This window comes from Sphingopyxis sp. PET50 (assembly GCF_025244705.1).
Classification (GTDB): domain Bacteria; phylum Pseudomonadota; class Alphaproteobacteria; order Sphingomonadales; family Sphingomonadaceae; genus Sphingopyxis.
This window is the reverse complement of record NZ_CP104207.1, coordinates 2138304-2195473: the sequence shown is the minus strand read 5'-3', so window position 1 is coordinate 2195473 and position 57170 is coordinate 2138304. Positions and strand designations below refer to the sequence as shown.

The 57170-nt window shown below is 67.5% G+C and carries 47 protein-coding genes and 15 pseudogenes (2 of these 62 cut by a window edge); 28 read left to right on the top strand and 34 right to left on the bottom strand.

Annotated features, from left to right (window positions below; genetic code table 11):
• The 3 genes and pseudogenes from N0A20_RS11620 to fabI form a co-directional block, all read left to right on the top strand.
• Positions 1–513 carry the 3' portion of a YihY/virulence factor BrkB family protein gene (locus N0A20_RS11620; RefSeq protein WP_260580548.1) on the top strand. It extends 408 nt beyond the left edge of the window, so only the last 513 of its 921 coding nucleotides appear in the window; the start codon falls outside the window, past its left edge; its stop codon occupies positions 511–513.
• 5 nt (positions 514–518) lie between these two features.
• Positions 519–659, top strand: a complete 141-nt coding sequence (locus N0A20_RS11615) for a hypothetical protein (protein ID WP_260580547.1) — start codon at positions 519–521, stop codon at positions 657–659.
• Positions 659–1487 (top strand): annotated as a pseudogene (gene fabI, locus N0A20_RS11610) (enoyl-ACP reductase FabI). The gene N0A20_RS11615 and the pseudogene fabI overlap by 1 nt, the downstream one beginning before the upstream one ends.
• A 158-nt stretch (positions 1488–1645) precedes the next feature.
• Here the strand turns inward: fabI and N0A20_RS11605 are convergent.
• Entirely contained in the window at positions 1646–1912 is a 267-nt protein-coding gene (locus N0A20_RS11605; RefSeq protein ID WP_260580546.1) for a hypothetical protein, read from the bottom strand.
• Here N0A20_RS11605 and N0A20_RS11600 point away from each other — a divergent pair.
• The 8 genes and pseudogenes from N0A20_RS11600 (at position 1887) to N0A20_RS11565 (ending at position 10715) form a co-directional block, all read left to right on the top strand.
• Entirely contained in the window at positions 1887–2144 is a 258-nt protein-coding gene (locus N0A20_RS11600) for a GNAT family N-acetyltransferase (RefSeq protein WP_260580545.1), read from the top strand. The two genes, N0A20_RS11605 and N0A20_RS11600, sit on opposite strands and share 26 nt — an antisense overlap.
• Before the next feature lie 190 nt (positions 2145–2334).
• Positions 2335–2634, top strand: a pseudogene (locus N0A20_RS11595) (endonuclease domain-containing protein); the annotation flags it as partial.
• Positions 2631–3708 (top strand): annotated as a pseudogene (gene aroC, locus N0A20_RS11590) (chorismate synthase). The pseudogenes N0A20_RS11595 and aroC, both read left to right, overlap by 4 nt.
• 55 nt (positions 3709–3763) lie before the next feature.
• Positions 3764–5118: pseudogene (locus N0A20_RS11585) on the top strand (dicarboxylate/amino acid:cation symporter).
• A 44-nt stretch (positions 5119–5162) separates the two neighbouring features.
• Positions 5163–6473, top strand: a pseudogene (locus N0A20_RS11580) (dicarboxylate/amino acid:cation symporter); the annotation flags it as partial.
• A 1309-nt stretch (positions 6474–7782) separates the two neighbouring features.
• On the top strand, positions 7783–8382 hold the full coding sequence (locus N0A20_RS11575) for a hypothetical protein (protein ID WP_260580544.1): 600 nt from the start codon (positions 7783–7785) through the stop codon (positions 8380–8382).
• A gap of 167 nt (positions 8383–8549) precedes the next feature.
• A pseudogene (locus N0A20_RS11570) lies at positions 8550–9936 on the top strand (cation:proton antiporter).
• 62 nt (positions 9937–9998) lie between these two features.
• Positions 9999–10715, top strand: a complete 717-nt coding sequence (locus N0A20_RS11565) for an extensin family protein (RefSeq protein ID WP_260580543.1) — start codon at positions 9999–10001, stop codon at positions 10713–10715.
• Positions 10716–10799: 84 nt separating this feature from the next.
• On the opposite strand, the gene N0A20_RS11560 is transcribed toward N0A20_RS11565, so the two are convergent.
• The 13 genes from N0A20_RS11560 to N0A20_RS11500 all read right to left on the bottom strand — a co-directional run bounded on the left by N0A20_RS11560 (position 10800) and on the right by N0A20_RS11500 (position 21052).
• Positions 10800–11156 carry a HesB/IscA family protein gene (locus N0A20_RS11560; protein WP_260580542.1) on the bottom strand — a complete coding sequence of 119 codons (357 nt, stop codon included), beginning with the start codon at positions 11154–11156 and terminating at the stop codon, positions 10800–10802.
• 137 nt (positions 11157–11293) lie between these two features.
• Complete coding sequence (locus N0A20_RS11555) at positions 11294–11764, bottom strand: SUF system Fe-S cluster assembly protein (RefSeq protein WP_260580541.1); 471 nt, start codon at positions 11762–11764, stop codon at positions 11294–11296.
• A complete protein-coding gene (locus N0A20_RS11550; protein WP_260580540.1) occupies positions 11761–12957 on the bottom strand; it encodes an aminotransferase class V-fold PLP-dependent enzyme in 1197 nt (398 codons plus the stop codon). The genes N0A20_RS11555 and N0A20_RS11550 overlap by 4 nt, the downstream gene beginning before the upstream one ends.
• Positions 12958–13049: 92 nt before the next feature.
• Positions 13050–13781, bottom strand: a complete 732-nt coding sequence (locus N0A20_RS11545) for a SufD family Fe-S cluster assembly protein (RefSeq protein WP_260580539.1) — start codon at positions 13779–13781, stop codon at positions 13050–13052.
• Positions 13778–14167, bottom strand: coding sequence for a hypothetical protein (locus N0A20_RS11540; RefSeq protein ID WP_260580538.1), 390 nt, complete (start codon positions 14165–14167; stop codon positions 13778–13780). Before N0A20_RS11540 ends, N0A20_RS11545 begins: the two co-directional genes overlap by 4 nt.
• Positions 14164–14994, bottom strand: coding sequence for a Fe-S cluster assembly ATPase SufC (gene sufC, locus N0A20_RS11535; RefSeq protein ID WP_260580537.1), 831 nt, complete (start codon positions 14992–14994; stop codon positions 14164–14166). Before sufC ends, N0A20_RS11540 begins: the two co-directional genes overlap by 4 nt.
• Complete coding sequence (locus N0A20_RS11530; protein ID WP_260580536.1) at positions 14987–15181, bottom strand: hypothetical protein; 195 nt, start codon at positions 15179–15181, stop codon at positions 14987–14989. The genes sufC and N0A20_RS11530 overlap by 8 nt, the downstream gene beginning before the upstream one ends.
• Positions 15181–15516, bottom strand: coding sequence for a hypothetical protein (locus N0A20_RS11525; RefSeq protein WP_260580535.1), 336 nt, complete (start codon positions 15514–15516; stop codon positions 15181–15183). The genes N0A20_RS11530 and N0A20_RS11525 overlap by 1 nt, the downstream gene beginning before the upstream one ends.
• 98 nt (positions 15517–15614) lie before the next feature.
• Positions 15615–16133 carry an endonuclease domain-containing protein gene (locus N0A20_RS11520; RefSeq protein ID WP_260580534.1) on the bottom strand — a complete coding sequence of 173 codons (519 nt, stop codon included), beginning with the start codon at positions 16131–16133 and terminating at the stop codon, positions 15615–15617.
• Positions 16130–17617, bottom strand: coding sequence for a Fe-S cluster assembly protein SufB (gene sufB, locus N0A20_RS11515; protein ID WP_260580533.1), 1488 nt, complete (start codon positions 17615–17617; stop codon positions 16130–16132). Before sufB ends, N0A20_RS11520 begins: the two co-directional genes overlap by 4 nt.
• Complete coding sequence (locus N0A20_RS11510) at positions 17614–18123, bottom strand: SUF system Fe-S cluster assembly regulator (protein ID WP_260580532.1); 510 nt, start codon at positions 18121–18123, stop codon at positions 17614–17616. Before N0A20_RS11510 ends, sufB begins: the two co-directional genes overlap by 4 nt.
• A 336-nt stretch (positions 18124–18459) precedes the next feature.
• Entirely contained in the window at positions 18460–19347 is an 888-nt protein-coding gene (locus N0A20_RS11505) for an AraC family transcriptional regulator (protein WP_260580531.1), read from the bottom strand.
• A 100-nt stretch (positions 19348–19447) separates the two neighbouring features.
• Entirely contained in the window at positions 19448–21052 is a 1605-nt protein-coding gene (locus N0A20_RS11500; protein WP_312846533.1) for a DUF885 domain-containing protein, read from the bottom strand.
• A gap of 293 nt (positions 21053–21345) precedes the next feature.
• On the opposite strand from N0A20_RS11500, the pseudogene N0A20_RS11495 reads away from it, so the two are divergent.
• The 3 genes and pseudogenes from N0A20_RS11495 (at position 21346) to N0A20_RS11475 (ending at position 26026) form a co-directional block, all read left to right on the top strand.
• Positions 21346–22417, top strand: a pseudogene (locus N0A20_RS11495) (quinone-dependent dihydroorotate dehydrogenase).
• Positions 22418–22457: 40 nt separating this feature from the next.
• Positions 22458–24152 (top strand): annotated as a pseudogene (ggt, locus tag N0A20_RS20740) (gamma-glutamyltransferase).
• A 44-nt stretch (positions 24153–24196) separates the two neighbouring features.
• On the top strand, positions 24197–26026 hold the full coding sequence (locus tag N0A20_RS11475) for an AMP-dependent synthetase/ligase (RefSeq protein WP_260580528.1): 1830 nt from the start codon (positions 24197–24199) through the stop codon (positions 26024–26026).
• Positions 26027–26198: 172 nt separating this feature from the next.
• Here N0A20_RS11475 and N0A20_RS11470 read toward each other — a convergent pair whose 3' ends face one another.
• The 13 genes and pseudogenes from N0A20_RS11470 to N0A20_RS11410 all read right to left on the bottom strand — a co-directional run bounded on the left by N0A20_RS11470 (position 26199) and on the right by N0A20_RS11410 (position 32237).
• Positions 26199–26453: a hypothetical protein gene (locus tag N0A20_RS11470; RefSeq protein WP_260580527.1), complete on the bottom strand. Its 255-nt coding sequence runs from the start codon at positions 26451–26453 to the stop codon at positions 26199–26201.
• Positions 26450–26650, bottom strand: a complete 201-nt coding sequence (locus tag N0A20_RS11465; RefSeq protein ID WP_260580526.1) for a hypothetical protein — start codon at positions 26648–26650, stop codon at positions 26450–26452. Before N0A20_RS11465 ends, N0A20_RS11470 begins: the two co-directional genes overlap by 4 nt.
• Positions 26651–26710: 60 nt before the next feature.
• Positions 26711–27452: pseudogene (gene gloB / locus N0A20_RS11460) on the bottom strand (hydroxyacylglutathione hydrolase).
• A gap of 65 nt (positions 27453–27517) precedes the next feature.
• Positions 27518–27955 carry a VOC family protein gene (locus N0A20_RS11455; RefSeq protein WP_260580525.1) on the bottom strand — a complete coding sequence of 146 codons (438 nt, stop codon included), beginning with the start codon at positions 27953–27955 and terminating at the stop codon, positions 27518–27520.
• Positions 27956–28205: 250 nt separating this feature from the next.
• On the bottom strand, positions 28206–28643 hold the full coding sequence (locus tag N0A20_RS11450; RefSeq protein WP_260580524.1) for an acyl-CoA thioesterase: 438 nt from the start codon (positions 28641–28643) through the stop codon (positions 28206–28208).
• Positions 28644–28714: 71 nt separating this feature from the next.
• Entirely contained in the window at positions 28715–29422 is a 708-nt protein-coding gene (locus tag N0A20_RS11445) for an alpha/beta fold hydrolase (RefSeq protein ID WP_260583905.1), read from the bottom strand.
• Between the two features lie 51 nt (positions 29423–29473).
• Positions 29474–29728, bottom strand: a complete 255-nt coding sequence (locus N0A20_RS11440; RefSeq protein ID WP_260580523.1) for a DUF6356 family protein — start codon at positions 29726–29728, stop codon at positions 29474–29476.
• Between the two features lie 98 nt (positions 29729–29826).
• The gene (locus N0A20_RS11435; protein WP_260580522.1) at positions 29827–30057 is read right to left on the bottom strand and encodes an alpha/beta fold hydrolase; all 231 of its coding nucleotides are present in this window, start codon (positions 30055–30057) and stop codon (positions 29827–29829) included.
• A 4-nt stretch (positions 30058–30061) separates the two neighbouring features.
• Complete coding sequence (locus tag N0A20_RS11430; protein WP_260580521.1) at positions 30062–30757, bottom strand: alpha/beta fold hydrolase; 696 nt, start codon at positions 30755–30757, stop codon at positions 30062–30064.
• Positions 30758–30761: 4 nt separating this feature from the next.
• A complete protein-coding gene (locus N0A20_RS11425) occupies positions 30762–30953 on the bottom strand; it encodes a helix-turn-helix transcriptional regulator (RefSeq protein WP_260580520.1) in 192 nt (63 codons plus the stop codon).
• Positions 30950–31549, bottom strand: a complete 600-nt coding sequence (locus N0A20_RS11420) for a hypothetical protein (RefSeq protein WP_260580519.1) — start codon at positions 31547–31549, stop codon at positions 30950–30952. Before N0A20_RS11420 ends, N0A20_RS11425 begins: the two co-directional genes overlap by 4 nt.
• A 1-nt stretch (position 31550) precedes the next feature.
• Complete coding sequence (locus N0A20_RS11415; RefSeq protein ID WP_260580518.1) at positions 31551–31724, bottom strand: hypothetical protein; 174 nt, start codon at positions 31722–31724, stop codon at positions 31551–31553.
• Positions 31725–31835: 111 nt separating this feature from the next.
• A complete protein-coding gene (locus N0A20_RS11410) occupies positions 31836–32237 on the bottom strand; it encodes a MerC family mercury resistance protein (RefSeq protein ID WP_260580517.1) in 402 nt (133 codons plus the stop codon).
• A gap of 158 nt (positions 32238–32395) precedes the next feature.
• Here N0A20_RS11410 and thrS point away from each other — a divergent pair, with 158 nt between their 5' ends.
• The 3 genes from thrS to N0A20_RS11395 are packed head-to-tail and all read left to right on the top strand — an operon-like array spanning position 32396 to position 36008.
• The gene (gene thrS, locus N0A20_RS11405; protein ID WP_260580516.1) at positions 32396–34399 is read left to right on the top strand and encodes a threonine--tRNA ligase; all 2004 of its coding nucleotides are present in this window, start codon (positions 32396–32398) and stop codon (positions 34397–34399) included.
• A gap of 41 nt (positions 34400–34440) precedes the next feature.
• Positions 34441–35250: a metallophosphoesterase gene (locus N0A20_RS11400; protein ID WP_260580515.1), complete on the top strand. Its 810-nt coding sequence runs from the start codon at positions 34441–34443 to the stop codon at positions 35248–35250.
• Entirely contained in the window at positions 35247–36008 is a 762-nt protein-coding gene (locus N0A20_RS11395) for a sulfite exporter TauE/SafE family protein (RefSeq protein ID WP_260580514.1), read from the top strand. Before N0A20_RS11400 ends, N0A20_RS11395 begins: the two co-directional genes overlap by 4 nt.
• Positions 36009–36111: 103 nt before the next feature.
• Here the strand turns inward: N0A20_RS11395 and N0A20_RS11390 are convergent, their stop codons facing one another.
• Together N0A20_RS11390 and N0A20_RS11385 are read right to left on the bottom strand one after the other, a co-directional pair.
• On the bottom strand, positions 36112–38751 hold the full coding sequence (locus tag N0A20_RS11390) for an ABC transporter permease (protein WP_260580513.1): 2640 nt from the start codon (positions 38749–38751) through the stop codon (positions 36112–36114).
• Positions 38751–39469: pseudogene (locus tag N0A20_RS11385) on the bottom strand (ABC transporter ATP-binding protein). The gene N0A20_RS11390 and the pseudogene N0A20_RS11385 overlap by 1 nt, the downstream one beginning before the upstream one ends.
• 16 nt (positions 39470–39485) lie before the next feature.
• Between N0A20_RS11385 and N0A20_RS11380 the strand changes: the two are divergent.
• On the top strand, positions 39486–40199 hold the full coding sequence (locus N0A20_RS11380; protein WP_260580512.1) for an arylesterase: 714 nt from the start codon (positions 39486–39488) through the stop codon (positions 40197–40199).
• Positions 40200–40332: 133 nt separating this feature from the next.
• Here the strand turns inward: N0A20_RS11380 and N0A20_RS11375 are convergent, their stop codons facing one another.
• The 5 genes from N0A20_RS11375 to N0A20_RS11355 form a co-directional block, all read right to left on the bottom strand.
• Positions 40333–40980: an MOSC domain-containing protein gene (locus tag N0A20_RS11375; protein ID WP_260580511.1), complete on the bottom strand. Its 648-nt coding sequence runs from the start codon at positions 40978–40980 to the stop codon at positions 40333–40335.
• A 209-nt stretch (positions 40981–41189) separates the two neighbouring features.
• Entirely contained in the window at positions 41190–41612 is a 423-nt protein-coding gene (locus N0A20_RS20175; protein ID WP_312846532.1) for a hypothetical protein, read from the bottom strand.
• 381 nt (positions 41613–41993) lie between these two features.
• Entirely contained in the window at positions 41994–42668 is a 675-nt protein-coding gene (locus N0A20_RS11365; protein WP_260580510.1) for a hypothetical protein, read from the bottom strand.
• Between the two features lie 152 nt (positions 42669–42820).
• On the bottom strand, positions 42821–43105 hold the full coding sequence (locus N0A20_RS11360; protein ID WP_260580509.1) for an acyl carrier protein: 285 nt from the start codon (positions 43103–43105) through the stop codon (positions 42821–42823).
• A 7-nt stretch (positions 43106–43112) separates the two neighbouring features.
• Entirely contained in the window at positions 43113–44096 is a 984-nt protein-coding gene (locus tag N0A20_RS11355) for a GNAT family N-acetyltransferase (RefSeq protein WP_260580508.1), read from the bottom strand.
• A gap of 68 nt (positions 44097–44164) precedes the next feature.
• Between N0A20_RS11355 and N0A20_RS11350 the strand changes: the two are divergent.
• From N0A20_RS11350 to N0A20_RS11305, 10 genes and pseudogenes are all read left to right on the top strand, one after another.
• Positions 44165–45665: pseudogene (locus N0A20_RS11350) on the top strand (acyl-CoA ligase (AMP-forming), exosortase A system-associated); the annotation flags it as partial.
• 21 nt (positions 45666–45686) lie between these two features.
• Positions 45687–46886 (top strand): annotated as a pseudogene (locus tag N0A20_RS11345) (pyridoxal-dependent decarboxylase, exosortase A system-associated); the annotation flags it as partial.
• A 325-nt stretch (positions 46887–47211) separates the two neighbouring features.
• A complete protein-coding gene (locus tag N0A20_RS11340) occupies positions 47212–47868 on the top strand; it encodes an XrtA/PEP-CTERM system exopolysaccharide export protein (RefSeq protein ID WP_409574791.1) in 657 nt (218 codons plus the stop codon).
• 52 nt (positions 47869–47920) lie between these two features.
• Positions 47921–49471 carry an XrtA system polysaccharide chain length determinant gene (locus tag N0A20_RS11335; protein WP_260580507.1) on the top strand — a complete coding sequence of 517 codons (1551 nt, stop codon included), beginning with the start codon at positions 47921–47923 and terminating at the stop codon, positions 49469–49471.
• 12 nt (positions 49472–49483) lie between these two features.
• The gene (locus N0A20_RS11330; protein WP_260580506.1) at positions 49484–52237 is read left to right on the top strand and encodes a hypothetical protein; all 2754 of its coding nucleotides are present in this window, start codon (positions 49484–49486) and stop codon (positions 52235–52237) included.
• A gap of 13 nt (positions 52238–52250) precedes the next feature.
• Positions 52251–53016: pseudogene (locus tag N0A20_RS11325) on the top strand (XrtA/PEP-CTERM system-associated ATPase); the annotation flags it as partial.
• A gap of 436 nt (positions 53017–53452) precedes the next feature.
• On the top strand, positions 53453–53929 hold the full coding sequence (locus N0A20_RS11320) for a hypothetical protein (RefSeq protein ID WP_260580504.1): 477 nt from the start codon (positions 53453–53455) through the stop codon (positions 53927–53929).
• Positions 53930–53975: 46 nt separating this feature from the next.
• Positions 53976–54837: pseudogene (locus tag N0A20_RS11315) on the top strand (XrtA system polysaccharide deacetylase).
• Positions 54834–55880, top strand: a complete 1047-nt coding sequence (locus N0A20_RS11310; RefSeq protein WP_260580503.1) for a FemAB family XrtA/PEP-CTERM system-associated protein — start codon at positions 54834–54836, stop codon at positions 55878–55880. The pseudogene N0A20_RS11315 and the gene N0A20_RS11310 overlap by 4 nt, the downstream one beginning before the upstream one ends.
• A 107-nt stretch (positions 55881–55987) precedes the next feature.
• A pseudogene (locus N0A20_RS11305) lies at positions 55988–57170 on the top strand (TIGR03087 family PEP-CTERM/XrtA system glycosyltransferase) (it continues 24 nt past the right edge of the window).

Sequence of the window (57170 nt, the reverse complement as noted above, 5' to 3'; positions counted from 1 at the left end):
CTGTCGGGCCCGATCCGCGAGGTAATGACCGCGCGCACGGGCATTTTCCTGTGGCTCGGCGCGCTCGTCGCGCTGTGGACCGTCGGCAGCCTGATCGAGACGGTGCGCGACATCCTCCGCCGTGCTTATGGCACCCATTTCAGCAAGGGCTTTTTCCACTACCGGCTGCTGTCGATCGGCATCATCACCGGCGCGGTGGTGCTGATGCTGCTGTCGTTCAGCATGCAGGTGCTGATCGTCGGGATCGAACAATTTGTGACGCGTGTCCTGCCCGAACAATTTCAGGCCGTCGGCGTCGTGGCGATATCGCGCGGGGTGTCGGGGTTCGGCCTGTTCCTCGCCATCTACATGCTCTTTTACAGCCTCACGCCATCGAAATATCGCAGGAAGCAGTTCCCGAAATGGCCGGGCGCGCTGTTCACGACCCTGTGGTGGATCGGCGTGACGCTGGCGCTGCCGCCGCTGCTCGCCAGCCTGTTCCGCTATGACGCGACCTACGGCAGCCTGGCCTAGGCGTCATGGTCGCGCTCTTCTTTTTCTACCTCGTCGGATTGGGTATGGTGATGGGCGCCGAACTCAACGCCGCACTGGTCGAGGTTGAGGATTTGGGGCACGACGCTATTGGGCGCGTGGACGACGTGACTGCCGGAGAAAAATAATGACGGGTCTGATGCAAGGCAAACGCGGGCTGATCATGGGGCTCGCCAACGACAAGTCGCTCGCCTGGGGCATCGCCAGGGCGCTGCACGGCGCGGGCGCGGAGCTGGCGATCAGCTATCAGGGCGACGTGATGCTGAAGCGCGTCAAGCCGCTCGCCGACCAGCTCGGCTGCGATTTCCTGATCGACTGCGACGTGTCCGACATGGAGAATCTCGATGCCGCGTTCGCCACGCTGGCGGCGCGCTGGCCGACGATCGACTTCGTCGTCCATGCCATCGGCTATACGAACAAGGAGGCGCTGCGCGGCAAATATGCCGATGTCGGCCTCGACGATTTCCTGATGACGATGAACATCAGCGTCTACAGCTTCACCGCGGTCGCGCAGCGCGCGGCGCCGATGATGACCCCCTTCGACCCCGAGACGGGCAACGGCGGCGGCTCGCTGCTGACCTTGAGCTATTATGGCGCCGAAAAGGTGATCCCGCATTACAATGTCATGGGCGTCGCCAAGTCGGCGCTCGAAACCAGCGTCAAATATCTCGCCAACGACTACGGGCCGCAGGGCGTGCGCGTGAATGCGATCTCGGCTCGGCCCGATCAAGACGCTGGCGGCCAGCGGCATCGGCGATTTCCGCCTGATCCTGAAATGGAACGAATATAACGCCCCGCTGCGCCGCAACGTCACGATCGACGATGTCGGCGGCTCGGCGCTGTACCTGCTGAGCGACCTGGCGAGCGGCGTCACCGGCGAAACGCACCATGTCGACGCGGGCTACCACACCATCGGCATGAAACAGGAAGACGCGCCGGATATTGCTTTGGCGTAGCCGGTGGGCGAGCCACAAAAAAATATCTGCGTGTCCCCGCGAAGGCGGGGACCCATCTCCTGCCGGTTCGATCGTGCGCCGTCCGGTGATGGGGCCCTGCCTTCGCAGGGGCACACGGCTTGTCAGCTTCCGATGAGCGCAAGATGATCGTCCGCGCTTCAGCAATCGAAGACGCAGAGGCCATCGACGCGGCTGTCCGCGCAGCCTTTGCTGGAACCGGGTTCGGTCACCAGGGGGAGGCCGAATTGGTGCGGATGCTGGAAGCCGACGGCGATGCGCTGGTCTCGCTGGTCGCGGAGGCCGATGGCGTGATCGCCGGGCATGTGATGTTCAGCCGGATGCGGGTCGAGGCCGACGGCCTCGCACTGCCGCGCGGCGGGGTTGGCGCCTGTCGCGGTCTTGCCCGCAAAGCAGGGACAGGGCATCGGCGACGCCCTGATCCGCGCCGGGCTCGATGCGCTCCGCGAACAGGGCTGCGCGATCAGCTTCGTTCTCGGCCACGAAGCCTATTACCCGCGCTTCGGCTATTCGCCCGATCTCGCCGCACGCTTCGCTTCGCCCTTTGCCGGACCGCATTTCATGGCGATGATGCTGGACTCGGACGCGCCGTGGCCGCAAGGCGGCCGCGCCGACTATGCGCCCGCGTTTGGCCGCTGAACCCCTCTCCCCTTGGGGGAGAGGGAGGGGCCCGTCGCGAAGCGATGGGAGGGTGAGGGTGTGACGAAGAGCCGATTCACTTCGGACGACGGCACGATCGACCGGGCTCGCCGTTTACGGCGCGACTCGACGCTCGGCCGAAAAGAAACTCTGGTCCGTCCTTCGCGGTTCGGCGCTTGGCGGGCATAAATTCCGCCGACAACAACGGCTTGGCCCTTTCGTGGCCGACTTTGCCTGTCAATCGGCGCGGCTGGTGATAGAGGTCGATGGCGATAGCCATGCGGCGCAAATCGACTATGACGCGCGGCGAACGGAATTTCTGGCGCGAGAGGGGTATCGGGTGCTGCGTTTCACGAACCGCGAGGTGATGGAGAATTTGGACGGTGTTTGCCGGGTGGTTGCGGCGTCGCTTTCCGGTGATCCCTCACCCTCCCACGCGGCTGCGCCGCGCGGGCCCCTCCCTCTCCCCCAAGGGGAGAGGGGTAGATGAGTTTCAACAGCTTCGGACGCGTTCTGCGCTTCACCACCTGGGGGGAAAGCCACGGGCCCGCGCTCGGCGCGGTTGTCGACGGCTGCCCGCCGCGGCTGTCGCTCAGCGAGGACGACATCCAGCCTTTCCTCGACAAGCGCCGCCCCGGCCAGTCGCGCCACACGACGCAGCGGCAGGAACCCGACCGGGTGCGCATCCTGTCGGGCGTGTTCGAGGGCAAGACCACCGGCACACCGATCAGCCTGATGATCGACAATGTCGATCAGCGGTCGAAGGATTATGGCGACATCGCCCAGGCTTATCGCCCCGGCCACGCCGATTATGCCTATGACGCCAAATATGGCATCCGCGACTATCGCGGCGGCGGCCGGTCGAGCGCGCGCGAGACCGCGGCGCGCGTCGCGGCGGGCGGCGTCGCAAGGCTGGTGATTCCCGAGGTGCGGATCCATGCCTGGGTCGCCGAGATCGGCGGCGATGCGATCGACCCGGCGAACTTCGACCTCGAAGAGATTGATCGCAATCCTTTCTTCTGCCCCGATCCCGCTGCGGCCCAGCGCTGGGAAGCGCTGATGGACGGTGCGCGCAAGGCGGGCTCGTCGCTGGGCGCCGTCATCGAATGCGCCGCGAGCGGCGTGCCGGCTGGGCTGGGGGGCGCCCATCTATGCCAAGCTCGACAGCGACCTTGCGGCCGCGATGATGGGGATCAATGCGGTGAAGGGCGTCGAGATCGGCGCGGGCTTTCATGCGGCGCGGCTGCGCGGCGAGGAGAATGCCGACCCGATGCGCCCCGCGAGCGACGGCAGCAACCGTCCCGACTTCCTGTCGAACAATGCCGGCGGCATCGCGGGCGGCATTTCGACCGGCCAGCCGGTGGTGGTGCGCGTCGCGTTCAAGCCGACCAGTTCCATCCTGACCCCGGTGCCGACGATCAACAAGGCGGGCGAGGCCGCCGACATCGTCACCAGGGGCCGCCACGACCCCTGCGTCGGCATTCGCGGCGCGCCGGTGGTCGAGGCGATGATGGCGCTCGTCCTCGCCGACCACAAATTGCTCCACCGCGCGCAATGCGGGTGACGCGCTCCGCGCTTTGTGACAACTAGGCGGCAATAGGAACGAGGGGGACGGCCGCATGGACCGCAAATTGACCTGGTATATTCTGGCTCGGCATGCTGCTGGGCGTGGCCGTCGGCTACGCAGTCCACCAGGGGGTGCCCGAAGGCCATCCCTGGTTCGAATATCTGACCAAGACCTTCAAACTGCTGTCGGATATCTTCCTCAACCTCATCAAGCTGCTTGTCGCGCCGCTGGTGCTGTCGACGATCGTCGTCGGCATCGCGCATATGGGCGACAGCAGCGCGCTCGGCCGCATCGGCGTGCGCGCGCTCGCCTGGTTCATCACCGCCAGCTTCATGTCCATCGCGCTCGGCCTGCTGATGGTGAACCTGTTCGAGCCCGGCGTCGGGGCGCCGATTCCCGATGCCGCGGAGGCGGCGAAGCTGGTGGGCGAGGTCAAGAAGCTCGACGGTTGGGAATTCACCCTGTCGATCTTCCCGAAGAACGCGCTCGAAGCCCTGGCGACGAACAATATCCTGCAGATATTGGTTTTTTCCATTTTTGCCGGGGTCGCCTTGTCGGCGATCGGCGAAAAGGGCGCCCCGCTCGTCCGCGGCGCCGAGGCGCTCGCCGAAATGATGCTGCAGATCACCGGCTACGTCATGCGTTTCGCGCCCTTTGCGGTGTTCGGCGCGATCGCCAACGTCGTCGCGAAAAGCGGGCTGGCGATCCTTGGCACCTATGTCGAACTGCTCGTCGAATTCTATATGTCGCTGGTGCTGCTGTGGGTCATCCTGCTCGCCATGGGCTGGCTGTTCCTGCGCCACCGCATCTGGCAGCTGATCCGCTATATTCGCGAACCTTTGCTGCTCGCCTTCTCGACCGCTTCGTCGGAGGCGGCGCTGCCCAAGATGTTCGAACAGCTCGACCGCTTCGGCGTGCCGCGCCGCATTTCGGGCTTCATGCTGCCGCTCGGTTACAGCTTCAACCTAGACGGTTCGATGATGTACATGAGCTTCGCGACGATCTTCATCGCGCAGGCCTATGGCATCGACCTGTCGATCGGCACCCAGGTGCTGATCCTGCTGACGCTGATGGTGAGCTCGAAGGGAATCGCCGCGGTGCCGCGCGCCAGCCTCGTCGTCATCACCGGCACGCTCGCGCAATTCGGCCTGCCGGTCGAGGGCGTCGCGATCATTCTGGCGATCGACCAGTTCCTCGACATGGGGCGCACCGCGACCAATGTCGTCGGCAATGCGGTGGCGACCAGCGTCATCACCAAATGGGAAGGCATGCTCGAAGTGCCCGACCCCCCCGATGCGGAGCGACCGCACGCGCCTAGCCCATACGCCCCACCATGGAACCCGCGGGCTCGATCTTCGTGATGACGAGGGCGTGGGGAAGAATAAACCGGCGGCCGACAACGCGTGATCCGCGGCTCCGGCCGCTCCCATGAGGCGGGCAAGGAGCCGACTATGGCGGAAGAAGCGGCGATCGGGCCTGGGGAGCGCGACGAACGGCACGCCCGGCGGCTGCAATGGCGGATGCTGATCGGCTTCGTCGCCGGGCTGCTCGCGGGCCTCGCGGTCCATTATGGCGCCCCCGATGCGCCGTGGGTCGAAACCGTCGTCACCTATGTGACCGGGCCGCTGGGGCAGATTTTCCTGCGCCTGCTGTTCATGCTCGTCATTCCGCTGCTCGTCTCGGCGCTGATCGTCGGGGTCGCCGAAATGGGCGAGATACGCGCGCTGAAATCGGTCGGCATCAAGACGCTCGTCTATACGGTCATCGTCTCGGCGATCTCGGTCGTCATCAGCCTGCTCGTCGTCAACCTGCTCCAGCCGGGGGCGGGGGTCGACCCGGCGCTCGCGCGCAGCCTGATGGCGGAGGGCGCCGAAGGCGCGAAGGCGATCGCCGACCGCGCCGGCGACGCAAAGACCGGCATGGATGCCGTGGTCGCGATTGTGCCCGACAATCTCTTCGCCGCGATGGGCGCCAACGACGTGCTGGCGGTGATGTTCTTCGCGCTGTTCTTCGGCATCGGGCTGATCCTCGTGCGCACGCCGCGGACCGAGGCGCTCAAGACCGCGATCGAGGGGGTGTTCGAGGTCGTGATGAGGCTGATCGGCCTCGTCATCCAGCTCGCGCCGGTCGCGATCTTCTGTTTCATGTTCAACCTCGCGGCGCAGTTCGGCTGGGATCTGATGGTGCGCCTGTCGGCCTTTGTCGCCGTCGTGCTGATCGCGCTCGCGCTGCAGATGTTCGTCGTCTTCCCGATCATCCTGAAAACGCTCGCGGGCAAGTCGCCGCTCGCCTTCTTTCGCGAGACGCAGGAGGCATCGCTGATGGCCTTCGCCACCGCCTCGTCGAACGCGACGCTGCCGACCTCGCTGCGCGTCGCGTCGGAGCGGCTGCACCTGCCCGATCGCATATCGCGCTTCGTCCTGACGATCGGCGCGACCGCGAACCAGAACGGCACCGCGATGTTCGAGGGGGTGACGGTGATCTTCCTCGCGCAATTCTTCGGGATCGAGCTGACGCTGGCGCAGCAGGTCTTCGTGATGCTGATCTGCATCCTCGGCGGCATCGGCACCGCGGGGGTGCCCGCCGGGTCGTTGCCGGTGATCGCGCTGATCCTCGCCTCGGTCGGCGTGCCCGCCGAGGGGATCGGGCTGATCCTGGGCGTCGACCGCTTCCTCGACATGTGCCGCACGACGCTCAACGTCGTCGGCGACCTTGTCGCCGCGACGGTGGTGTCGAAGGGGGCGGAGGACCAGCCGGCGGCTGACGCCGCTGCGGCTAGGTATGCCGATCAATCCTCGCGAACGTTGCTCGGCGGCTCGATCCGGCTCGGCCGGACGGTCGGGGCAGGACGGCTCGGGCGCGGCGCGCTGGCCGCGGGCGGCGGCGGCGCGCTGCGCACCACCGGCGGAGCCGCACGCACGGGCGGGGCCGACTGCACCGGCGCGACGCTGACGGGCGGCGCCGACCGGACCGGGGCTGGACGCGGCGCGGCGCCGGTAGCGCCGCCACTGGCGCCGCTATTGCCGTAGCCGCCGCCGGAACGTGGGCGCGGAGCTGTGCCGAGCGGACCCGCTGCCGGGATTGCCTTGCCATTGCTCCGCGGGACGGGGACGGGGATTGGCGGCGCCGCGATCGGGACGGTCCGGGCGGACCGGCGTCATGCTTGCCGCGCGGGACGGGATTGGTGCCGCTGCCCGCGCCGGGACGCGGGCGCGGAGTGCCGCGCGGACCGTCGTTGCCGCCGCGGCCGGGGTTCCCCCAGCTTCCGCCGGGACGGCCGTCGCCGCGACCGGGATTGACCGGGATCGGGTTCGTGGTGGCCGGAGGCGTGCCGCTGCCCGTGCCGGGGCGCGGGCGCGGAGTGCCGCGCGGACCGTCATTGTCGCCGCGGCCGGGGCCGTCCCAGCTGCCGGGGCGCCCGCCTCCGGGCCGTCCATCGCCGCGCGGGCCGTCGCCGCGTCCGCCGCCGTTGCCGGGACGCCAGTCGCGGTCCCCGCCATGATGTTTCCACCAGGCGCGCCGCCCGCCCCAATAGTTGAGATACTGGCCGCGCAGCGGATAGCGGTTGTTGTAGCTGTCGAAGAGCCACAGACCGTAGCCGGGATAATAATAATTGTCGTACCAGCCGCCGCCGAAGCCGATGTTGACGAAACCCGCGCCATAGTCGCCGCTGTCGTAGCAGTCGTAGCCATAGCCGTCGTCATAGGCATAGGGGTCGTAATCATAATAGGCGTCGCCATAGCGGGACACGCAGTCGTTGTCAGGCGTAGCTCGACCCGTAACCGTTGACGTCGCCATAATAACAGCCGCCGAGGCTGGCCGTAGCCAGCGCTCCGAGCGCGATGCCGAGGGGACGGCGAAGGAAATTTGCCATGCTTCTGTCCTTGGTCGCGGTTCGCAAAGGCGAACCGTCATCTTGGATGCGAAATTGCGCGAGTCGAGTTGAATTTGCGGTGAATGGAGTCCGCGCGCCCGGGCCGGGAGCGCGGCTCCGAATTTTCTCCCCGTTTCGGAGGCTTGCAGCGGCGGTCGCGCCTCCTATCTCGGCTTGGTGAATGAGGGGGAATCGACATGCTGTTTGCGCTGTTTCTGGCTGGGCTGATCGCCGTGATGCTGGGCGCGCCGGAGACGCCCGCCGCGCGGTGGCTGCACCGCCATATGGTCGAAGAACCGCTCCGGCTCGCCGAGCGGTTCGAGCGCAAGCATGTCCTGTTCCTGGTCGTCGGCCTGGTTGCGCTTCAGGGCTTTGCGATGACCTTGCCCGCCGAAATGGCGATGATCATGGCGTGGGACCTTACCGTCTATGTCGACCTGCTGATCGCGGGCTGGACGCTGTCGGCCTTTGCGCGGCTGCGGGCATTCAAGGCGTGGATGGCGTGGCAGGTCGTGCGCATCATGCCCCGGCGCGCGCGCATCCGGGCGCGGCGTGTCCGCCGCGCCGCCACGCGCCGGCGCGCGCCCAAGGACGACGAGCCTGTATGGCTTCGAACGCGGCAACTGCATCGTCCCCGCGGGCAGGGGCGTCGAGGCGGGCCACGGCTTCGCCTGCCTGATCGCGCATCATTCGCTCGGGCGGGAGGCATTCGGCCCGCGCCCGTCCGTCGCGGGCGCAAAGGCGCGGTTCGCCCCCTTCGTTCCGACGCATCGTGTCACGCGCGCGGAGGGCTCTGACCCCGGCCGTCGCGCACGCGGGGAGACGCGGTGACTCACGGACGGCCCTTGCGCATCTGTGAACGTTAACATATCATGCATTCGAATTCCGGATTGCGCGTCCGCGGCGCGCGGCCGACAAGGAAGGATCGGCAACGGCCGGACGGGGAGGATGGGCGATGGGCGATATGTTCGGCGAACTGACGCGCACGATCGGCGACGTGATGGGCGCGCATGGGCCCGCGGTCGGCGGCGCGCAAAGCTATGCGCCCGCCGATTACAGCATCCACTTCTTTCTGCAGATCGCGGTCATCCTGTTGGTCTGCCGCGTTATCGGCTGGCTCGCGAATCGCTTTCTGGGCCAGCCTCAGGTGGTGGGCGAGATGATCGCGGGCGTGGTGCTCGGTCCTTCGCTCTTCGGCCTGTTCTTCCCCGAGTGGCAGGCCGCGCTATTTCCGAAGGAGACGCAGACCACCCTCTATGTCGGCGCGCAGTTCGGTGTCGGGCTCTACATGTTCCTTGTCGGCATGACGCTGCGGCTCGACCATTTCCAGTCGAAAGCGAAAAGCGCGGCCGGGGTTTCCGCCGTCGGCATCCTGGTCCCCTTTCTGCTCGCCGCGCTGATCACGCCCTTCCTGCTCGATATCCCCGGATTGTTCGCCGAGGGACTGGGGCAGGGCAGCGCGACGCTGTTCCTGGGGGCGTGCATCGCGCTCACGGCCTTTCCGATGCTGGCGCGGATCATCAACGAAAGGGGCCTCGCAAATAGTGCGCTCGGCACGCTGACCTTGACCGCCGGCGGGTTCGACGACGCCGTGTCGTGGTGCGTGCTGGCGATCGTCCTCGCGACCGTCGGCGCGGGCTCCGGTGTCGCCGTGCTCGCGATCGCCGGCAGGGGCCGGCTTCACGCTGTTCATGCTGTTTGCCGGCCGCCGGTTGCTGATCCCGCTTGGCCGCGCGGCCGAGGCGCGGGGCGAGGTGACGCACACTTTGCTCGCGGCCGTGCTCGTCCTTTATGCCTTGGCGGCCTTCGTCACCGACGCGATCGGCATCCACGCGGTGTTCGGCGGCTTCCTGCTCGGCGTCTGCATGCCGCGCGGCCTGCTGACCGAGGAGATCAGGCGCAAGATCGAGCCGATCACGGTCGTGCTGCTGGTGCCGATCTTCTTCACCTACTCGGGCCTCAACACCCGGCTCACCACCGTCGACAGCCTGCCATTGTTCGGAATCGCGCTCGGAATCCTGGCCGTGTCGATCGCCGCCAAATTCGGAGCCTGCTGGCTTGCGGCGCGGCTCGCGGGCGAGGACAATCGCACCGCGCTGGGCATCGGCGCGCTGATGAACGCGCGCGGGATGATGGAACTCATCATCATCAACATCGGCCTGCAAAAGGGCATCATCGGTCCGACGCTGTTCGCGATCATGGTGTCGATGGCGATCGTCACCACGGTGATGGCGGGGCCGCTGTTCGAACTGGTTTATGGTCGGCGGGCGCGCGAAAGCGGCGAACTCGGCCAACTGGGCACCGAAGGACCGGCCGGAGGAGAGCCATCGCGCGAGCGCGCGCGAGCGTGATCCGCCGCCTCGCCGCTGCGGCCATGGTTGCACCGGCGGGCCGCCCATCCCATGGTCGCGCGATGAGGAACATACGTCCCTATCTTCTGTGGTTCGCGGTCGCCGTGCTGCTGACCTTCGCCGCGATCCGCGCGATGCAATGGGTGCGCGACCATCCCGAACATGATCCCACCGCGCGTTTTGAGCTGGCCCACCCGCGGGGCTGGGCGACGCACCGCAAGCTGATGCGACTGACCGCCGACGCCGACGCCTGCTTCGCCGTTTTCGACCGGGCGGGGGCGGGCTATTCGCGGCGTCCGCCGATGGGCGAGGGCGCGTGCCGCGCCGACCAGAGGATGGTGCTGACCGGCAGCCGTTTCGTCCCCGCGATGATGCCGGCGGGCGCCGCGCCGGGCTGCGCGGTGACGGCCGCGATGGCGGTGTGGAACCGCGACATCGTGCAGCCGCTGGCGCGGCGGCATTTCGGGCAGAAGGTCGTCGAACTCGAAAATCTGGGCAGCTACAATTGTCGCCGCATCGCGGGGCGCCAGGCGCAGAGCGAGCATTCGACCGCCAATGCGATCGACATTTCGGCCTTCATCCTGGCCGACGGGACGCCGGTGACGCTCCGCGACGACTGGAAGGACGGCGGCGCGAAGGGGGCTTTCCTGCACGATGTGCGCGACGAAAGCTGCGGCCTGTTCAGCACGGTGCTGTCGCCCGATTACAACGCGGCGCATGCCGACCATTTCCACCTCGACATGGCGGTGCGGACGGCGGGATGGAGGGTGTGCCGCTAGAGCGGTTTCGAATAGAGGACGACGCGTACCTCCTCCTCGAAGCCGCAGGCGCTGTGCCATGCCTGGCTGGCGATATTGTCGAGCTCAGACGGTGAAGCTCTCGCCGCAGCCGCATGCGCCCTTGGCGTTCGGATTGTCGAACACGAAGCCGGCGGCGAAATCATCCTCGACCCAGTCCATCGTGCTGCCGATCAGGTAGAGCACCGACGCGCCGTCGATGTAGAAAGTGCCGCCGGGGGTCTCGATCTGCTCGTCGAACTTCGCTTCTTCGGTGACATAATCGACCGAATAGGCGAGGCCCGAGCAGCCGCGGCGCGGGGTCGACAGCTTGACGCCGATCGCGCCCTCGGGGGCGTCGGCCATCAGCCTGGCGATGCGCGCTTCGGCGTTCGCGGTCAGCGTGACGGCGGCGGGGCGGATGCGGGTGTTCGTTTCGGTCATTTCCTACTCTCCTAAACCCCTCCTCTTCAGAGGAGGGGCAGCGAGACTTGCGAGCTTGCTCGCTAGTCGCAGCGGGGTGGTTGCCCGAACCGGCGTCCACCACCCTAACCCCTCCCCTGAAGAGGAGGGGCCATTGTTCACAACATCCCCAACTCGAGCCGCGCTTCGTCGCTCATATTCTCGGGGCTCCACGGCGGATCCCAGACGAGGTTGACCTCGGCGTCGCCGACGCCCGGCACCGCGCCGACGCGCAGTTCGACCTCGCCCGGCATCGATTCGGCGACCGGGCAGTGCGGCGTCGTCAGCGTCATGGTGACGAGCACATGGCCTTCGTCGATCTCGACATTGTAGATCAGCCCGAGGTCGTAGATGTTCACCGGGATTTCGGGGTCGTAGATATCCTTCAGCGCGTTGATGACGGCTTCATAGAGGTCGCCGCCGACCGCGCCGGGTTCGACCGTCGCGGGCTTCGCCGCCAGAAAACCTTCCAGATAGTCGCGCTTGCGTTCCAGTTTTTCCGGCGCCGTTTCGGCATCGTCGACGCGCGCCCTGGGCGGAGCCTCGACGCTCGTCACTTCCTCGACCTTGATCATGCGCTCCTCGCTCATCCGAAAATCCTCTCGACGCGGGCGAGGCCGTCGATCAGCGCCGCCACATCATCGTCCTTGCTGTACACACCGAAACTCGCGCGCGCGGTCGCGGGCACGCCGAGGTGATCCATCAGCGGCTGTGCGCAATGGTGCCCGGCGCGGATCGCGACCCCGCTTTCGTCCAAGATAGTGCCGATGTCGTGCGGATGAACCCCCGCCATCGAAAAGCTGACGATTCCGGCGCTGTCTTCGGGACCGAAGAGCGTGATGCTGTTCCGCCGCGCGAGCTGTTCGCGCAAGCTTGCGACCAGCGCGCATTCATGGGCATGGATCGCGTCGATCCCGATCGCCGCGACATAATCGACCGCCGCCGCGAGGCCCAGCGCCTCGACGATCGCGGGGGTGCCCGCCTCGAAACGCGTCGGGGCGGGGGCGTAGGTGGTGCGCGCGAAGGTCACGCGGTCGATCATCGACCCGCCGCCCTGCCACGGCGGCAGCGCGTCGAGCTTGTCGCTCCACAGCACGCCGATGCCGGTGGGGCCGTAGAGCTTGTGGCCCGAGAATACATAATAGTCGCAGCCGAGCGCCGCGACATCGACGGGCAGGCGCGGCACCGCCTGGCAGCCGTCGATCAGCAGTTCGGCGCCGACGCGGTGCGCCAGCTCGGCCGCGCGTGCGACGTCGAGCGGGCTGCCGAGCACGTTCGAGACATGCGCGAAGGCGACCATATTATGTTCGGGGGTGAGCAGCTTTTCGGCGGCATCGAGGTCGATGCGCCCGTCGGGCGTCAGCGGACAGACGTCGATCTGCCAGCCCGCAAGCTGCCACGGCACGATATTGCTGTGATGCTCGAGCGTCGAGAGCAGCACGCGGCCTTTGCGGGGGTGCGTGTAAGCGACGAGGTTGATCGCCTCGGTCGCGCCGCGCACGAAGGCGACCTGTTCCTCGGTCGCGCCGATGAAGGCCGCGATCCGCCGCCGCGCCGCCTCATAGGCCAGCGTCATGTCGGCCGAGCGCGCATAGACGCCGCGGTGCACGGTCGCATAGTCGCGGCCCATCGCGCGCACGGTCGCGTCGATCACCGTCTGCGGCTTCTGCGCGGTCGCCGCGGTGTCGAGATAGTGCCAGCCGGGGGTGAGGCCGGGGAAGTCCTTCCGCCGGTCCTCCCCGGAACGGGGAGGGGGACCATCCGCAGGATGGTGGAGGGGCACATGAGGATCGAACGCGGCGGAGATGGCCTGTGCCCCTCCACCAGCTTCGCTGGTCCCCCTCCCCGTTCCGGGGAGGATCTTTGCGCCGCCGCTCACACCAGTTCCCCCAGTTTCGCCAACGCCAGTTCCTGCAACCGCGCCTCATCCTCGGCGCCGTCGAACACGCCCGCGACGAACGCCTGGAGCATCAGCTTCTTCGCCTCGGCGGGCGGCAGGCCGCGCGACTGGAGATAATAAAGCGCCATCGCGTCGAGTTCGCCGATCGCGCAGCCGTGCGCGCACTTCACGTCGTCGGCAAAGATCTCGAGTTCGGGCTTGGCGTTGGCGGTAGCGCTGCGATCCAGCAGCATCGCCTTCACATCCTGCTCGCTGTCGGTCTGCTGCGCGCCGCGCGCGACCGCGACCTTGCCGAGATAGGTGCCGATGGCCTGGCCGCCGAGCACCGAGCGTACCATCTGCCGCGACGTCGCGCCGGGCTCGGCGTGGGTCACGGTGGTGATGATCTCCAGATTTTGCTCGCCGCCGCCGATCTGCGCCGCGCCGAGGGTGAAGCCGGCGCCTTCGTGGAGCGTGACGTTCAGCTCGATACGGCCATAGGCGCCACCGATGTTGAGGACATGGAGCAATGCGGTCGCACCCTTGCCGAGCACCAGTTCGATCTGCCCAATGTCGCCTTCTTGCTGTACGATCGCGCGCCGGAAGTCGCCTCCGGCCGGTACGACGATGCTTTCGGGGGCGGGGAGCGGCCACGCGGCGGTTACCGCGTCGATGTCGCTGTAACGCCAGGCCTCGTCGCGCCGGCTGGGGAAGGGAAGCGCGCTCACTGGGCGGCTCGCTTGGCGGCAAGCTCCGCGACCATTGCGTCGCGTTCTTCGAAAACACAGGCCGAAAACCGGTTTCGGAGGAAGACCTTGCGCATCGCTTCGCGCTTGTTTGACGATATGTCGCGATCCTTGAAGCTGGCGAACTCTGCGGCGAAGCGGGTGTAACAGCGCAGCATCGACTGGCAGCCGATCCGGTCGATCGCGGCGTCGCCGGTCGACCGCTGGGTGTAGCAACGCATCTCGCCGCGATACTCGACCAGCGATGCGCGCCAGTCCTTGAGCTTGCTCGCGATCACGACGATTTCCTCTCCGACCATATCATCGGGTGGAGCGAGGGGGAGCGCCGCGGCGGGCGTCATGGTCATCAAGGCCAGCATCACGATCAAGCCGCAATCTCGGCATAGCCGTGTTTTTCGAGCTCGCGGGCGAGCTCGGGGCCGCCCGACTTCACGATGCGTCCACCCGCGAGGACGTGGACGAAATCGGGCTGCACATAGTCGAGCAGCCGCTGATAATGGGTGATCAGCAGCACCGCCTTGCCGGGGCGCCGCATGATCGCGTTGATCCCGTCGCCGACGGTGCGCAGTGCGTCGATGTCGAGGCCCGAGTCGGTTTCGTCGAGGATCGCGAGCTTCGGGTCGAGGATGCCCATCTGCACCATCTCGTTGCGCTTCTTCTCGCCGCCCGAAAAGCCGACGTTCACGGGGCGTTTGAGCATGTCCATGTCCAGCTTCAGCAGCCCCGCCTTCTCGCGCGCCAGCTTCAGGAACTCGCCGCCCGACAACGGCTCTTCACCGCGCGCCTTGCGCTGGGCGTTGAGGCTTTCGCGCAGGAACTGGAGGTTCGACACGCCGGGGATTTCGACCGGATACTGGAAACCGAGGAACAGCCCGGCGGCGGCGCGCTCGTGCGGTTCGAGGGCGAGGAGGTCGAGCGTTTCGGTCGTACCCGTTCCCCGGCGAAAGCCGGGGCCCATCTCCAGCGCCCCGTCTGGCCCCCCGCTTTCGCCGGGGATCACATCGGGAGTGAAGCTCACCGATCCTTCTGTCACCTCATAACCGGGCCGCCCGCCGAGGACATAGGACAGTGTCGACTTGCCCGCACCGTTCGGTCCCATGATCGCATGAATCTCGCCCGCGTTGATGGCGAGCGACAGCCCCTTCAGGATCGGCTTGTCGGCGACGGTGGCATGGAGGTTTTCGATTTTAAGCATGATTTTGGTCGATCTTATATTCACTGGATTCCAGCTGAACCGGACTGCCGTTGACGGAGAGGTCTTGGTCCTGCGGCACTTGGACAAATGCGTGCGCCGACCCGATCTGGGCGCCGTGGTTGGGCACCAGTTCGGGCTCCGGGCCTCGCGGTTTTTCAGCCCGCTTTCCGAAGAGCCAGCGCAGCATCACGGCTCCTTTTTCGCGGCGGGCGCGGCATCGGTTGCCATCGGCGCATCGGGCGCAACGGCAAAGGATTGCGGCGTCGAAAGCGTCGCCGTGAAGTTGTCGGCATCGGCCAGCGCCTGGTCGACAAAGGTTTTGCGCTTGGCCTTGTCGCTCATCCCTTGGCCGATGAGCAGCTTGTCGGCTTCGACCGCGGCATTCTCGCGAACCTTGGCGCAGTCCGTCTGGCCGGGCAGATTATAGTTCACCGGCTTGCCCTCGACGATCAGCGGCGTGCCCGACGCCATGATGCGGCAGGTGATATAGGGGCCGATCGCGGGCGCGATTTCGTCTGGCACCTCGATCGACCCGATTTTCTCGGCCGTTTCCACAGTGCGGACGGGCTGAGGATCACCCTGTCCCATGGAGAGAAGTGCGAATAATATCGGTAGGCCCATCACCCCACGCTCCCCTCAAGGCTAATTCCCAGCAATTCCTGCGCCTCGCCCTGTTCAAGCCCCTCCCCTTCAGGGGAGGGGTTGGGGTGGGGTCTCTCGGCCTGCTGCAAGGCTTCGGTTATGAACAGAAGCACCCCGTCCATATTGGCCATTACATCGTGATTGCTGACGCGGATGGTGCGGTAGCCTTCCTGTGCAAGAGCTTCGTCGCGAGCGCGATCCGTCAGTTCTTCGTGCGTGTCGCCATCGACTTCGACGACCAGCCGCGCAGCGGGGCAAACGAAATCCGCAATGAAACGATTGATCACCTGCTGGCGCCGAAACTTGTGTCCCCCAAGCTGACCATTCGACAAATGCCGCCACAACCGCTTCTCGGGCTCGGTCGGATTGTTCCGCATCTGGCGTGCGCGGCTTTGCAACTCTTCGATGGTGGAGGCCGATAGACCCCACCCCCGGCCCCTCCCCTGAAGGGGAGGGGTGTTCAGCTGTTTCGCCTGATCGTGGAGTGTCCAGTTCATCCCACCGACCCTTCCAGCGAAATCCCCAGCAATTTCTGCGCCTCGACCGCGAACTCCATCGGCAGCTGCTGCAGCACTTCCTTCGCGAACCCATTGACGATCAGTGCCACCGCCTCTTCCTGCGAAAGCCCGCGCTGCATCGCGTAGAAGAGCTGGTCGTCGCTGATCTTGCTCGTCGTCGCCTCATGCTCGACCTGCGCGGAAGGGTTGCGGACCTCGATGTAGGGCACGGTGTGCGCGCCGCACTGGTCGCCGAGCAGCAGGCTGTCGCACTGGGTGAAGTTGCGCACGCCCTCGGCATTGGGCGCGACGCGCACCAGCCCGCGATAGGTGTTGTTCGACTTGCCCGCGCTGATCCCCTTGCTGACGATGGTCGAGCGCGTGCGCTTGCCGTTGTGGATCATCTTGGTGCCGGTGTCGGCCTGCTGATGATTGTTGGTGACCGCGACCGAGTAGAATTCGCCGACGCTGTCGTCGCCGTTGAGCACGCAGCTCGGATATTTCCAGGTGATCGCAGAGCCGGTTTCGACCTGCGTCCACGACACCTTGCTGCGCTTGCCCTGACACAGCGCGCGCTTGGTCACGAAATTATAGATGCCGCCCTTGCCCTCGGCGTCGCCCGGATACCAGTTCTGGACCGTCGAATATTTGATCTCGGCATCGTCGAGCGCGACCAGTTCGACCACCGCGGCGTGGAGCTGGTTCTCGTCGCGCATCGGCGCGGTGCAGCCTTCGAGGTAGGATACATAGGCGCCCTTGTCGGCGACGATCAAAGTCCGCTCGAATTGCCCGGTATTCTCGGCATTGATGCGGAAATAGGTGGAAAGCTCCATCGGGCAGCGCACCCCTTCGGGCACGTAGACGAAGGTGCCGTCGGAGAAGACCGCGCAGTTGAGCGTGGCGAAATAATTGTCGTGCATCGGCACGACCTTGCCGAGCCACTTCTTCACCAGTTCGGGATATTCGCGGATCGCCTCGCTGATCGACAGGAAGATCACGCCCGCGCGCTTCAACTCCTCGCGGAAGGTCGTCGCGACGCTGACGCTGTCGAACACCGCGTCGACCGCGACCCGCCGCGCGCCCTCGACGCCCGCGAGCACCTTCTGCTCCTCGATCGGGATGCCGAGCTTCTTGTAGACCTCGAGAATTTCGGGATCGACCTCGTCGAGCGACGACAGCTTTGGTTTCGCCTTGGGCGCCGCGTAATAATACGCGTCTTGGTAATCGATCGGCGGGACATTGAGCTTCGCCCAGTCGGGCGTGTCCATCGTCAGCCAGTGGCGGAACGCCTTCAGCCGCCAATCGAGCATCCATTCGGGTTCGTTCTTCTTCGCCGAGATGAAGCGGACCGTGTCCTCGGTCAGCCCCTTGGGCGCGAAGTCGGTCTCGATGGCGGAGGACCAGCCATGCTCGTAATCGGCGACGCGCAGCGCGGCGTCGCGGGCGGCCTGGTCCTTGACGGGGGTGTCGATGGGGTCGGTCATGCTTCTATCCTCCCCTCCCGCTTGCGGGAGGGGCTGGGGGAGGGAATGTCGATCGAGTCCGGGGCAGCCACAGGCCCTCCCCAAACCCCTCCCGCCTGCGGGAGGGGCTTCACAAGGCTCGCCAGGCTGATTCCGGCCAGCGCGCCGCGCACCGCACCGTTCACCACGCCCCAATGCGGCTGTACCTTGCAGCTGCCTTCGAGCGAGCAGTCGTGGCGTCCTTCGGCGACGCAGGCGGTCAGCGCGATCGGTCCCTCGACCGCTTCGATGATGTCGGCGACGCTGATTGCCGCCGCGGGCCGCGCGAGCCGCACGCCGCCGCCGCTGCCGCGCGAGGCGACGAGCAGGCCGGCGCGGGCGAGGCCGCTCACCAGCTTCTGCGCGGTCGGTCCCGGAATTCCCGTCTGTTCGGCGAGCATGCCGGCACTGAGCGCGACCGACCCGCACTGGCGGGCGGCGGCGCTCATCAGCACCACGGCATAGTCGGCAAGATTGGACAGGCGCATCTCGGTTCGGGGCTCGCTATCGTTCGCATTCTGCGAACGATTCTTAACTGGAGTAAATCGCTCCACTTATATAGGCGAAGGCCCCGCGCGGCGCAACCAAGCGCATCTTTCCCGCGCGACATAAAAAAAGGCACCCATCCGGCAGGGCCGAATGAGTGCCAAGATGAAGGTCTCATCCTCTGAAAGAGGCGAGCTCTTCTGGGTCGCAGCACCCGATTATGCCGGGGCGGCGATTCGCGATTGGATGGAAACGCCAAAACGACGGATCATGAAATTTTTGTTGGTTAATCCGGGATTTGGGAAGGCCCCTCGCCCATTCCGGGGCGAGGGTGGCCGTCAGGTTTCCGACACCATCGGGCTGACCTTGCCGGCGAGCTGCTTGCGGCCTTTCGCCGTCGCCTCGGTATAGCTCGACGGGTTCGCCAGCTGTCCCGGCGTGGCGCCCGCGAATCGCTTGATCTCGCGGATCAGGTGCGACTGGTCGTAAAAGGCGTCGCCGAGTTCGGCCTCGTCGAGCTTTTCGCCGCGCGCGAGCGCCGATGCCGCGCGCACCGCGCGATATTTTCGCGCCAGCATCCGCGGCGACAGGCCATAATAATGTTTCGTCATCCGCTCGACCGAGCGGATCGACATGCCGGTCGCCTCGACCAGGTCGGGGACCTGCGGCGACGCCGATGTCGTCAGCCAGTTGTCGACGGTCCGCGTGAACCACACCGGCGCGGGCTCGTTCTTCTTCAGGATTTCGCGGACGAAATTATTGCCGATCACGAGCCGTTCCTGGGTGTCGGCGGCGTTGCCGATCGCATCGACGACATCCTCGATCCAGTCGCCGAACAGGTCGGCGGCGTTGATCGCGCGGTCGGTCAGTTTGTCGGCGTGCGACCCCATCAGCGTGGCCCAGCCCGCCGGCATCAACCCGAACCCGTACATGCGCAGCGGGCCATGGCCGATCGCGCGTACGCTGCCGCTCGTCGGGCCGATGATCGTCGCCCGCCCGGCGGGGAAGCGATAGCCGTCGGGGAAGATATATTCGCCCTCGGGCACGTCCATGATGCGGAATTGCGGACGATCGGCGCGTTCGCTTTCGTCGAACAGCGGCATGTCGACGCGGACGAAGTAGAAACTGGACACCATTTCCGCCAGATCGGGATCGGGCGGGAAATATTGCAGCTCGAACGGCGTGTCGCCGTCCGCGCCCGCTGGCGTGGATGAAACTTCCGTCATGACGAGACCCGACCCTCGGCGGCTGCATCGCCACCTGTTTAACTAGGGAAAATCTTTTTGCTTTTCGGCGGCCCGCGTCAAGCCCGCAAATGCCGGGCCGTTAACTCTTTTGGGTGGCGATCCACGCATCGACGCGCCGTTCGAGGATATCGAGCGGGACCGGACCCGATTCGAGCACGACGTCGTGGAAGGTGCGGAAATCGAACTTTTCGCCCAGCGCCGCCTGCGCCCGCCCGCGCAATTCCATGATCTTGAGCTTGCCGATCAGATAGGCGGTCGCCTGGCCCGGATAGACGATATAGCGCTCGATCGCCTTTTCGATGTCGCCCTGCGGGTTCGGCGTATTGTCCTTGAGATACTGGATCGCCTGTTCGCGGGTCCAGCGCTTGTCATGGATGCCCGTATCGACGACCAGCCGCGTCGCGCGCCATAGCTCCATACCGAGCCGCCCGAAATCGGCATAGGGATCGGTGTAGAAGCCCATGTCCTTGGCAAGCTCCTCCGAATAGAGGCCCCAGCCCTCGGTATAGGCGGTAAAGCCGCCGAAACGGCGGAAGGGCGGCAGGCCCGTGAGCTCGGTCTGCACCGCGCGCTGGAGGTGATGGCCGGGAACGCCCTCATGATAGGCCAGCGCCTCGAGTTCGGTCTTGGGCATGTCCTTGAGGTCGTAGAGGTTGACATAATAGATGCCCGGCCGCGACCCGTCGGGGGCGGGCGAGGAGTAAAACGCCTTGCCCGCCGACTTCTCGCGGAACGCCTCGACCGCCTTCACCTGCAGCGCCGATTTGGGGATGGTGTTGAAGAAGGCGGGCAGCCGCGCCTCCATCGCCTTCACATGGGCATCGACATCGGCGAGATAGGCCTCGCGCGTCGTGTGATAATATTGCGGGCTGGTGCGCAGATGGTCGAAAAACTGATTCAGCGTGCCCTTGAACCCGACCTGTTCCATGATTTTCTTCATCTCGCCATGGATGCGCGCGACTTCGGCGAGGCCGAGGTCGTGGATCTGCGCGGCGGTCATGCCGGTGGTCGTGTAATTGGCGAGCAGCGCCTCATAATAGGCCTTGCCGCCGGGCATCCGCCACACGCCGTCGTCGGCCGGCGCGATCGCCTGCTGCCGCTTCATCTCGGCCGCGAGCCGCGCATAGGCGGGACCGGCGCTTTCCGCCCAGGCCGCGTTGGCGGCCGCGATCAGCCGCGTCTTTTCGGCGTCGCCGATGTCGAGCTTGTTCACCTTGGCGGCGATATCCTCGACGACCGCATTGTCGGCCTTCGTCAGATTGGCGATGTCCGAAAGGACGAAGGGATAGACCCATTTGGGCGGGGCATAGCCTTTCGCGGCGCGCGCCGCCGACTCGGCCGACAGCGCGTCGAGGATCGGCCCCAGTTCGCGGATACGCGAGACATAGGCTTCCGCCTCGGCGGTATTGGCGATGCGGTGGATGTTGATCAGGAAGGCGGGCATCTGGCTCTGCGCGCCGTTCATCTGGTCGAAGATATAGCCAAGGTCGCGGAACGCGAACAATCGCTCGGCGCGCGCCGCCTGCGCGTTGAACAGCTCGAACGACAGGGCCTCGTCGGGTGAAAGCGTGCTGGGGTCGAAGCTGGTGCGCATCGCCTCGGCGGTCGCGGTCTGCAACTTGAAGCGCGCGACGGCGGCCTCGTCCGACACATCGTCCCATTTGCCATAATCGCCGTCGCGCACCCCGCGCCGCGCCTTGGTCTCGGGCGACAGCGAGAGTTGCGCGGCATCATATTTGTCGAAGAATTCGGCGAGGTTCGCGCCGGCCTAGCCGCAATCGCGGCGGGGGCCGCCACGGTCGCGGGCGCTTCCTCGGCTGCGGTCGGCGCGCATCCCGCGAGGGCGAGCGCGAACAGCGAGATGGACAGGCTGGCGAGAATGCAGGGGTGCGACACGATTTTCTCCGGCTTTATCGTTGGACTTTGCTGGTCTTCGAAGGGCTTGCCATAGGGTCTGGCGGCGCGCAATGGCGGGCCATGTCGCTCTTCGCCTCGCTCACCGACGCCGCCTATGCGCTCGTCCGTCCGATCGTCCATGCGAGCGACGGCGAGGCGGCGCATAATCTGACCATCGCGGCGCTCGAAACGCTGCCGCGTGCGCGCGTCGCGCTGACCAGCCCCATCCTCAGGACCGAGGTCGCCGGGCTGAGCTTCCCGAACCCGGTCGGGCTCGCCCCCGGCTTCGACAAGGATGCGCGCGCCGCCGCGGTGATGCCGCGCTTCGGATTCGGTTTCGTCGAGGTCGGCACGCTCACCCCGCTGCCGCAGGAGGGCAATCCGCGCCCGCGCCTGTTCCGGCTGGTCGAGGACGGTGCGGTGATCAACCGCATGGGCTTCAACAACGGCGGGCAGGCCGCAGCGATGGAGCGGATCGCGAAGCTGCGCGCCTGCGGCATGGCGGTGCCGCTCGGCATCAACATCGGCGCCAACAAGGACAGCGACGACCGCATTGCCGATTATGCCAGGGGCACGGCGGCGATGGCGCCGCTCGCCGATTATCTGACGGTCAATATCAGCTCGCCGAACACGCCGGGCCTGCGCGCGCTGCAGGACAAGGGGGCGCTGGAGGCGCTGCTCGACGCGGTCGATGCGGCGCAGCCGCTCGGCGCGGCCAAGCCGGTGTTCCTGAAGGTCGCGCCCGACCTCGAACCCGCCGACATCGACGATGTCGTTGCGGTCGCGCTCGACAAGGGGCTGGCGGCGCTGATCGTGTCGAACACCACGATCGGCCTGGCCGGCGCTGCGCTCGCGCCACGCGCACGAGGCGGGCGGGCTGTCGGGCGCGCCGCTTCACGACCTCGCGCTTCAGCGGCTCAAGGATTTTCGCAACGCGAGCGGCGGGCAGATTCCGCTCATTGGCGTCGGCGGCATCGCCAGCGCCGAACAGGCGTGGAGGCGCATCCGCGCGGGGGCGAGCCTCGTGCAAATCTATTCGGCAATGGTCTACGCCGGTCCCGGCCTTGCCGCGCGGATCGCGCGCGGGCTCGAGGATCTGGCGGTGCGCGACGGCTTCACGCGCGTCGCCGATGCGGTCGGGGTGGGCGATTGACGGGTTGCGCCATCCTTCCCCGCACGCCAATGTCCCGCGGATGATCCACAGACTCTTCGTTGCCTTTGCTCTGCTTCTCGCCGCCCTCCCGTCGCTGGCCGCGGCGCAGGGCGTCACCTCCTCCGCCGATCCGCGCGCGACCGAGGCGGGGCGGGAAATATTGCACCAGGGCGGCTCGGCCGCCGATGCCGCCATGGCGATGATGCTGGTGCTGACGCTGGTCGAACCGCAGTCGAGCGGCGTCGGCGGTGGCGGCTTCCTCGTCTATCATGATGCGAAGGCCGATCGGATCGGCACGATCGACGGCCGCGAGACGGCGCCCGCGGGCGCCACGCCCGAGCGTTTCCTGGGCCCCGACGGCAAACCACGCGGTTATGCCGACGTGATCCCCGGCGGCCTGTCGGTCGGCGTGCCCGGCAACATCCGCCTGATGGAGCTGACCCACAGGAAATGGGGCAAGCTCGAATGGGAGGCGCTGTTCCAGCCCGCGATCAGGCTCGCCGAGAAAGGGTTCGAGGTCACGCTGCGGCGCTTTATGGCTGGCTCGAACGTTATCAGGAAATGTGGAAGGATTTCCCCGCCGCCCGCGCGCTCTATTATGTCGACGGCAAGCCCGCGCCGGTGGGCACGGTGATCAGGAACCCCGCCTATGCCGCGCTGCTGCGCGATATCGCCGCCAGGGGACCCGACGCCTTCTATACCGGCGCCAATGCGAAGGCGATCAGCGAGGCGGTGGCGAAGTCTGCGCGCAATCCCGCGACGCTCACCGCCAGGGACCTCGCCGCCTACAAGGCGCAGGACAGGCCCGCGGTCTGCACGACCTATCGCGTCTACAGGGTCTGCGGCATGGGGCCGCCCTCGTCGGGCGCGACCACCGTCTTCGGCATCCTCGGCATCCTCGAAGGCTGGGACATGAAGGCGATGGGCAAGGACAATCCGATGAGCTGGCATCTGCTCTCGGAAGCGATGCAACTCGCCTATGCCGACCGCGACAAATATCTCGGCGACGGCGATTTCGTCGACGTTCCGGTCGCCGGCCTGCTCGACAAGACATATCTGTCCGAGCGCCGCTGCGCTGATCTCGCCCTATGGCCGCGCCGCCGCCTATCCGGCGGGCAACCCGCCGGGCGCGCCGCCGCGCACCCCGTCGGGTCCGGTTCCCGAACAGGGCACGACACATTTCGTCGTGGTCGACAAGGACGGCAATGTCGCGTCGATGACCTCGACCGTCGAAAGCATTTTCGGCAGCCACCTCAACGTCAACGGCTATTTCCTCAACAACGAGCTCACCGATTTCGACCACAGCCCGGTCAAGGACGGCGCCCCCGCCGCGAACCGGGTGCAGGCGGGCAAGCGCCCGCTGTCCTCGATGTCGCCAACGATCGTCTATGGCCCCGACGGCAAGGTCGTGCTTGCGGTCGGTTCGGCGGGCGGCAAACGGATCATCATGCACGTGACCAAGACGCTCGTCGGTGTCCTCGACTGGGGTCTCAGCGCCGAGGATGCGATCGCGCTGCCCAATCTCTTCTTCGGCCAGGATGGCGTGTTGATCGAGAATGACGCCGCGGGTCAGGCGATCGCCGGCAAAATGGCGCCCTTCGGCTATCCGTTCGTGCCCACCGATCTCGGCTCGAAACTCAACGCCGCACAGCGCGTTGGCGAGGCATGGCACGGCGCCGCCGACCCGCGCGGCCCAGGCACATCGTCGGTGGATGGCGCGCCCCCGCAAAGCTAGAGACACGAGAAAACAGGTCCATCCTCCCCGGGAGAGCAGGAAGCATGAAGCTGGAAAATCCCCATCTCGACCATTTTCCCAGCCTGGTCGCTATGTTCTTCGACCGCGCCGAAAAGGGCGGCGAGGACGCGTTCCTGTGGCGCAAGGCCGACCGCGCCTGGCAACCTTTAAGCTGGCGCCAGGTCGCGAACCAGGTATCGGCGCTCGCGCACAACCTGCGCGAGCTCGGCCTGAAGGAGGGCGACCGGGTCGTGCTGGTCAGCGAGAACCGGCCCGAATTCTGCATCGCCGACCTGGGCATTATGGCGGCGGGCTGCATCACCGTGCCGACCTACACCACCAACACCGAGCGCGACCATCAGCATATCCTCGACAACAGCGGCGCCAAGGCGGTGATCGTGTCGACCGCGAAGCTCGCCCGCGTGCTGATGCCCGCGGTGATGCGGTCCGAAGCCCGGCTGGTGATCAGCATGGAGAGCCTGCGCGTCGGCCAGCAGGGCGACGTCGAGATCCGCGACTGGGCGCCGCTGGTCGAAAATGGCGCGACCTGGGTCGAGGAGACCAAGGCGCGCGGGCTGGGGGTAAAGCGCGAGGATATCGCGTGCCTGATCTATACCAGCGGCACCGGCGGGGCGCCGCGCGGGGTGATGCAGCATCATGGCGCGATCCTGCACAATACCGCCGGCGCGGCCGAGGTGCTGGTCAACGACTTCGGGATCGGCGACGAAGAGGTGTTCCTTTCCTTCCTGCCTTTGAGCCACGCCTATGAACATTCTGGCGGGCAATTCCTGCCGATCATGGTCGGCGCGCAAATCTATTACAGCGAGGGGCTGGAAAAGCTCGTCTCGAACATCGAGGAGACGAAGCCGACGATCATGGTCGTCGTGCCGCGCCTGTTCGAGGTGATCCGCGCGCGGATGATCAAGTCGGTCGAGAAACAGGGCAAGCTCGCCAACTGGATGCTGCGGCAAGCGCTACGCGTCGGCGAAAAGGATTATGAGCGGCGGATGGGCGTGTTCGACCGCCCGGTCGACCTGATCCTCAATAAGCTGTTCCGTCCCAAGATCCAGCAGCGCTTCGGCGGCCGGATGAAAGCGCTGGTGTCGGGCGGCGCTCCGCTCAACCCCGAAATCGGGGTGTTCTTCCACTCGATCGGGCTGACCCTGCTCCAGGGTTACGGCCAGACCGAGGCGGGGCCGGTGATCAGCTGCAACCGCCCGTCGGTCGGGCTCAAGATGGACACGGTCGGCCCGCCGCTGATGAACACCGAGGTGCGCATCGCCGACGACGGTGAAATCCTCGTTCGCGGCGAACTGGTGATGAAGGGCTATTGGCGCAACAAGCCCGAGACCGAGCGCGTGCTGGTCGTCGATCCCGCCGAGCCCGACAAGGGGCCGTGGCTGCACACCGGCGACATCGGCCATATCGACAACAAGGGCCGCATCGTCATCACCGACCGCAAGAAGGATCTGATCGTCAACGACAAGGGCGACAATGTCGCGCCGCAGCGCGTCGAAGGCATGCTGACTCTCCAGCCCGAGATATTGCAGGCAATGGTCTATGGCGACAAGCGCCCGCATCTCGTCGGGCTGCTCGTTCCCGACCCCGAATGGGCCGCCGAATGGGCCGAGACCGAGGGATTGCCCAAGGACATGAAGCTGCTGCGCGAGCATGAGAAATTCCGTGCCGCGCTACGGGCGGCGGTCGACCGGGTGAACGGCCAGCTATCGGTGATCGAGAAGGTGCGCAAGTTCGACCTGGCGGATGAGCCGTTCACGATCGAGAACGAGCAGATGACCCCGTCGATGAAGATCCGCCGCCATGTGCTGCGCGAAGTCTATGCCGACAAGATTGCGGCGATGTACAAGGGGTAGGTGTCGCCCCCGCGCAGGCGGGGGCCGCGGTCGGCCTTATTCCGCGCCGCTGCGTAAACCGATGGCGGCCCCCGCCTGCGCGGGGGCGACGATCATCTCAATTGACGGGCGGGGGTTGCGACCCGAAGAACTCGGCACAAACCGACCCCCCGCCCGTCGCTGAACGCCGGGTTCAGCCTTCGTCCCCCGCCGGTTTGCGATAGGGGACAAAATCTCCGAGCACGCAGGTCGGGCCGCGGATGCCGCTCGTCCGGTCGACCAGGTGAAAGAAATCGCCGCTGCAGGTCGATCCGCCGAACTGCCTGATGACCATGATGTCGCTGTCGCGGGCCAGGCCGGGGCAACTGCTTTTCAGGTCGTTGCGGTACACGAAGCAGGCCGCCCGCGCGGTACAGCAATATTTCGTCGGACACGCGGATCGTTTCATAGGTCGCGCTGTTCGACAGACAGCGCACCGGTTCGCCCGCGACCTTGCCCGCCAGCTGCTTGTCGAGCGTCTGGGCCTGTTTCGGGGTCAGCGCTTCGGCGCGCGGCGCGTCGGTATCGGACGCGGCGCAGCCGCACGACGAGCGGCATCATCGCGGCGGCCAGCACCGCGGCACGAAAGGGATAGGATTTCGCCATGGGGAGACTCCTGCGACTGGGACAATTTACGGCCGGGGCGATGAATGGTTGCTGAAGCCGTCATGCCGCGTCCTTCAGCGCGCGGATGCGGCCGAGTTCGGCGGCGGTGGGCGCGCGCAGAAAGGGATTAGTCGCGCGCTCGGCGCCGATCGTCGTCGGCACGGTCGCTTCGCCTGCCGCGCGCGCCGACTCGACCGCGGCCAGCCGCGCCGCCAGCGCTTCATTGCCCGGATCGACGGTTACCGCGAAGCGCGCGTTCGACAGCGTATATTCGTGCGCGCAATAGACGCGCGTCGCGTCGTCGAGCGTCGCGAGTTGCTGCATATTGGCGAACATCTGCTCGGCGGTGCCCTCGAACAGGCGTCCGCACCCCATCGCGAACATCGTGTCGCCGACGAAGATCGCGCCGTCGCCGAGCGAAATGATAGGCGATATGACCGGCGGTGTGCGCGGGCACGTCCCACACCTCGGCGGCGACATCGCCCAGCCGGACGGTATCGCCGCCCTTCACCTGCACGTCGAGCGTCGGGATGCGCGCATATTCGGCCGCGGGGCCGGTGATCGTGCAGCCCCCCCAGGCCTTGGCGGCCTCCTTGATCGCGGCGTTGCCGCCGGTGTGGTCGGGGTGCCAATGGGTGTTCCAGATGTCGCTGATCGCCCAGCCGCGCGCCGCCGCGGCCTCCAGCACCGGCTCGGCGACCGCGGGATCGACCGCCATCGTCGCGCCGCTCGCGGGCTCGTGGACCAGCCAGACATAGTTGTCGCGGAGGACGGGAATGCGGACGATGTCCAGCGCGGCCATGGCGTCTCCTTTCGTTTCCGTCCTCATCCTACCCCATAGACGGCGCGAAGGGGAGGCCGCCTTGGTCACCAGCTTCCTATATTGGGCATCGACGCCCAGGGCTCCTGCGGCGGCAGATGACCGTCCTGCAGCAGCTCGACCGAAATGCCGTCGGGCGAGCGCACGAACGCCATATGGCCGTCGCGTGGCGGGCGGTTGATCGTCACCCCGGCGTCCACCAGCCGCTGGCAGGTCGTATAGATATCGTCGACGCGATAGGCGAGATGCCCGAAATTGCGCCCGCCGGCATAGGTTTCGGGCGCGCTGCCGTCCTCGGGCGGCCAGTTGTACGTCAGCTCGACCTCGGCCACCCCGGCCTGTCCCGGCGGGGCGAGAAAGATCAGCGTGAAGCGCCCCGCCTCGCTGTCGAAGCGGCGGACTTCCTCCAGCCCGATCAGGTTGAAGAAGCGGATGGTCGCGTCGGGGTCCGACACGCGGATCATCGTGTGGAGATATTTCGTCATGGTGCCAACATAGGCGATGGGCGGGGGATTGTAACCGTCCTGGATGAAATGGCGGGATTGGGGTGGGAAGCGGACGTTTGAGTAATAGGCTGGTCTCCCCTCCCGCAAGCGGGAGGGGCAGCGAGACTTACGAACTTGTTCGTTAGTCGCAGCGGGGTGGGCCATTGTGAGGGTGCTGCCCACCCCCGACCCCTCCCGCCTGCGGGAGGGGGAGATAAATGTCCGCTCCCGCCCGATACCCGACCCTTACTCAGCTTCTCAGGCTCTTCCCCTCAAAAGCCTCGAACAATTCCAGAAATTCCTCCGGCACCGGCGCCGTCGCGCCGCGGGCTTCCTCGACATGGACGCTGACCTCCAGCCCGGTGGCGCGCAGGTCGTCCTGTCCCTTGCCGTGCAGTTCGAACAGGAAGGTCATCGAACTGCGGCCGACGCGCGAACAGCGCACGCAGATGTCGATCTCCTCGTCGAGCAGAATCGGCCGCTTGTAGTCGACCTCGGCGCGCGCGACGTGGAATTCGGGGCCGGTGTGCCCCGGCCAGCGGTCATAGACGCCGACGCCGCGCCAATATTCGGTGACGCCGATGTCGAAATATTCGAGGTAGCGGCTGTTGAACACCACCGCCTGCGCGTCGATTTCGGCGTAGCGGACGCGCTTGCTGACGTGGAATTTGAAGTCGCTGCGGGGCATCCTTGTCCTCTCATAACTTGCTGTGCCCCCGCCTTCGCGGGGGAACACTGCTTTTTCAATCAAAGTTTAGTTTAGGCGACCAAACGCGACACGGTGTCGACCAGCAGCGCTATATCGCCATCTCGGGACAATCGGTGGTCCCCGCCCTTGACGAGCGTCACCTGCACATCCTCGCTCGCGAGCGCGGCCGACAGGCGCAGGCTGATACCGGGCGGCACGTCGCCATCCTCCTGCCCGTGAAGCAGCCGCACCGGGCAGGCGAGCGGAATGTCGGCGTCGAGCAGCCGGTTCGCCTCGCCTGACTGCCAGAAGGCGCGCGTCGTGACATAATCCTGATCGCTGTAGGGCGTCGCTTCGCGCAGTTCGCCCTCGGCGAGGATGATCGCCTTCTCCTCCGCGGTGAAGCCCCAGTCGGTGAAATCGGGCGCCGCGGCGATGCCGACGAGCCCCGCCACCCGGTCCGCCCCGTCGCGTGCGACGAGCGCCAGCGCGGCGAGCAGCATCAGCCAGCCGCCCATCGACGATCCGACGATGACGACGGGTCCATCCGCCTTCGCGTCGATCAGGTCGAGCACATCGCCGCGCCAGTCGGCCAGCGTCTGCTCCGAAAACAGCCCGTCCGACAGCCCGCATCCGGCATAATCGAGCAGCAGGCACGCCCGGCCTTCGCGGGCCGCCCAGTCGAAAAGCGCGGTCGCCTTGCCGCCCGCCATGTCGGACATATAGCCGGGGAGGAAGACGATTCCCGGCCCCGCGCCCGCAACATGGCGATAGGCCAGGCGCGGCCGCGCGGGGCGGTCGAGATAGCGAACCGCGCTCGGCCATGCCGCTCAGATCACCCAGTCGATCGTGCTCATCTGCATCACCGCCTGCCCCTTGGCGCGGCGCTGTTCGACCATGATCCGGTTGAGCCGCACGATCGTGTCGCTGCCGGTGGTGATGCACCAGCCGGGGACCACCGCATGGACCAGCGCACACATCCCGCCCCAGATCATCGTGACGCCGAATTTCGACGCCACGGCGAAATGCTCGAGGTAATTTTCATCGACGCTCTTTGGGTGATCGACGAACAGGCGCTTGAACATGGGGAGGCTCCTTTCCGGCTGCGCCCGCCCTAGCCGGGGAGCGGGAAGCGGGCAAGGGCGGCGCTAAGCATTTCCTCCCCATCGAGGAGGAAAGGGATTCACTCCGCCAGAAACGCATCCACCGCCGCCGCGAACGTCTCCGGCTGGTCGAGCATGATGAAGTGGCGGCTGCCCCGCACCATCTGCGCGCTGAACCTGGCGACTCCTGCATATTGCGGCTCGAACGCTGCCTTGGCGCGCTCGGCGGGCATCGCGCTGTCGTCCTGCGCATAGAGCAGCGTCACCGGCGCCGTCACCGCCGCCAGTTCGCCGCGCATATCGGTGGTCATGACCTCAAAAAGGACTTGCGCCGACACGCGCGGGTCGGCGTCGCGCGTCCAGCGGGCGATCGCTGTGCGGCCCGCCGGGGTGTTCGACATGCTGCCCGCCATGCTCGCCGCGCCGGGGTCGGTCGCGGGACCCGTCGGTTTGGGCTGGCCATATTGTGCGCGCATCATCGCCGCCATCTGTCCGGCCTGCGGCGTGACGCTCTCTACCGTCGCGGCAGGATCGAACAGCGTGCCGATGAACGGCACGGCGTCGACGATCATCAGCTCGGCCGACCTCGCCCGGCGCGCGCGCCGCGATCATCAGCCCGGTGAGGCCGCCCATCGAATGGCCGATGATGGCGGGCGCGGGGCGCCCGGCATCGGTGATGCACTCGTCGATATAGCCGGCGACCTCGCGCATCATCGGTTCGAGCACCGGCCCCTCGGCATTGGCGCCCGCATCGTCGCCGAAGCCGCGGATCTGGACGCGGTGCAGCCGGTATCGGCCTTTCAGCCGCTCGGCGGTCGTATCCCACACCGCGCGCGGGCTCGACAGGCCGGGGATCAGCACGACGTCGGGGCCCTCGCCCTCGACCAGGATGGTGATCCGTTCGCCCTCGTTCGGCCCGGCGGCGCAGGATGCGGCGGCCTCGGCGGGGGCGGCAGCGATCAGGCCGGCGCCCATCAGGGACAGGACGGCGACGGAAAAACGATGTTTCATGGCGTCAATCTCTCTGGAAAATCTCTTCGATGCGCATCGCGAACAGGTCGGCGATGCGAAAGGCGAGGGGGAGCGAGGGGTCGTATTTGCCGGTCTCGATCGCATTGACCGATTGGCGCGACACTTCCAGCCGTTCGGCCAGGTCCTGCTGGCTCCAGTCGCGCTCGGCGCGCAGGACCTTCAGGCGGTTCTTCACGCTCCGCGCACCTTGTTCACCAGCTGGCCGATGCCGAGCCCGAAGCACCAGACGGGCACCGCGGCCCACATCGGAACGTTCGGCACGACCTCGAAAGTGGTGAGGAACCCCCAGAATGTCGCTACCGCCAGCAACAGCCCCGTCGCCACCAGCGCCGCACTCACAGTGCGCGCCCGCAGATATTCGTCGCTCTCCTCGACGATATAGCGCCCCATCGCCCAGATGATGCCGAACACCGGCAATGTCGGGAGCAGCGACAGCAATGCCGCGACCGGCTTCGACACATCCTGCCCCTTGAACAGGATCAGCGCGGCGGCGAGGCCGGCGACATAAAGGAAGGAGGCGAAGAGGATGCGGCGGTTGTAGCGCACTGCGGCGGCTGAATCGCACCCGGTCTGCCGCTGCATCGCCTCGGCGGCGCGGACCAGTGGGATCAGCAGCAGCATCGGCGCGATCAGCACCGCCATGCCCCATGGTGCCGGGACGATCGCGGTGGTCCTCAGCAGAAGGGCGGTCCCGAACATCGCGCCGACGAAGGCGAAGATCCAGAAGGTGACGGCGCGCTTGGCCGACGCGGCGGCGGTGTCGTCGGTCATCTCAGGCCGCCTGCGCGCGGATACAGGGCCGCGACGCCATGATCGCGACCATGACGAGTGGCAGCACCGTGATGAGGCTCGTCGCGAGCTTTCCCGGAATGAATCGCAGGGCACTGGCGAGAGCAATGCAAAGGATGGCGACGGCCCAGCAGACGGCCTTGAAGATCGGTGACATTGGTCAAGCTCCCTTGGTAATCAGTAAAGGAACATTGACACAATGATTCAGCATTGTCAAGCGACATTGACAAAGTGACAAGGTCGCTATGTTCAGGCCGGACGCAAACGCTCAGTGGCGGTGGCTCAATCGCCAGTTGGCGAGATGCGCGCCCGTCAGGCCGAGCGCGCCGGCGGAGGTGAAGAGCCGGTCCGCGGCCGCGGCATCGGCGAAGACGATCCAGCCCTCGTGCGCGGCCAATCCCAGCGCGAGGAGGACGAGACCGGCGGCGGCGGTCAGCGGCGGTGCCATATGGCCGTGCCGCCGCCAGCCGCCGCGCATCGCCACAGCGGCGGCGGGCAGCGCGAGCAGCAGGATCGCGGCGTGCGTCCATTCGGGCAGCGCGATCCAGTGGCCGAGCGCGGGCGCGAGCAGCAACAGCATCGGCAGGGCGAGGCAGTGGACGAGGCAGGTCGCCGACAATGCCAGGCCGGTCAGGTCGGCGAGACGCGGGCGCGCGGCGGGGAGGGACATGAGAGGACTTTCGCTGGAGGGTCGTGGCCTCAGATAATGATACATTGTATCATTGCAAGCCCGGTTGCGGCTGCGATTGCGAACAGCGCCCTTGCCGCCCATATCGCATGCTGGCAAAGGGGCGCAGTTTTACCCCGCCAGAAAGGCCGATTTTTCCGATGTCCCAGATGATCCGCGTCACCCTTCCCGATGGCTCTGCCCGTGAAGTCGCGCGCGGGACCACTCCGGCCGAGATCGCCGCCGCCATCGGACCCGGCCTCGCCAAGGCCGCGCTGGCGGCGAAAGTGGGCGGCGAGCTGCGCGACATCATGCGCCCGCTGGAGGAGGATACGAACCTCGCGCTGGTGACCAGCCGCGACGAGGCCGACGCGCTCGAACTGGTGCGCCACGACTATGCGCATGTGCTCGCCGAGGCGGTGCAGAACCTCTTCCCCGGCACGCAGATCACCTTCGGCCCCTCGACCGGCGACGGCTTCTATTACGACTTCGCGCCGACCGCCGACCATGGTCCGTTCCGCGACGAGGAACTGCCGCTGATCGAAGAGGAGATGCGCCGGATCATCGCCGCCGACCTTCCGCTGACGCGCGAGGTGTGGGAGCGCGACGCGCTGATCGCCAAATGGCGGGCCGATGGCGAGACGTTCAAGGCCGAATGGGCGGCCGAACTGCCCGACGGCGAGGAACTGACCGTTTATCGCAGCGGTGACGGCTGGATGGACATGTGCCGCGGGCCGCACCTCGCCTCGACGGGCAAGCTTGACCCCGCCGCGTTCAAGTTGACGCGCGTGTCGGGCGCCTATTGGCGCGGCGACCAGAAGAATGCGCAGCTCAGCCGCATCTACGGCACCGGCTGGCTCAACCGGAAGCAGCTCGCCGAACATCTCGTCCGGCTGGAGGAGGCCGCGAAGCGCGACCATCGCAAGATCGGACGCGAGATGGACCTGTTCCACCTGCAGGAGGAAGCGCACGGCAGCGTCTTCTGGCACCCCAAGGGTTATCGCATCTACCGCGAGCTCGAGGCCTATATGCGCCGCGCGATCGACGGCGCCGCCTATCAGGAGGTCAAGACCCCGCAGGTGATGGACGCCAAGCAATGGGAGCAGTCGGGCCACTGGGGCAAATATCGCGAGAATATGTTCGTCATCCCCGACGAGGTGCCGAACATCGAGGACGAAGGCCCGCTGGTGTCGGACGACGCCGAATGGATGGCGCTGAAGCCGATGAACTGCCCCGCGCATGTCCTGATCTTCCGCCAGGGCATGAAGTCGTATCGCGACCTGCCGCTGCGCATGGCCGAAATGGGCTGCTGCCACCGCAACGAGCCGCACGGCGCGCTGCACGGCATCATGCGCGTGCGCCAGTTCACACAGGACGACGGCCATATCTTCTGCCGCGAGGACCAGATCGTCGAGGAGGTGCGGTCCTTCTGCGCGCTGCTCGACCGCGTCTATCGCGAGCTCGGCTTCGAGAAATATGCGGTGAAGCTCGCGCTGCGCCCCGAAAAGCGCTTCGGGACCGAGGAGATGTGGGACAAGGCCGAGGCCGAACTGCGCGAGGCGGTCGTCCGCGCCGGCATGGCGACCGAGGATTATGGCTGGGAGGAATTGCCGGGCGAGGGCGCCTTTTATGCCCCCAAGCTCGAATTCCACCTGACCGACGCGATCGGGCGGACGTGGCAGTGCGGGACGATCCAGTCCGACCGCGTGCTGCCCGAACGGCTCGATGCGAGCTATATCGGCGAGGACGGCGAGCGCCACCGCCCGGTGATGCTCCACCGCGCGATCCTCGGCACCTATGAACGCTTCATCGGCATCCTGATCGAGCATTTCGCCGGCCGCTTCCCGACCTGGCTCGCGCCGGTGCAGGCGGTCGTCGCGACGATCGTCAGCGACGCCGACGATTATGCGAAGGACGCGCTGGCGCAGCTCACCGCCGCGGGCATCCGCGCCGAAAACGATCTCAGGAACGAGAAGATCAACTACAAGGTGCGCGAGCACAGCCTGCAGAAGGTCCCGTACCTGCTCGTCGTCGGCAAGCGCGAGGCCGAGGAAGGCACGGTCGCGATCCGCACCCTCGGCCAGGACGGCCAGCGCATCCTGCCGCTCGCCGAGGCGATCGCGATGCTGAAGGGCGAGGCGACCCCGCCCGACCTGCGCGATTGAGCGCGAACCCGGTAAAGCGCCGCCGGTGGTGGCGCTGGCTGATGTTGCTGGTCCTGCTCGGCCTGCTGCTCATCGGCCGCGGGCTGTGGAACGCCGGCGCCGATCCGATCGTCCGCACCGCGAGCGTCGAACTTGCCGATTGGCCGGCAGATGCGCCGCCGATGCGCGTGCTGCTCGTCTCCGACACCCATGTCGCGGGGCCCGACATGCCGCCCGAGCGGCTCGCCTCGATCCTGCGCCGCTTCAATGGCCTCAAACCCGACCTGATCCTGCTCGCGGGCGATTTCCATAGCGGCAAGACGCTCTCGACGCGCCACTATTCGGCCGCCGAACTGACTGCGCCCTTTGCCCAGGCGAAGGCGAAATATGGCGTGATCGCGGTGCTGGGGAACCATGACTATTGGTTCCAGCCCGAACCGATCGCCAAGGGCATGAAGGCCGCGGGGGTCACCGTGCTGCGCAACCAGGCAGTGCGGCGCGGGCCGCTGATCGTCGGCGGGGTCGACGACAAGGTCACCAGCCACGACAATCTGAAACGCAGCTATGCCGCGATGGACGCGCTCGGGCCGGGGCCGCGCATCCTGACGACGCACAGCCCCGACATCGTCCCCGACCTGCCCGCGCCGGTCGATGCGGTGTTCGCGGGCCACACCCATTGCGGCCAGATCGCGCTGCCCCTCGTCGGACCGCTCAGCTACGCCTCGAAATATGGCGACCGCTTCGGTTGCGGCGCGATGACCGACGGCGGACAGAAAATCTTCGTCGGCGCGGGGCTCGGCACCAGCATATTGCCGCTGCGCTATGGCGTGCCGCCCGACGTCTGGCTGGTGACCTTGGGCCCCCAGCGGTGAGCGGCGTCCAGCAACTCGTTGGCCTCGCGCCGCTGACCCTCGCCGGCGCGGCGGCGATGACCTTTGGCGCCGCCTATGTGCGCGGGCTGACCGGTTTCGGCATGGCGATCATCCTCGTGCCCCTGCTCGGGCTGATCATCGGTCCCGAGGAGGCGGTGGTGCTCGGCATATTGCTCCAGCTGCTGATCGGGCCGGTGGGCATCCGCCTCATCCTCGCCGACGCCGACCGCCCGACCGCGATCCCGATCGCCCTGCTCGCGATGGTGACGACGCCGCTCGGCATGGTCGCGCTCGACGCGACGCCATCCGGCATCGCCCGATTGCTCATCACGCTGGCGGCGGTGCTCGCCTTCATCGCGGTGCTGCTGCCCAAGCATCCCGACGGCCACCGGCCGACCCGCGCGGCGGTCGCGGGCACGGGCTTCGCGTCGGGCATCCTCACCGGCTTCGCGGCGATGCCGGGGCCGCCGGTCGTGCCCTTCTATCTTCGCCGCGCGCTCGATCCCGGCGTCGCGCGCGCCTCGATGCTCCTCATCTTCTTCGCCACCGCCATCGCCGGCACGCTTGCCGCGCTCTGGGTGGGCATTGCGACGCGGAAATTGTTCCTGATCGCGCTGATCCTCTTCCCGCCGATGTGGCTCGGCAACCTGGTCGGCGCGCGCCACTTCGGCCGTGTTCCGGCGCATGTGTGGCAGGCGATGGTCGCCGCGGTGCTCGGGCTGGCGGCGGTGTCGGCGGTGGTGCGGCTTCTGAACTAGAGGCAGGGTTTTGACGAAAGAAAAGAGAGATGTTTCGCGCGAAGACGCAAAGACTCGAAGATGGCGCATAATCTTTCGGGCGATTGTTCCTCGCCGCAGGCGACTATTTGATAAGGCGCTTTGCGCTATGGGCGCGCAACGGCTGTAATGGTGCCACTTCTTCGTGTCTTTGCGTCTTCGCGCGAAACAAAAATCCGGCGTCTCCCCACGAACTGACGCCAATTCGACAAACCGCCGATCCTACAAACTCCTGAGCGCACTCGCTATACCGCACCGACAGCAAAGGCCAGCTTCCCGCGATGCCGATCAGGAAGGCCAGCCCCGCGCCGCCGAACAGCGTCATGCCCACGATGAACGGATCGGGCGCGAAGCTGAAGTCGAAGAGCTGCGTCACCACATACCAGCCCGCCGCCAGCCCCAGCCCGAGCGCCAGCGCCGCGAGGATCAGCGCCAGCACCGCATATTCCAGCCCCTGCGCCGCCAATATCTGTCCCCGGGTCGCGCCGAGCAATTTCAGGATCACGCTGTCGTAAACACGCCGTTCGCGGCTCGCCGCGATGGCCCCGATCAGCACCGCGATCCCGGCCAGAATCGCGATGCTCGCCGCCGCGGCGATCGCCTGGCTCATCTGGGTGAGCAGCGTCGTGACCTGCCCGATCACGTCGCGCACCGCGATCAGCGAGGCCGAGGGGAAAGCGCGCGGGATACTTCGCGCCAGTTCGGCTTCGGCGGCGGGCGGCACCGCGACCGTCGCGACCATATTGTGCGGCGCGGCGTCGAAGCTGCCGGGCGAGAAGACGAGCACATAGTTGAGCCCGAAATTGTCCCATTCAACGGTGCGGAAGGAGGCCACTTTCGCTTGCACCTCGACGCCCAGCACGTTGACCGACAGCGTATCGCCGATCTGGAGGCCGAGCGAGGCCGCGACCTCCTGCTCGACGCTGACCAGCGGCGGTCCCTTGTAGTCGGCGGGCCACCATGTTCCTTCGGTCAGCTCGCTGCCGTCGGGCAGCGCGGGGCTGTACGTCAGCCCGCGGTCGCCGCGCAGCACCCATGCGCCCTCGGGCAATTGTTCGAGCTCGTCGACGCGCTGCCCGGCATATTCGGTGACGCTGCCGCGCAGCGCCGGGATCATGTTGATGTCGGCGTCGGGCGCGGCCTTGGTCACCATCGACCGGAATTGCGCCGCGCCATCGCGCGGAATGTCGAGCACGAAGAAGCTCGGCGCGCGCTGCGGCACGGTGCGCGCGATTTCGGCGGTGATGCTCGTCTGGATCGCCGCGAGCGTCACGAACAATGTCAGGCCGAGCCCCAGCGCCACCACCAGCGCCCCCGTCGCCGCGCCCGGCCGGTGCAGGTTCGCGACGGCGAGGCGAAGGAGCGGTTGTTTCGGCCGCGGCACGAGGCTCGCTCCCTTGCGCACCAGCCAGCCGATGCCGACGAGCAGCAGCAGCAAGCCCGCCGCCGCGCCGACGAAACCGAGCGCGAACAGCGGCTCGCGCGCGGTGCCCACCGCCAGCGCGATGATCGCCGCCAGCGCGGCTCCGACGGCAAGGATCGTCCGCGTTTCGGGTCGCGCGCTGCCGTCGATCGTCGCGCGGAACAGCCCCGCCGCGGGCACGCGCCGCGTCGCCGCGAGCGGGGGCAGGGCGAAGGCGACTGCGATGAGCAGGCCGTAAGCCGCGCTGATCGCCAGCGGCAGCGGATAGAGGGCGATCCCCGGCTTCACCGGCAGCACGTCGCCCGCGATGGCGGAAATCGCCGCGGGCGCCAGCGCGCCGGCGACCAGCCCCGCGAAGATCGACACCGCCGCGACCGCCAGAATCTGCAAGCCATAGAGGCGCATCACCGTACCGCTGTCGGCGCCTAGTATCTTCAGCGTCGCGAGGCCGGGCCGCTTGCCCGCGAGATAGGAGGCGACGCCATTGCCGACGCCGATCCCCGCGATCACCAGCGCCGCCAGCCCGACGAGCGACAGGAACTGTCCCATGCGCTCGATAAAGCGCCGCGTCCCCGGCGCGCCGTTGCTGCGGTCGGTGATTTTCCACCCCGCCTCGGGGAATTGCCCGGTCAGCCGCTTGCCGACCGTTTCGGGATTGGCATTGTCGGGCAGCCGGACGCGATATTTGCTTTCATAGAGACTGCCCGGCTGGATCAGCTTCGTCGCTTCCAGATCGCCCAGCCCGATGATCGCGACTGGCCCCAGCGTGAAGCCTTCGCCCAGCCGGTCGGGTTCCTCGGCGATGATGCCGTCGATACGGAAGCTCTTGTCGCCGAACTTCACCTGCCCGCCGACCTTCAGTTCGAGCCGCGAGGCGAGGTCGGCGCCGATCCAGATCGCCCCCGCCGGCGGCGGTCCGCGCCGCGCGCCGCTTTCCAGCCGCATCGTGCCATAGAGCGGATAGGCGGCGTCGACCGCCTTCAGCTCGGACAGCAGGGCCTCGCCATCGGGGGCATTCGCCATCGCGCGCATCCGCACCGTCGCCGATGTCTGACCTTCGCCACGGAACGCCGCCATTTCGGTCTCGCTCGCCTGCCGCTGCGGCAGGGCGAATTCGATGTCACCGCCCAGGATCGTCTGCCCGCGCGCCTCCAGCTCGGACGTGATCCCGCGCGTCAGGCTGCCGATCGCGGCGAGCGTCGCGACGCCGAGGAACAGGCACAGCGCGAGCAGTCTGAGCCCGCGGATGCGCGCCGCGAGATCGCGCCGCGCGATCCGCCAGAGAGTGGCGAGGGGGAGCATCAGCGCCGCGTCCTGCCGGTGCGTTCCTCGTCGATCCGCCCGTCGTGCATCACCAGCACCCGGTCGCAATGCTCGGCGAGCTCGGGGTCGTGCGTGATGACCAGCAAGGTCGCGCCGAGCGCCTTGCCGCGTGCGAAGAGCAGGTCGACGATCGCATGCCCGGTCGCGGTATCGAGATTGCCGGTCGGTTCGTCGGCAAAGAGGATTGCGGGCTCGCCCGCCATCGCGCGGGCGATCGCGACGCGCTGTTGCTCGCCGCCGGAAAGCTGCGCGGGATAATGCGTCAGGCGATGCCCGAGGCCAACGGCTTCCAGCTCGGCGGTCGCCCGCCCGAAGGGATCGTCATGGCCCGAAAGTTCCAGCGGCACCGCGACATTTTCCAGCGCCGTCATCGTCGGCAACAGGTGGAACGCCTGCAGCACGATGCCGATCCGCCCGCGCCGCGCGCGCGCGAGGCCGTCCTCGTCGAGCGCGGTGAAATCGGTCCCCGCGACATGGATCGTCCCGCCGCTCGCGCGTTCGAGCCCTGCGAGCACCGCCATCAGCGAACTTTTGCCCGATCCTGACGGCCCGAGCAGCGCGACCGATTCTGCTTAGCCGCAACGGTCAGGTCGACGCCGCGCAATATTTCGACGGGGGCCTTGTCGGTGCCGAGCGTCAGCGTCACATTATGGGCGGCAATCGCCGCCTCGCGCGGCGGTCGTGGGGCATCGGTCAAGAAGGGACCCTTTGGAATGATCAAGGCCGGATGGCGTTCGTTCTGGACATATGGTTGCGTCGTCGCGCTTTGCCAACCGCTCGCCGCGTGCGGATCGGCGGAAAATCCCGCCGCTTCGACCAAGGAGGCATCGGCTTCGACCAGGGCCGCGACGATCCCCGCCGACGCGCCGCTCGTCATCGCTTTCGGCGACAGCCTCTATGCGGGTTACCAGCTCGGGCCGAAGGAAGGGCTCGCGCCGCAGCTCCAGGCCGCGCTCGCCGCCGACGGCGTGATCGCGCGGGTGCAGAATGCGGGGGTCTCGGGCGATACGACGGCGACGGGCCGCCAGCGGCTGACCTTCGTGCTCGACAATGCGAAGGCGAAGCCGGCGGTCGTGCTGCTCGGACTCGGCGGCAACGACATGCTGCGCGGCATCGACGCCGCCCAGACGCGGGCCAATCTCGACGCGATGCTCGCCGAGCTCAGGAAGCGCGACATTCCGGTGGTGCTCACCGGCATGGTCGCGGCGCCCAATCTCGGCGCCGACTATGCCGCGAAATTCGACCCGATCTTTCCCGAGCTCGCCGCCAAATATGACGCGAGCCTCTATCGCTTCATCCTCGACAATGTGGTGACGGACAAGGCGCTGATGCTCGGCGACAATATCCACCCCAATGCGAAGGGGGTGGCGGTGATCGCCGAGGCGCTGGCGCCGCTGGTCGAGGAAGAATTGCCGGATCCCAATTAATCCTCCCCGGAACGGGGAGGGGGACCACCCGCAGGGTGGTGGAGGGGGTTATCGGTTTAACGCGACGCTGCGCGAGGATGCGAGCCCCCTCCGTCAGCGCTGCGCGCTGCCACCTCCCCACAAGTGGGGAGGATCAATGGCCCAGCAATTTCTCCGCCCGCACCCGCCAGCTTGCCGCCAGAACATCCATGTTCGCCAGATCGCGCAAAGCCCCCGGTTCGCGTTTCCCCGCGCCGCCGATCAACAGCCCGAACACGCGCGCGACGCTCCAAGCGGGCAGGGGCCTTTCGACCAGTTCGAGCGTGTCGCCCGCCGCGACCGCGCCTTCCTCGATCACCCGGTAATACCAGCCGCTCCGCCGCGACGTCACCACCGTCGCGGGTACGCTCGCGACCCCGAACCGATGCCCCAGCTTCCAGCACGGCTGGCGCCCCTGGCTGATCTCGACCAGCGCGCTGCCGAGCCGATAGCGGTCGCCGATACAGGCATCGCTCTCGACGAGCCCCTCGGTCGAGACATTCTCTCCGAATGCGCCCGGCGCATCGAGCAGGCCATGGCCGCCGAGCGTTTCCGCCCACCAGCCATAATGATCGCGCGGATAATGGTGGATCGCCTTGTCGTGGCCGCCATGGACGGTCAGGTCGGCCTGCTCGTCGCCCGCGATGCCGAGGAAGCCGACATGCAGGCTGCCGGTGACCGGAGCCTTGGCGATCGCGCTCGGCTCATCGCCGCGAAACATGCGTGCCTTGCCGATCAGAATGGCGTCGATTGTCCGTTGCATGAGCGCCTATCCGGAGCGTTTTCCGGGCAGGCGGAATTGCCCGGAGACTCGAAAAACCCGGTAATACAGACTTCTGGAGCGCCAGTCCCAATTCAGTCGAAACCGGAGGCGCTCCAGCGGCTGGAGGTGGGGACGGAAAGGCGATGTGAAGGGCTGACGCGCAACCGGCGGAGGGAGCCTGACCGGTCGCGTTCCGCGAAGGCGCCTGGCTATTGCAAGGCTGCGATGATGCGCTCCGCCAGCCAATCGGCGTCGCCCCCGGCAAAACTGTGCGACTGGCTGGCGAGCCGTTCCGTTCGGACCGCTCCCGGATCCGCCTCGATTCGGGCCAGCAGCGGCGCCAATTTGTCCATGAACGCCTGCGCCGTGCGATCGCCCGTCGCGAGCAGGATCGTCGCCGGGCAGGCTATCTCCGCGAGGCGGCTGCCCAACTCGTCGGCCAGGCTGCCGGATGCGGGTGCCGCGGGCTTGCGCCCCATCGCCGACAGTCCGCGCGCGAGTTTCCGCACGTCGATCTCGCCCCTCAGCAGGCGCAGCAGGCTCCTCGGGTCCTTCAGCCGCGCCAGATAGCGCGAACGAGATCGCCGACGCCGGGGGCAGGGCGGGTTCGTCCGCCTCCGCGCCGTCGCCATCCTCATAGGTCCAGGGATTGGCGAGGATCAGTCCCTCGAGTGCCAGCGGCTGGTGCAGCAACAGCGCGCTCGCGGCATCGCAATTGCCGAACGCGACCACGCGCGTTACTTGCGGCGCCGCTTCGCGAAACGCCGCGATGGCGGCGGCGATGTCGGGGGCGCTCGACCGGTAGCCGCCGTTTTCGCCTTCGCTGTCGCCGATCCCCCGGCGATCAAAGCGGAAGACGGGATGCCCCGCTTCGGCGACCCTTTGCGCCAGCATCGCCATGCCGCGATGCGCGCCGCTGCGAATCTCGTTGCCGCCCGACACGATCAAGAGGCCGGTCGCCCCCGGCGCCGCGTCGAGCGTCGCGGCGAGGGCGGCGTCTTCGCAGGCGAAGTTCAGATGACGCCGCATGCCGCCCCCCAGGCCGCGATATCGTCGGCGATCGCCCCGGCCATCGCCGCATCCTCGCCCGGTTCGGCGCGCAGCCACAGCGGCGTGCCCGCGATGCCGCCAGCGCCAAGCGCGACGCTGCGCAGCGGTTCGACCGGTTGCACTTCCGCAGCTCCCAATTGCGCGATCATCGCGGGCGACAGGCGATTGCCGGCGAGCAGCAGCGCCTCGCTTTTCGCCGCCTCGGTCAGGCTCTCGACCGACGAGGCCACGCCCGCCTCGCGGTCGGCGGCCACGCGCGCGCGCAGCAAGGTGCGCAGCAGCGACGCCCCGCCGGTCGGCGCCAGCCGCCACCAGCCCGCCGCCTTCGCCTTATGGTCGATCAGCGCCCCGCCGCGAACGGAAGCGACCAGCACGGGGCCGTCGATTTCCGCCGCAACTCCGGCCAGCGCCGCCTGCCATGTATCGAGGTCGACATCCTCCAGCGCCACCAGACTCTCATTCTGCCCCGGCAGGTCGGGCATCACCGCCGCGAACCCGCGCGCCGCGAGCGCGCGCATCGCCAGCACCAAAGTGCGGCGCGTGCGGTTCGCTTCCTCGAACAGCGGCGGGACGATCAGGACGGTCGCGTGCGGCGCGCCGGGGGGCTCGAAGCGCAGATGATGTTCGGATGTTGCCATGGCTTCGCTGCTCACCAACCGAACCCTGAAACCGTTTGTCCTGAGCTTGTCGAAGGACCGTCCTTCTTCCTTTCAACGATCGAAAGAAAAGAACGGCCCTTCGACAAGCTCAGGGCGAACGGGAGGAGGAGGCGAACCCGGTCCAACGGCCCTCAGTCGGTCACTTTGCGCAGCGAAAAGGCCAGCAAATTGCCATAGGTTTCGAAAATCTCGCCGTCGATCTCGTCGTCGTCGATGACGATGCCGAGGCGATCCTCCATCTCGGTCAGCACCGTCGCGACCGCCATCGAATCGAATTCGGGCAGTTCGCCGAACAGGCCGCTGTCCTCGGTCAGCGCGGCGGCGCGGGCTTCGCCCAGGCCCAATATGTCGGCGAGCAGCGCGCGCAGCGTGGCATCGACGCTTGTATCGGGGGCGGTGGCGGGGGTGTCGGTCATCCTGTCCTCACTCGCGCCCGAGCCACGAGCGCGCAAAAGCCTTGATCGCGGGCCCCCATGCCGCGATGCGCGCCGGATTGAAAGCCTCCAATCGCCACAGCGGCTCGTGGCGGTTCATCCAGTCGCGCTTGTACGCGTCGTTGCCGGTGCCGAAATCGACGCGTTTCACTCTGTCGGTCTCGATGACATGGCGGAACAATGCCGCCGACAGCAGGGTTCCGGGCGAGGCCTTCAGACTGTCCTCGACATGCGCGAGCTTGTGGATGAAGGCGGTGCCGTCCTCGACGGTCCAGAACTGCGCCGCAACCGGAATCCCGTCGATCCGGGCGATGCCCATGCGAAAGGTCCCGCGTCCGCTTTCGGCCTGCGCGAAGGCGCGCAGCAGCGCGGGGTCGCCCTCTTCGGGTTTCCAGCTTGCGGCATAGATGCTCTCATAGGCCGCCCAGCTGCCGGGGTCGAAGGTGGTGAGCAGCTGGATATCGACCACTCCCTTCTTCGCCTTGCGCCTGACGGTGTTCTTGAGCGCGCCGGGGCGGCTTTCCCACCATTGGTCGTGGGTCATTCCTTCAAGATCGAGCCAGTGGCGGTCGCCCGCCGGGACCGCCTTGACCCACCAGCCGGCCTTGCGCAGCGCGATCCGCACCTCCTCGTGGACGCCCTCGATCTCCGGCACCGGGTACAGCGTCAGCCGCGCCGCGCGCCCGCGCAGGCGGACGAACAGCTTGCGCAGCGCCGCGCCGCGTTCGCCCGGGTGGGCGGGGCCGGTGAACAAGGGCCGGATCGAGAAACTGTACCAGTTGGCGAGGCCGCTATACTGCCCCGCGTGATCGCGGCGCAGCGGCAGCCACGCAGCGACGGACCCCGCCTCGCCATGGGCGTCGAATCGCCCTTCGCCGGCAAAGCCGTGCGCCGCCAGCAAGTCGAACCAGGCCGCGCGGTCGAACGGCGACGCGGGCGCCGCCGCGCGCGCGTCGGCGGGCAGCCCCGCCATATCATTAGCGCGATGTTCACCGTTCCCTTGCATAGGCTGGCGCTCTATCACCACACTCCTAAGAACCGATGACCGACAATCAGGACCCATATTCGCGCCCGATCGACCATCTCGCCCGCCGCGGCGCCATCGACGCGCCCGCGCTGCTGATCGGCGATCGGGTCACGAGCTTTGGCGAACTGGACGCGGGCGTCGGGCGGCTCGCCTCGTGGCTGCTCGAACAGGCGGGCGGGCCCGGCGAGCGGGTCGCGAGCTGGAGCGCCAAGACGCGGCTCGCGTGCCTGATGCCGCTCGCGGCGGCGCGCGCGGGGCTGATCCATGTGCCGGTCAATCCGCTGCTGAAGGCGCCGCAGGTGGCGCATATCCTCGCCGACAGCGGGGCGAAATTGCTCGTCACCAATGCGGCGCGGAGCGACACGCTCGGCGCCGAGCCTGCCCGCCGAATGCGCCGTACAGGATCTGAAGATCGGCGAGGAAGTCGTTGATTCGGGCGGGCAGGGGCTTCCGCCGTCGCTCGCCGAGCCCGACGATCTTGCCGCGATCCTCTACACCAGCGGCTCGACCGGGCGCCCCAAGGGGGTGATGCTCAGCCACGCCAATCTCTGGCTCGGCGCCGAAAGCGTCGCCTCCTATCTGAAGATCGCTCCCGGCGACCGCATTCTCGCGGTGCTCCCGCTCAGCTTCGATTACGGCCAGAACCAGCTCCTTTCGACCTGGTTTGCGGGCGCCGCGGTGGCGCCGCTCGACTATCTGACCCCGCGCGACGTCGTGAAGGCGGTCGCGCGGCACGGCGTCACGACACTCGCCGGGGTGCCGCCGCTCTGGGTACAACTCGTCGAAAGCGAATGGCCCGCTGACACCGCGGCGCATCTGAAACGCCTGACCAACAGCGGCGGGGCTCTGACCCCCTCGCTGATCGACACGATGCGCGCGACCTTCCCGAACGCCGACATCTATCCGATGTACGGCCTCACCGAGGCCTTCCGTTCGACCTGGCTCGAACCCAGGCTAGTTGCCGACCATCCGACCTCGATGGGCCGCGCGATCCCGCATGCCGAAATCCTCGTCTGCCGCCCCGACGGCACGATCACGGCGGATGAGGAACCGGGCGAACTGGTCCATTGCGGGCCGCTGGTGGCGCAGGGCTATTGGCGCGATGCGGAGCGCACGGCCGAACGCTTCCGGCCCGCGCCGCGCGCGTCGCGCTATGGCGGCATCGCGGTCTGGTCGGGCGACACGGTGCGCCGCGATGCCAATGGCCTGCTCACTTTCGTCGGCCGCGACGATGCGATGATCAAGACCGCGGGCAACCGCGTCAGCCCGACCGAGGTCGAGGATGCAGCGGTGGCCTCGGGCCAGATTTTCGAGGCGGTGGCTTTCGGGGTGCCCGACGATCGGCTCGGCGCCGCGATCGTGCTGATCGTGCGCGGCAAGGGCGATGCCGACCGCGACGCGCTTGCCGCCTATCTCAAGGCCAACCTGCCCAATTTCATGCAGCCCCGGACGATCGAATGGCGCGGCGAACTGCCGCGCAATCCGAACGGCAAGCTCGACCGCGTCGCGATCGCCATGCGGCTGGAAGGTCGCGGCATGAAACCGCACGGCCCGATCCCGCCCGGCTTCGCCGCCGACGCCGACGGCATGCTGCTGATCGGCGGCCAGCGCGCCGACACCCTCGCCGAGGATGCCGGCGATACGCCGCTCTTCGTCTATGATTCGCACATGCTCACCGCGCGCGTCGCCGAATGGCGCGCCGCCATGCCCGCCGAGGTCCAGCTTCATTATGCGATGAAGGCGAACCCCTATGGCCCGTTGCTCGGCCATATGGCGGCGATGGTCGACGGGCTCGACGTCGCATCGGGCGGCGAGCTCAGGGCCGCGCGCGCCAGCGGCATGGCGGCGGGACACATCAGCTTCGCCGGGCCGGGCAAGCGCGACCGCGAACTCGAATATGCGATCAAGACCGGGGCGACGCTCAACCTCGAATCGGCGGGAGAGGCCGAACGCGCGCTCGCCATCGGCACACGGCTCGGCATCGTCCCGCGGCTCGCGGTGCGCGTCAATCCCGACTTCGATCTCAAGGGGTCGGGGATGAAGATGGGCGGCGGCGCCAAGCCCTTCGGGGTCGATGCCGCCGAGGTGCCCGCGCTCGTCCGCCGCCTGCTCGATGCCGGTGCCGACTGGCGGGGTTTCCATATTTTCGCCGGATCGCAGGCCCTCGATGCCGGGGCCATCGCCGAAACCCAGGCGCAGACGGTCGCGCTTGCCGCGCGGCTGGCGAACGAGATCGGCGCGGTGCCGCCGCTCGTCAACCTCGGCGGCGGCATGGGCGTTCCCTATTTCCCGGGCGACAGCGCGGTCGACGCGAAGGCGGTCGGCGATGCGCTCGCCGCGACGCTCGCCGCGCGCGACCCGATGCTGGGGCAGAGCCGCTTCGCGATGGAACTCGGCCGCTGGCTCGTGGCGGAGGCCGGCGTCTATCTGACGCGGATCGTCGACCGGAAGACCAGCCATGGCGAGACCTTCCTGGTCACCGACGGCGGCCTCCATCACCAGCTCGCCGCGAGCGGCAATTTCGGCACCGTGATCCGCCGCAACTATCCGATCGCGCTCGCCAGCCGCTTCGGGGAGGAGCCGGTCGAGACGGTATCGGTCGTCGGCTGCCTCTGCACGCCGCTCGACCGGCTCGGCGATCAGGTCGCGCTCCCGCGCGGCGAGGTCGGCGACCTGATCGCGATCTTCCAGGCGGGCGCCTATGGCGCGACCGCCAGCCCCTCGGCCTTTCTGGGGCAGGGGCTAGGCGAAGGAGATGCTGGTTTGAGCAAAAAAGCCGTGTGCTCCCGCGAAGGCGGGAGCCCATCACCGGTCGGTGCCATTTCGGGTCGGCAGGAGATGGGTCCCCCGCCTTCGCGGGGACATGCGGCATTTCCTCGACGGACGAAAAGCCCATTTCCGTCCCAAACCGGCACAAATCCCGACAAATGGGGCGCAAACCTAGCCGACTACTAACGGTATATTCACCCTTTTCCGTCATCGCTGATCCTGACGCATTGGCTTTCGCTGCGGGCATTTAGCCTGCGGCGGCGCCCTTGCCCGCAGGAAAGGTGATTTGATGATGACGTCCTTCCCCGCCCTTCGCGCCGCGCGCACCGCCCTGGTTTCGGGCATCGCCGCGACCGCGCTGACCGGCTGCATGGGCGGCGGCGCCGCCGCGCCGCAGCTTCCCAGCGCGAATTTCGTCCAGAGCCAGGAAGGGCCGGGCGAGGAGTATATCATCGGCCCGCTCGACGAGCTGCAGATCTTCGTGTGGCGCAACCCCGAACTCGGCGGCAAGGTGCAGGTACGCCCCGACGGACGCATCACGACCCCGCTGATCACCGACATGCCCGCGGTCGGCAAGACCCCGACGATGCTGCAGCAGGACCTGAAGCTCCAGCTCAGCCAATATATCACCGACCCGATCGTCAGCGTGATCGTCACCAGCTTCAACAGCACCTTCTCGCAGCAGGTGCGCGTCGTCGGTGCGACCGAAAAGCCCGCGTCGATCCCGTTCCGCGCCAACATGACCGTGCTCGACGCGATGATCGCGGTCGGCGGGCTCGGCGAATATGCGGCGGGCAACAAGGCGCGCCTCGTCCGCCACGACAAGGGGACGGGCAAGCAGCAGGAATATGCGCTGCGCCTCAACGACCTGATCAAGCGCGGCGATATCCGGGCGAATGTGAAGCTGCAGCCCGGCGACGTGATCATCATTCCCGAAAGCATGTTCTGACGCGCGCGGCCGCCCGCGAAGCCCCCCGATTGCCAAGGACTGAAACCAGACGATGAACGGCCTTTACGACGAATTCCGGGTGGCGCTGCACAGCGTCTGGACGCGCCGCTGGCTGGTTCTCGCCGTCGCCTGGGGCATTTGCATCCTCGGCTGGCTGGCGATCGCGTCGATCCCCAATCGCTATGATTCGCGCGCACGGTTGCTCGTCGACATCAACGAGATCATTCCGGCCGATGCACAGAGCGGCGGTCCCTATGCCGACCGCGCGCGGATCGACCAGATCCGCGAGACGCTGACCAGCGCGCGCAATCTGGAGAAGGTCGCGGTGACCACCGGCATGATCCCGGCGGGCGCGAGCGAGCGCGAAAAGGCCGGCGCGGTCGCGATGCTGCAAAAGAATATCAAGATCGTCCCGCAGCAGGAAAATATCTTCGAGATCACCTCGTCGATCGGGGTGGGCAGCCTGTCCGACGCCGACAATGCGAAGCTCGCCTCGGGCGTGCTCGACAGCCTGATCACCGTGTTCCGCGACGAGCAGCTCCGCGGCGGCCGCATGACCGCGCGCGAGGGGCTGAAATTCCTCGACGCCCAGCTCGCCGACCGCGAGAAGGCGATCGGTGCGGTCGAGGCGCGCCGCGCCGCCTTCGAGGCAAAGAATATCGGCCTGATTTCCAGCGGCACCGGCTCGCCCGGCCAGCGCATCGACCAGGCGCGCGCGGAGCTTGGCCAGATCGAAACCCAGCTCGCCGCCGCGCAGGGCGCGCTCGCCGCCGCGAACGGCCAGATGGCGACCACCCCGGCGACGATCAACGTTCCCGGCCTCAACGCCACAGGCGGCGGCGTCGCGCGCCAGCAGCTCGCGGGCGCGATGGCCGAACTCTCGTCGATGCGCGCCCGCGGCCTGACCGACGCGCATCCCGACGTCGTCGCGCTCAAGAGCCAGATCGCCTCGCTGAAGGCGCAGGCCGACCGCGAAGGCACCGGCGGCGGGGGCGGGGGCAACACGCAGAACCCCGCCTATGCGACGCTGCAGGCGATGCGCGCCGAACGCCAGGCGACGGTCGCGGCGCTCGGCGCGCGCAAGGCGCAGCTGACCAACGACATCAACCAGATCACCACGGCGCAGATCCAGAATCCCGGCGTCGCCGCCGAATATGAACGGATCAACGGCGAATATAATGCGCTGAAGGCGCAGTACGACCGGCTGATGGCGCAGCGCGAACAGGTGCGGCTGCGCGGCGACGTGCAGACCGAAACCGACGCGATCAAGGTCGACCTGATCGATCCGCCGACGAAACCGACGGCGCCTTCGGCGCCGAACCGCCCGATGTTCCTGACGCTCGTGCTGCTCGCCGACATCGGTGGCGGCATCGGCACCGCCTTCGGCCTCGCCCAGGTGCGCACCAGCTATGCCACCGCGGCGAAGCTCGAACGCGCCAGCGGGCTGCCGGTCATCGGTTCGATCACCGAGGTGGTGACGCCCGATCGCCAGGCCGATCGCAAGAAAAAGCTCGTCTGGCTCGCGGGTGGCAGCGGCGCGCTGGTGGCGCTGTTCGTGCTGCTGCTCGTCGCCGAATTCGTCCAGCGCGGCATGGTCGCCTGAGGGGGTATAGAGATGAACGAACACCGCCCCGTCAAGCGTCCGCCCTCGCTGCTCGAACGCGCCGCCGACATCTTCGGCACCGATCCCGCCGCGGGCGCGCCGACGATCGACCTGTCGGGCGTGCCCGAAGAACCGGTCCGCAAGGGCAAAGTGAAGAAGAAGGCCGAGCCGGAAGCCCCGGTGACACCCGAGGCCGAAATCCTCGACCCCGTCGCCGAGCCCGCCCCGGTCGTCGAACCCGCGCCGAAGGCCTCGCCGCGCAAGGATGTCGCGCGCGCCGCGCCCGCGGTGGTGCCGGGCCGCCAGGGAACGATCGACCGCGACCGGCTCGCCGCGCGCGGCATGATCGTGCCGGGCGCCGCGGTGACCGGCATCAGCGAAGAATATCGCATCGTGAAGCGCGAGATCATCCGCAACTTCGCCGGCGGTCCCGGCCGCCCGGTGCTGCCGCGCGGCCACCGGGTGCTGATCGCCTCGGCCAATCCCGGCGAGGGCAAGACCTTCTCGGCGGTCAATCTGGCGCTCAGCCTCGCGGTCGAGGCCGATCACGACGTGCTGCTGATCGACGCCGACATCGCCAAGCCCAGCGTACTCGACGCGCTCGGGCTGGAGGACGGCCCGGGCCTGATGGACGCGCTCGCCGATCCGCATCTGCCGCTCGGCGACTGCCTGATCCAGACCGACATTCCGGGGCTGAAGGTGATGCCCGCTCGGCGCCCAGCACACTCACGACACCGAACTGCTCGCGTCGGCGCGCACCGAGGGGCTGCTGACGCAGCTCGAAGCGGGCGCGCCGGGCCGCATCATCATCCTCGATTCGCCGCCGGTGCTGGCGGCGTCGCCCGCCGCGGTGCTCGCCTACCATGTCGGCCAGTTGATCATGGTCGTGCGCGCCGACGAGACGCTCGAATCCGCGCTGCGCGACGCGATCGGCCTGATGGGCGCCTGCCCGCACATCCAGTTGCTGCTCAACGGCGTCAAATTCTCGCCGGGCGGCCGCCGCTTCGGCACCTATTACGGACAAGGAGGCGCCTGACCATGCGCACCACTCTCCCCTGCGCCCGGCGTGGCGTCATGACGCTCGCGGCGCTGCTCCTCGCGGGCACGGCGACGAGCGCGCACGCGCAATTTTCGGGCCCCGAAGGCGGCGGCGACGGCGACAGCGCCTCGGCGCCGGCATCGGCCGAAGGCAGTGACAGCGGCAAGCGCGACAAGCGCGGCGAACGCCGCAGCAAGCGCAGCGTCGAGGTCACGCCCTATCTCGAAATCGGCCAGGTGCTTCAGGCCGACCTGAAGAACGGCGGCGACGTGCTCACCTATACGACGCTCGCCGCCGGGGTCGATGCGGTCGTCGCGACGCGCCGCGCCGAAGTCGCGGCCACGCTCCGCTACGAATATCGCATCGGCGAATCGGGCGGCCTCGGCGATTCGGACACGATCAGCGGCCTGCTGCGCGGGCGCTACGAACTGGCGCGCGGCCTGAATCTGGAGGCCGGGGCGCTCGCGACGCGCAGCCGTGCCGACGGACAGGGTGCCGACAACAGCATCTTCGTCGGCAACGGCTCGAACGTCGCCAACGTCTATTCCGTCTATGCCGGGCCGACCTTCGCGCGCCGCATCGGCGGGCTCGACGTCGGCGCCGGTTATCGCTTCGGCTATAACAAGGTCGATGTCGAAACCCCCGCGCTCGTCGCGCCGGGTTCGGTCAGCCAGGATATCTTCGACAGCTCGACCAACCATGTCGCCTGGGCCAGCGTCGGCCAGCGGCCCGGCGACTTGCCTTTCGGCTGGCAGGTGTCGGGCGGCTACGAGCGCGAGGACGCCAGCCAGCTCGATCAGCGGTTCGACGGCAAATATGCCCGCGCCGACGTGACCGTGCCGATCGGCCCGACTGTCGCGCTGCTCGGCGGCGTCGGCTACGAGGATATCGAGATCAGCGAGCGCAACGCCGTCGTCGATGCGAACGGCGTGCCGGTGCGCGACGCCAACGGCCGTTTCGTCACCGACAAGTCGAGCCCGCGCCAGCTGTCGTTCGACACCGACGGGCTGATCTGGGACGCCGGGGTGATGTGGCAGCCCAGCCGTCGCACCTCGCTCACCGCGCGCGTCGGCCGCCGTTATGGCGACACCATCTATACCGGCAGCTTCTATTACCGCCCCGGCCACGCGACCCAGATCCAGATCGGCGTCTATGACGGCATTTCCAGCTTCGGACGCGGCCTGTCGGCCGGGCTCGCGGGCCTGCCGACGCAGTTCGACCCGACGCGCAATCCGATCGACGGCGACATCAACAGCTGCCAGTTCGGCGCACAGGGCGGCGGCTGCCTCAACAATGCGCTGTCGAACGCGACCGGCGCGCAGTTCCGCAGCCGCGGCATCCAGGGCATCTTCACCAGCCGCGCAGCCGGCGCGTGGAGCTATGGCGTCGGTGCCGGCTACGACCGCCGCCGCCTGCTCGTGCCCGCGCTGTCGGACATCAGCGCGCTCAACGGGACGATCGACGAGAATTACTATCTCTTCGCCTCGATCGGGCGCCAGCTCGGTCGCGACGCCGACCTGTCGCTCGCGGCCTTCTACAATTATTTCGACAATGGCGCGCCGAACGCCTCGGACGTTCAGTCCTATGGCGGCTCGGTGGTCTATTCGCGGCGCTTCTGGCGCGGCCTGACCGGCAGCGCGGCGGCCAGCATCACCGGCTTCGACCAGGACGGCTTCAACAGCCAGCTCATCGGCTCGGCGCTCGTCGGCCTGCGCTACAATTTCTGACAAGGAATAGGCGATGTACGATCAATATTATGGTTTCACGGGGCGCCCGTTCCAGCTGACGCCCGACCCGAATTTCTATTTCGAGAGCGGCACGCACCGCAAGGCGATGTCCTATCTCGGTTACGGGCTCGCGCAGGGTGAAGGCTTCATCGTCATCACCGGCGATGTCGGCGCGGGCAAGACGACGCTCGTCGGCCATCTGATGAACACGATCGACCCCAACCGCCTGACCGCGGTCAAGCTCGTCTCGACGCAGGTCGAGGGCGACGACCTGCTGCGCCTCGTCGCCGAACAGTTCGGGCTCGACTGGGAAGGCGAAAGCAAGGCCGAGCTGCTGCGTTCGATGGAGCAATATCTGCGCGAACAGGCGCGTGCCGGCCGCCGCACGCTGCTGATCGTCGACGAGGGGCAGAATCTGGCGATCTCGGCGCTCGAGGAATTGCGGATGCTGTCGAACTTCCAGCTCGGCGGCCATTCGCTGCTGCAGATATTCCTGCTCGGCCAGCCCGAATTCCGCCAGACGCTGTTCCACTCGCCCTCGCTCGAGCAGCTTCGCCAGCGCGTGATCGCGACGCACCACCTCGACCCGATGGAGCCCGAGGAGGTCGAACCCTATATCCTCCACCGCCTCGGCAAGGTCGGCTGGACGGGTAACCCAAGCTTCAGCCCCGACGCCTTCGAGGAAATCTTCGACTATAGCGAGGGCGTGCCGCGCAAGCTGAACGTGCTGGTCAGCCGCCTGCTGCTGTTCGGCGCGGTCGAACAGCTCCACCGCATCACCGCCCAGCATGTCCGCGAGGTCGTCGCCGAGGTCGAGGCCGATCGCGGCATTGACGCGAAGACGCTGGTGCCGCCGCCGGCCGAACCCGCCGCCGCGCGCGGCCCCGGTCGCTTCGCTGGCGTCGATCGCCGCCCCGGCGCCGAAGCCCGAACCCGTCTGGCCCGAAGCCGCGCCGGTCGCAGCCCGAGAATCCGAAGAGGCACCGCTCGAACTGGTCGAAGCCTTTGTCGAGCCCGAAAATGAGCCCGAGCCGGTGATCGGACAGCCGGCCGCGGACACCGCTCCGGCACCTTTCGCCGCGCCCGTCGCTCCGGCCGCCGAAACCGAGCCGCCGCTCGAATGGCTAGGCCCCCGCCGCGGCGGAACCGTCGGCGGAGGCCGAAAGCGTCGAAGCCGCTCCGCCGCCCTTTGCCGCGCCCGCCGAAGCCGCCCCGGTGCCGGGCCTCGAACGCCTGTCGATGCGCGCCGCGCTCGAAGAGGTCGAGGTCCTGCCGCCGTCGCACGGTGCCAGCTTCGCCGAAGCCCGCTCGCTCGTCGCCGAACAGTTGGGGCTGTCGTCCGCGACGCCCGTCGAGCCCGAACCGGCCGTCGAAGCCGAGCCGGTTGCCGAAGCGCCGCGCTTCGTGATCGCGCCCGATCCTGCGGCGGTGGTGCCCGAGGATGCGACACTCGAACCCGGTGACGTTTTCGCCGAGCCCGAGCCTGTCGAAGCGGAGGCGGAGGCCGCGGTGCCCGCCGCGCCGGTCGATGACGAGCATTTGGTCGCGCTCCAGCGCCAGATCGCCGGGCTGGAGGCGCGCATCGCCGATCAGGACGCGGCGCTGCGCCGCGTGCTTGATTTGTTGATCGATTGGGTCGAACGCGATCCCGCGAACGCGCCCGACCCGACGGCGCAGACCTGGGCCGCCTGACCGGCGCTCCGGTCGGCTCTCCATGGGTCGATGAAGGTGAGAGAGCATGCAGAACGGCCTGTCGGTCGATGTCGAGGACTGGTTCCAGGTCGGCGCCTTTGAGCGCACGATCGACCGTGCCGACTGGCCGGGGCTCGAATGCCGGGTCGAAGCCAATTGCGACGCAGTGCTGCACATCTTCGCCGAAGCCGGGGTCACGGGCACCTTCTTCACCCTCGGCTGGGTTGCCGAACGCTATCCCGCGCTGATCCGGCGGATCGTCGAGGCGGGCCACGAACTCGCCAGCCACGGCTACGACCATCAGCGCGTGTTCCAGATGACGCCCGAGGTCTTCGCCGCGGACCTCGAAAAGACGCGGGCGATCCTCGAAAACCTCGGCGGGGTTCCGGTGCGCGGTTATCGCGCGCCGAGCTTTTCGGTGGATCAGCGCACCCCCTGGGCGCACCCGATCCTCGCCGAACAGGGCTATGCCTATTCGTCGAGCGTCGCGCCGGTCGCGCACGATCATTATGGCTGGCCCGCCAGCCCGCGCCACGCCTGGCGCCCCTTGCCCGACAGCGATCTTGTCGAATGGCCAGTCACCACCGCGCGCTTCGCGGGGCGCACGCTCGCGGCGGGCGGCGGCGGCTTCATGCGGCTGCTTCCCTATGGCTTCACCCGCTGGGCGATCGCGCGCATGAATGCGGAGGGGCATCCGGCGATCCTTTATTTCCACCCATGGGAAATCGACCCCGGCCAGCCGCGCGTCGCCGACGCCCCGCTCAAATCGAAGCTTCGCCATTACAGCGGCCTGTCGGCCATGGTCGAGCAAGCTTCGGAAATTGCTCGACGATTTTGAATGGACCCGCGCCGACGCGCTGCTCCCCGCGCAGCAGGGGCGTGCCGTCGCATGGCGGCAGGCGGCATGAACGCGCCCGCCCATCCGGTACCCGCGCCGCTGACCGAGGCGGCGGCATGGGACGCCTATGTCGCGGCGCATCCCGCGGCGACGCCCTTTCACACCCGCGCCTGGTGCGAGGCGATCACCAGGGCGACCGGCCACAAGCATCATCTGATCGCGCAGCGCGACGCCGTTGGCTGCATCACCGGTATCCTGCCGCTCCACCATGTCCGCTCGCCCCTGTTCGGGCAGGCGCTGGTCGCGAGCGGCTTCGCGGTCGGCGGCGGCATCCTCGCCGACAGCCCCGCCATCGCCGCCGTCCTCGCCGACGCCGCGATCGACCTTGCGGGCTCGCTTGGCGTTCCGTCGATCGAACTGCGCGGCGGCCCCTTGCCCGACGGCTGGCATGTCGAAGAGGGCGTCTACGCCGGCTTCGCCCGCGACCTTGCGCGGGATGAGGAGGCCGAACTCCTCGCCATCCCCCGCAAGCAGCGCGCCGAGGTCCGTAAGGCGCTTGGCGGCGACCTCGAAGTCGCGACCGGCAGTGACGCCGCGCATCGTGCCGAGCATTATCGCGTCTATGCGACCAGCGTCCGCAATCTGGGTACACCCGTCTTTCCCAAGGCGTTGTTCGCCTGCGTTCTCGATGCCCTTGGCGACAAGGCCGACATCCTGACCGTCCATGGCGGCGGGGAGGCGGTGGCGAGCGTGCTCAGCCTGTACTGGCGTGGCACCGTCATGCCCTATTGGGGCGGCGGCCTCGCCTCCGCGCGCACCCAGCGCGCCAACGAGCTGATGTACTTCGCGCTGATGAACCACGCCCGCGCTAAGGGCTGCACCCGCTTCGACTTCGGCCGCTCGAAGCTCGGCACCGGCCCGTTCGCCTATAAGAAGAACTGGGGCTTCGAGCCCGAACCGCTGACCTATGCCCGTTGGCTCGCACCGGGCCAGCGCCCGCGCGATACCAATCCGACCAGCGCCAGATACCGGCTGCAGGTCGACCTGTGGAAAAAACTGCCGCTGTGGGCGGCGAACCGCATCGGACCGCTGATCGCGCGCGGGCTGGGGTGATCTGTCATGGCCCAAGATTTCGTCATTGCGAGCGAAGCGAAGCAATCCAGAGCGGTTTACGCGGGCTCCGGATTGCTTCGCTTCGCTCGCAATGACGGTAGAGGCTGATGCCCGAAATCCTGTTCCTCGTCCACCGCGCGCCCTGGCCCCCCGACCGCGGCGACCGTATCCGCAGTTGGCATATGTTCGAGGCGCTGGCGAAGCTCGCCCCCGTCCATGTCGCCGCGCTCGCCGACAATGAGGCCGAGGCGGAGGTCGCGCGCGGCAAGATGGCGCCGCTGTGCAAGAGCCTGCGCATCGAAGTGCGCAACGTCTCCCGCCCGCTCGCGCTCGCGGCGGCGGTGCTGCGCGGCCAGCCCGTTTCGAACCGCCTGTTCCGCAATGCCGCGCTCGCCCGCCATGTCCGCGGCCTGCTGGGGCAGGGCAAGATCACCCATATCGTCGCTTTCTCGGGCCAGATGGCGCAATATCTGCCCGACGATTTCGCCGAGCCCCATCCTGATGGATTTCGTCGACGTCGATTCGGCCAAGTTCGCGACCTACGCGGCGCAGGACAAGCGCCAGCCGCTCCACTGGGTCCATGCGCGCGAGGCCGACCGGCTCGGCGCCTATGAGGCGGAGGTTGCGGCGCGCGTCGATGCCAGCCTGTTCGTCAGTGCCGCCGAGGCAAAATTGTTCGGCGCGCGCAGCGGGCTGGCCGGGGATCGCGTGCGTGCGGTCGAAAACGGCATCGACACCGACCGGTTCGATCCGTCGCTGGCCTACGATGCGGTGGGGCAGGGCGAAGGCCCGCTCGCGGTGTTCACCGGCCAGATGGACTATCGCCCCAATATCGACGCGGTGCGCTGGTTCGCCCATGACATATTGCCGCTGATCCGCCGCGATCATGCCGCTGCGCGCTTTGCGATCGTCGGCCGGGCGCCGACCGACGAGGTCCGGGCGCTCGCCGCGCTGCCCGGCGTGATCGTCACCGGCGAAGTGCCCGACGTCCGCCCTTGGCTCGCCGCCGCCGATGCGGTGGTCGCGCCCCTGCTGCTCGCGCGCGGCATCCAGAACAAATTGCTCGAAGCGATGGCGATGGCGCGGCCCGTCGTCGCGAGCGCCGCCGCCGCCGAGGGCATCGACGCCGCGCCGGGCGAGCATCTGCTGGTCGCCGACACCGCGGCGGGCATCGCGGAGGCGGTTTCGGCGCTGTTCGACGATCCCGCGCGCGCGACTGCGATGGGCGCGGCGGCGCGGGCGCGGATGATCGCGCGTTATGGCTGGGAGGCCCGGCTCGCACCGCTCGGT

What these genes read in the sequence shown, in the direction of transcription:
- N0A20_RS11615 (WP_260580547.1), top strand. Translation starts at nt 519, where the DNA reads ATGGTCGCGCTCTTCTTTTTCTACCTCGTCGGATTGGGTATGGTGATG.
- N0A20_RS11605 (WP_260580546.1), bottom strand. Translation starts at nt 1,912, where the DNA reads ATGCCCTGTCCCTGCTTTGCGGGCAAGACCGCGACAGGCGCCAACCCC.
- N0A20_RS11575 (WP_260580544.1), top strand. Translation starts at nt 7,783, where the DNA reads ATGCTGTTTGCGCTGTTTCTGGCTGGGCTGATCGCCGTGATGCTGGGC.
- N0A20_RS11565 (WP_260580543.1), top strand. Translation starts at nt 9,999, where the DNA reads ATGAGGAACATACGTCCCTATCTTCTGTGGTTCGCGGTCGCCGTGCTG.
- N0A20_RS11560 (WP_260580542.1), bottom strand. Translation starts at nt 11,156, where the DNA reads ATGACCGAAACGAACACCCGCATCCGCCCCGCCGCCGTCACGCTGACC.
- N0A20_RS11555 (WP_260580541.1), bottom strand. Translation starts at nt 11,764, where the DNA reads ATGAGCGAGGAGCGCATGATCAAGGTCGAGGAAGTGACGAGCGTCGAG.
- sufC (WP_260580537.1), bottom strand. Translation starts at nt 14,994, where the DNA reads ATGCTTAAAATCGAAAACCTCCATGCCACCGTCGCCGACAAGCCGATC.
- N0A20_RS11530 (WP_260580536.1), bottom strand. Translation starts at nt 15,181, where the DNA reads ATGCTGCGCTGGCTCTTCGGAAAGCGGGCTGAAAAACCGCGAGGCCCG.
- N0A20_RS11520 (WP_260580534.1), bottom strand. Translation starts at nt 16,133, where the DNA reads ATGAACTGGACACTCCACGATCAGGCGAAACAGCTGAACACCCCTCCC.
- sufB (WP_260580533.1), bottom strand. Translation starts at nt 17,617, where the DNA reads ATGACCGACCCCATCGACACCCCCGTCAAGGACCAGGCCGCCCGCGAC.
- N0A20_RS11510 (WP_260580532.1), bottom strand. Translation starts at nt 18,123, where the DNA reads ATGCGCCTGTCCAATCTTGCCGACTATGCCGTGGTGCTGATGAGCGCC.
- N0A20_RS11505 (WP_260580531.1), bottom strand. Translation starts at nt 19,347, where the DNA reads ATGACGGAAGTTTCATCCACGCCAGCGGGCGCGGACGGCGACACGCCG.
- N0A20_RS11475 (WP_260580528.1), top strand. Translation starts at nt 24,197, where the DNA reads ATGAAGCTGGAAAATCCCCATCTCGACCATTTTCCCAGCCTGGTCGCT.
- N0A20_RS11470 (WP_260580527.1), bottom strand. Translation starts at nt 26,453, where the DNA reads ATGAAACGATCCGCGTGTCCGACGAAATATTGCTGTACCGCGCGGGCG.
- N0A20_RS11465 (WP_260580526.1), bottom strand. Translation starts at nt 26,650, where the DNA reads ATGGCGAAATCCTATCCCTTTCGTGCCGCGGTGCTGGCCGCCGCGATG.
- N0A20_RS11455 (WP_260580525.1), bottom strand. Translation starts at nt 27,955, where the DNA reads ATGACGAAATATCTCCACACGATGATCCGCGTGTCGGACCCCGACGCG.
- N0A20_RS11450 (WP_260580524.1), bottom strand. Translation starts at nt 28,643, where the DNA reads ATGCCCCGCAGCGACTTCAAATTCCACGTCAGCAAGCGCGTCCGCTAC.
- N0A20_RS11440 (WP_260580523.1), bottom strand. Translation starts at nt 29,728, where the DNA reads ATGTTCAAGCGCCTGTTCGTCGATCACCCAAAGAGCGTCGATGAAAAT.
- N0A20_RS11435 (WP_260580522.1), bottom strand. Translation starts at nt 30,057, where the DNA reads ATGACCACCGATATGCGCGGCGAACTGGCGGCGGTGACGGCGCCGGTG.
- N0A20_RS11430 (WP_260580521.1), bottom strand. Translation starts at nt 30,757, where the DNA reads ATGAAACATCGTTTTTCCGTCGCCGTCCTGTCCCTGATGGGCGCCGGC.
- N0A20_RS11420 (WP_260580519.1), bottom strand. Translation starts at nt 31,549, where the DNA reads ATGACCGACGACACCGCCGCCGCGTCGGCCAAGCGCGCCGTCACCTTC.
- N0A20_RS11415 (WP_260580518.1), bottom strand. Translation starts at nt 31,724, where the DNA reads ATGTCACCGATCTTCAAGGCCGTCTGCTGGGCCGTCGCCATCCTTTGC.
- N0A20_RS11410 (WP_260580517.1), bottom strand. Translation starts at nt 32,237, where the DNA reads ATGTCCCTCCCCGCCGCGCGCCCGCGTCTCGCCGACCTGACCGGCCTG.
- thrS (WP_260580516.1), top strand. Translation starts at nt 32,396, where the DNA reads ATGTCCCAGATGATCCGCGTCACCCTTCCCGATGGCTCTGCCCGTGAA.
- N0A20_RS11400 (WP_260580515.1), top strand. Translation starts at nt 34,441, where the DNA reads ATGTTGCTGGTCCTGCTCGGCCTGCTGCTCATCGGCCGCGGGCTGTGG.
- N0A20_RS11390 (WP_260580513.1), bottom strand. Translation starts at nt 38,751, where the DNA reads ATGCTCCCCCTCGCCACTCTCTGGCGGATCGCGCGGCGCGATCTCGCG.
- N0A20_RS11380 (WP_260580512.1), top strand. Translation starts at nt 39,486, where the DNA reads ATGATCAAGGCCGGATGGCGTTCGTTCTGGACATATGGTTGCGTCGTC.
- N0A20_RS11375 (WP_260580511.1), bottom strand. Translation starts at nt 40,980, where the DNA reads ATGCAACGGACAATCGACGCCATTCTGATCGGCAAGGCACGCATGTTT.
- N0A20_RS20175 (WP_312846532.1), bottom strand. Translation starts at nt 41,612, where the DNA reads ATGGCGACGGCGCGGAGGCGGACGAACCCGCCCTGCCCCCGGCGTCGG.
- N0A20_RS11365 (WP_260580510.1), bottom strand. Translation starts at nt 42,668, where the DNA reads ATGGCAACATCCGAACATCATCTGCGCTTCGAGCCCCCCGGCGCGCCG.
- N0A20_RS11360 (WP_260580509.1), bottom strand. Translation starts at nt 43,105, where the DNA reads ATGACCGACACCCCCGCCACCGCCCCCGATACAAGCGTCGATGCCACG.
- N0A20_RS11355 (WP_260580508.1), bottom strand. Translation starts at nt 44,096, where the DNA reads ATGGCGGGGCTGCCCGCCGACGCGCGCGCGGCGGCGCCCGCGTCGCCG.
- N0A20_RS11340 (WP_409574791.1), top strand. Translation starts at nt 47,212, where the DNA reads ATGACGTCCTTCCCCGCCCTTCGCGCCGCGCGCACCGCCCTGGTTTCG.
- N0A20_RS11335 (WP_260580507.1), top strand. Translation starts at nt 47,921, where the DNA reads ATGAACGGCCTTTACGACGAATTCCGGGTGGCGCTGCACAGCGTCTGG.
- N0A20_RS11330 (WP_260580506.1), top strand. Translation starts at nt 49,484, where the DNA reads ATGAACGAACACCGCCCCGTCAAGCGTCCGCCCTCGCTGCTCGAACGC.
- N0A20_RS11310 (WP_260580503.1), top strand. Translation starts at nt 54,834, where the DNA reads ATGAACGCGCCCGCCCATCCGGTACCCGCGCCGCTGACCGAGGCGGCG.